The organism is Paenibacillus sp. FJAT-27812 (assembly GCF_001273905.1).
Taxonomy (GTDB): Bacteria; Bacillota; Bacilli; order Paenibacillales; family Paenibacillaceae; genus Pristimantibacillus.
This window is the reverse complement of record NZ_LIGH01000001.1, coordinates 1,467,104-1,524,774: the sequence shown is the minus strand read 5'-3', so window position 1 is coordinate 1,524,774 and position 57,671 is coordinate 1,467,104. Positions and strand designations below refer to the sequence as shown.

Annotated in this window: 54 protein-coding genes (2 of these 54 running past the window's edge); 29 read left to right on the top strand and 25 right to left on the bottom strand. The window is 50.3% G+C overall.

The features are described 5' to 3' along the window. Positions 1-1,031, top strand: the 3' portion of a protein-coding gene (locus ADU23_RS06455) for an acyltransferase family protein (protein WP_053372991.1). 157 nt of this gene lie to the left of the window's left edge; only the last 1,031 of its 1,188 coding nucleotides appear in the window; the start codon falls outside the window, past its left edge; it ends in the stop codon at positions 1,029-1,031. A 71-nt stretch (positions 1,032-1,102) separates the two neighbouring features. Here the strand turns inward: ADU23_RS06455 and ADU23_RS06450 are convergent, their stop codons facing one another. Continuing rightward, positions 1,103-1,987, bottom strand: a complete 885-nt coding sequence (locus ADU23_RS06450) for an AraC family transcriptional regulator (RefSeq protein WP_053372990.1) — start codon at positions 1,985-1,987, stop codon at positions 1,103-1,105. Positions 1,988-2,147: 160 nt separating this feature from the next. On the opposite strand from ADU23_RS06450, the gene ADU23_RS06445 reads away from it, so the two are divergent. From ADU23_RS06445 to ADU23_RS06425, 6 genes are all read left to right on the top strand, one after another. Beyond that, positions 2,148-3,557: an MATE family efflux transporter gene (locus ADU23_RS06445; protein ID WP_053372989.1), complete on the top strand. Its 1,410-nt coding sequence runs from the start codon at positions 2,148-2,150 to the stop codon at positions 3,555-3,557. Positions 3,558-3,658: 101 nt separating this feature from the next. Further along, positions 3,659-4,147 carry a translation initiation factor IF-3 gene (gene infC, locus ADU23_RS06440; protein ID WP_053377501.1) on the top strand — a complete coding sequence of 163 codons (489 nt, stop codon included), beginning with the start codon at positions 3,659-3,661 and terminating at the stop codon, positions 4,145-4,147. Between the two features lie 55 nt (positions 4,148-4,202). Further along, the gene (locus tag ADU23_RS32685; protein ID WP_157265654.1) at positions 4,203-4,349 is read left to right on the top strand and encodes a hypothetical protein; all 147 of its coding nucleotides are present in this window, start codon (positions 4,203-4,205) and stop codon (positions 4,347-4,349) included. 56 nt (positions 4,350-4,405) lie between these two features. Then, complete coding sequence (locus ADU23_RS06435; RefSeq protein WP_053372988.1) at positions 4,406-6,760, top strand: FdhF/YdeP family oxidoreductase; 2,355 nt, start codon at positions 4,406-4,408, stop codon at positions 6,758-6,760. 63 nt (positions 6,761-6,823) lie between these two features. After that, positions 6,824-7,618, top strand: a complete 795-nt coding sequence (fdhD, locus tag ADU23_RS06430; RefSeq protein ID WP_053372987.1) for a formate dehydrogenase accessory sulfurtransferase FdhD — start codon at positions 6,824-6,826, stop codon at positions 7,616-7,618. Positions 7,619-7,690: 72 nt separating this feature from the next. Next, positions 7,691-9,409 (top strand): ABC transporter ATP-binding protein, encoded by a 1,719-nt coding sequence (locus tag ADU23_RS06425; protein ID WP_053377500.1) that lies wholly within the window; start codon positions 7,691-7,693, stop codon positions 9,407-9,409. A 260-nt stretch (positions 9,410-9,669) separates the two neighbouring features. Here the strand turns inward: ADU23_RS06425 and ADU23_RS06420 are convergent, their stop codons facing one another. Then, positions 9,670-10,359 (bottom strand): hypothetical protein, encoded by a 690-nt coding sequence (locus tag ADU23_RS06420; protein WP_053372986.1) that lies wholly within the window; start codon positions 10,357-10,359, stop codon positions 9,670-9,672. Positions 10,360-10,482: 123 nt separating this feature from the next. Here ADU23_RS06420 and ADU23_RS06415 point away from each other — a divergent pair, with 123 nt between their 5' ends. Together ADU23_RS06415 and ADU23_RS06410 are read left to right on the top strand one after the other, a co-directional pair. Then, positions 10,483-11,262: a gluconate 2-dehydrogenase subunit 3 family protein gene (locus ADU23_RS06415; protein ID WP_053372985.1), complete on the top strand. Its 780-nt coding sequence runs from the start codon at positions 10,483-10,485 to the stop codon at positions 11,260-11,262. A gap of 17 nt (positions 11,263-11,279) precedes the next feature. Then, on the top strand, positions 11,280-12,995 hold the full coding sequence (locus ADU23_RS06410; RefSeq protein WP_053372984.1) for a GMC family oxidoreductase: 1,716 nt from the start codon (positions 11,280-11,282) through the stop codon (positions 12,993-12,995). Between the two features lie 76 nt (positions 12,996-13,071). On the opposite strand, the gene tatA is transcribed toward ADU23_RS06410, so the two are convergent. Both tatA and tatC read right to left on the bottom strand, forming a co-directional pair. Further along, on the bottom strand, positions 13,072-13,275 hold the full coding sequence (tatA, locus tag ADU23_RS06405; RefSeq protein ID WP_053372983.1) for a twin-arginine translocase TatA/TatE family subunit: 204 nt from the start codon (positions 13,273-13,275) through the stop codon (positions 13,072-13,074). A gap of 20 nt (positions 13,276-13,295) precedes the next feature. Continuing rightward, positions 13,296-14,051, bottom strand: coding sequence for a twin-arginine translocase subunit TatC (gene tatC / locus ADU23_RS06400; RefSeq protein ID WP_231637326.1), 756 nt, complete (start codon positions 14,049-14,051; stop codon positions 13,296-13,298). A 162-nt stretch (positions 14,052-14,213) separates the two neighbouring features. Between tatC and ADU23_RS06395 the strand changes: the two genes are divergently transcribed. Then, entirely contained in the window at positions 14,214-14,582 is a 369-nt protein-coding gene (locus ADU23_RS06395; protein WP_053372982.1) for a c-type cytochrome, read from the top strand. Positions 14,583-14,725: 143 nt separating this feature from the next. Then, positions 14,726-15,352 carry a hypothetical protein gene (locus ADU23_RS06390; RefSeq protein ID WP_053372981.1) on the top strand — a complete coding sequence of 209 codons (627 nt, stop codon included), beginning with the start codon at positions 14,726-14,728 and terminating at the stop codon, positions 15,350-15,352. A gap of 25 nt (positions 15,353-15,377) precedes the next feature. On the opposite strand, the gene ADU23_RS06385 is transcribed toward ADU23_RS06390, so the two are convergent. Continuing rightward, on the bottom strand, positions 15,378-15,674 hold the full coding sequence (locus ADU23_RS06385; protein WP_053372980.1) for a hypothetical protein: 297 nt from the start codon (positions 15,672-15,674) through the stop codon (positions 15,378-15,380). Between the two features lie 253 nt (positions 15,675-15,927). Between ADU23_RS06385 and ADU23_RS06380 the strand changes: the two genes are divergently transcribed. Together ADU23_RS06380 and ADU23_RS33480 are read left to right on the top strand one after the other, a co-directional pair. Next, a complete protein-coding gene (locus ADU23_RS06380; RefSeq protein ID WP_053372979.1) occupies positions 15,928-16,710 on the top strand; it encodes a hypothetical protein in 783 nt (260 codons plus the stop codon). 54 nt (positions 16,711-16,764) lie between these two features. Next, positions 16,765-17,667, top strand: coding sequence for a DUF4275 family protein (locus ADU23_RS33480; protein ID WP_053372978.1), 903 nt, complete (start codon positions 16,765-16,767; stop codon positions 17,665-17,667). Here ADU23_RS33480 and ADU23_RS06370 read toward each other — a convergent pair. After that, the gene (locus ADU23_RS06370) at positions 17,640-18,092 is read right to left on the bottom strand and encodes a hypothetical protein (RefSeq protein WP_053372977.1); all 453 of its coding nucleotides are present in this window, start codon (positions 18,090-18,092) and stop codon (positions 17,640-17,642) included. The genes ADU23_RS33480 and ADU23_RS06370 overlap by 28 nt on opposite strands. A gap of 189 nt (positions 18,093-18,281) precedes the next feature. Here ADU23_RS06370 and ADU23_RS06365 point away from each other — a divergent pair, with 189 nt between their 5' ends. After that, positions 18,282-18,713 carry an NUDIX hydrolase gene (locus ADU23_RS06365; protein ID WP_053372976.1) on the top strand — a complete coding sequence of 144 codons (432 nt, stop codon included), beginning with the start codon at positions 18,282-18,284 and terminating at the stop codon, positions 18,711-18,713. An 82-nt stretch (positions 18,714-18,795) separates the two neighbouring features. On the opposite strand, the gene ADU23_RS06360 is transcribed toward ADU23_RS06365, so the two are convergent. From ADU23_RS06360 to ADU23_RS06325, 8 genes are all read right to left on the bottom strand, one after another. Then, entirely contained in the window at positions 18,796-19,536 is a 741-nt protein-coding gene (locus ADU23_RS06360; protein ID WP_053372975.1) for an ABC transporter permease, read from the bottom strand. Position 19,537: 1 nt separating this feature from the next. Continuing rightward, complete coding sequence (locus tag ADU23_RS06355; RefSeq protein WP_053372974.1) at positions 19,538-20,254, bottom strand: ABC transporter permease; 717 nt, start codon at positions 20,252-20,254, stop codon at positions 19,538-19,540. Further along, complete coding sequence (locus tag ADU23_RS06350) at positions 20,251-21,165, bottom strand: ABC transporter ATP-binding protein (RefSeq protein WP_053372973.1); 915 nt, start codon at positions 21,163-21,165, stop codon at positions 20,251-20,253. Before ADU23_RS06350 ends, ADU23_RS06355 begins: the two co-directional genes overlap by 4 nt. 85 nt (positions 21,166-21,250) lie before the next feature. Further along, positions 21,251-22,609, bottom strand: a complete 1,359-nt coding sequence (locus ADU23_RS06345) for a HAMP domain-containing sensor histidine kinase (RefSeq protein ID WP_053377498.1) — start codon at positions 22,607-22,609, stop codon at positions 21,251-21,253. A 26-nt stretch (positions 22,610-22,635) separates the two neighbouring features. Further along, on the bottom strand, positions 22,636-23,310 hold the full coding sequence (locus ADU23_RS06340) for a response regulator transcription factor (protein ID WP_053372972.1): 675 nt from the start codon (positions 23,308-23,310) through the stop codon (positions 22,636-22,638). Positions 23,311-23,645: 335 nt separating this feature from the next. Next, the gene (locus ADU23_RS06335) at positions 23,646-24,887 is read right to left on the bottom strand and encodes a cation:proton antiporter (protein ID WP_053372971.1); all 1,242 of its coding nucleotides are present in this window, start codon (positions 24,885-24,887) and stop codon (positions 23,646-23,648) included. Between the two features lie 2 nt (positions 24,888-24,889). Continuing rightward, on the bottom strand, positions 24,890-25,381 hold the full coding sequence (locus tag ADU23_RS06330) for a cation:proton antiporter regulatory subunit (protein ID WP_053372970.1): 492 nt from the start codon (positions 25,379-25,381) through the stop codon (positions 24,890-24,892). Between the two features lie 48 nt (positions 25,382-25,429). Further along, positions 25,430-25,792, bottom strand: a complete 363-nt coding sequence (locus ADU23_RS06325) for a hypothetical protein (RefSeq protein ID WP_053372969.1) — start codon at positions 25,790-25,792, stop codon at positions 25,430-25,432. Between the two features lie 223 nt (positions 25,793-26,015). Here ADU23_RS06325 and ADU23_RS06320 point away from each other — a divergent pair, with 223 nt between their 5' ends. Next, complete coding sequence (locus tag ADU23_RS06320; protein ID WP_053372968.1) at positions 26,016-26,477, top strand: cupin domain-containing protein; 462 nt, start codon at positions 26,016-26,018, stop codon at positions 26,475-26,477. A 92-nt stretch (positions 26,478-26,569) separates the two neighbouring features. On the opposite strand, the gene ADU23_RS06315 is transcribed toward ADU23_RS06320, so the two are convergent. Then, positions 26,570-28,114: an HD-GYP domain-containing protein gene (locus ADU23_RS06315; protein WP_053372967.1), complete on the bottom strand. Its 1,545-nt coding sequence runs from the start codon at positions 28,112-28,114 to the stop codon at positions 26,570-26,572. Positions 28,115-28,254: 140 nt separating this feature from the next. Here ADU23_RS06315 and ADU23_RS06310 point away from each other — a divergent pair, with 140 nt between their 5' ends. Next, the gene (locus ADU23_RS06310; RefSeq protein WP_053372966.1) at positions 28,255-29,451 is read left to right on the top strand and encodes an MFS transporter; all 1,197 of its coding nucleotides are present in this window, start codon (positions 28,255-28,257) and stop codon (positions 29,449-29,451) included. A 31-nt stretch (positions 29,452-29,482) separates the two neighbouring features. Here ADU23_RS06310 and ADU23_RS06305 read toward each other — a convergent pair whose 3' ends face one another. Next, positions 29,483-31,144 (bottom strand): PAS domain S-box protein, encoded by a 1,662-nt coding sequence (locus tag ADU23_RS06305; RefSeq protein WP_053372965.1) that lies wholly within the window; start codon positions 31,142-31,144, stop codon positions 29,483-29,485. Positions 31,145-31,484: 340 nt separating this feature from the next. Between ADU23_RS06305 and deoC the strand changes: the two genes are divergently transcribed. Beyond that, entirely contained in the window at positions 31,485-32,174 is a 690-nt protein-coding gene (gene deoC / locus ADU23_RS06300; protein WP_053372964.1) for a deoxyribose-phosphate aldolase, read from the top strand. Between the two features lie 106 nt (positions 32,175-32,280). Here the strand turns inward: deoC and ADU23_RS06295 are convergent, their stop codons facing one another. Beyond that, the gene (locus ADU23_RS06295; RefSeq protein ID WP_157265651.1) at positions 32,281-33,153 is read right to left on the bottom strand and encodes an aldose epimerase family protein; all 873 of its coding nucleotides are present in this window, start codon (positions 33,151-33,153) and stop codon (positions 32,281-32,283) included. A 465-nt stretch (positions 33,154-33,618) separates the two neighbouring features. Then, positions 33,619-34,773, bottom strand: coding sequence for a peptidylprolyl isomerase (locus ADU23_RS06290; protein WP_053372963.1), 1,155 nt, complete (start codon positions 34,771-34,773; stop codon positions 33,619-33,621). A gap of 378 nt (positions 34,774-35,151) precedes the next feature. Between ADU23_RS06290 and ADU23_RS06285 the strand changes: the two genes are divergently transcribed. The 6 genes from ADU23_RS06285 to ADU23_RS06260 all read left to right on the top strand — a co-directional run bounded on the left by ADU23_RS06285 (position 35,152) and on the right by ADU23_RS06260 (position 45,901). Beyond that, a complete protein-coding gene (locus ADU23_RS06285; protein ID WP_141680390.1) occupies positions 35,152-36,597 on the top strand; it encodes an HD-GYP domain-containing protein in 1,446 nt (481 codons plus the stop codon). Positions 36,598-36,700: 103 nt separating this feature from the next. Continuing rightward, on the top strand, positions 36,701-37,696 hold the full coding sequence (mgrA, locus tag ADU23_RS06280; protein ID WP_053372962.1) for an L-glyceraldehyde 3-phosphate reductase: 996 nt from the start codon (positions 36,701-36,703) through the stop codon (positions 37,694-37,696). Positions 37,697-37,896: 200 nt separating this feature from the next. Continuing rightward, positions 37,897-41,757, top strand: a complete 3,861-nt coding sequence (locus ADU23_RS06275; RefSeq protein WP_231637580.1) for a response regulator — start codon at positions 37,897-37,899, stop codon at positions 41,755-41,757. Positions 41,758-41,859: 102 nt separating this feature from the next. Further along, positions 41,860-42,591 carry a response regulator transcription factor gene (locus tag ADU23_RS06270; RefSeq protein ID WP_053372960.1) on the top strand — a complete coding sequence of 244 codons (732 nt, stop codon included), beginning with the start codon at positions 41,860-41,862 and terminating at the stop codon, positions 42,589-42,591. 194 nt (positions 42,592-42,785) lie between these two features. Beyond that, on the top strand, positions 42,786-44,081 hold the full coding sequence (locus ADU23_RS06265; protein ID WP_053372959.1) for a putative bifunctional diguanylate cyclase/phosphodiesterase: 1,296 nt from the start codon (positions 42,786-42,788) through the stop codon (positions 44,079-44,081). A 20-nt stretch (positions 44,082-44,101) separates the two neighbouring features. Next, the gene (locus ADU23_RS06260; RefSeq protein WP_053372958.1) at positions 44,102-45,901 is read left to right on the top strand and encodes a methyl-accepting chemotaxis protein; all 1,800 of its coding nucleotides are present in this window, start codon (positions 44,102-44,104) and stop codon (positions 45,899-45,901) included. Positions 45,902-46,047: 146 nt separating this feature from the next. Here ADU23_RS06260 and ADU23_RS06255 read toward each other — a convergent pair whose 3' ends face one another. Together ADU23_RS06255 and ADU23_RS33130 are read right to left on the bottom strand one after the other, a co-directional pair. Further along, positions 46,048-46,266 carry a hypothetical protein gene (locus ADU23_RS06255; RefSeq protein ID WP_053372957.1) on the bottom strand — a complete coding sequence of 73 codons (219 nt, stop codon included), beginning with the start codon at positions 46,264-46,266 and terminating at the stop codon, positions 46,048-46,050. A 128-nt stretch (positions 46,267-46,394) separates the two neighbouring features. Further along, positions 46,395-46,556, bottom strand: coding sequence for a hypothetical protein (locus tag ADU23_RS33130; RefSeq protein ID WP_176707789.1), 162 nt, complete (start codon positions 46,554-46,556; stop codon positions 46,395-46,397). 179 nt (positions 46,557-46,735) lie between these two features. Here ADU23_RS33130 and ADU23_RS06250 point away from each other — a divergent pair, with 179 nt between their 5' ends. Beyond that, positions 46,736-47,611 carry a serine/threonine protein kinase gene (locus ADU23_RS06250; protein WP_053372956.1) on the top strand — a complete coding sequence of 292 codons (876 nt, stop codon included), beginning with the start codon at positions 46,736-46,738 and terminating at the stop codon, positions 47,609-47,611. Here the strand turns inward: ADU23_RS06250 and ADU23_RS06245 are convergent, their stop codons facing one another. The 3 genes from ADU23_RS06245 to ADU23_RS31760 all read right to left on the bottom strand — a co-directional run bounded on the left by ADU23_RS06245 (position 47,612) and on the right by ADU23_RS31760 (position 50,192). Beyond that, positions 47,612-48,298 (bottom strand): TraX family protein, encoded by a 687-nt coding sequence (locus ADU23_RS06245; RefSeq protein WP_157265648.1) that lies wholly within the window; start codon positions 48,296-48,298, stop codon positions 47,612-47,614. A gap of 113 nt (positions 48,299-48,411) precedes the next feature. Next, complete coding sequence (locus ADU23_RS06240; protein ID WP_053372954.1) at positions 48,412-49,308, bottom strand: manganese catalase family protein; 897 nt, start codon at positions 49,306-49,308, stop codon at positions 48,412-48,414. 134 nt (positions 49,309-49,442) lie between these two features. Then, positions 49,443-50,192 carry a hypothetical protein gene (locus ADU23_RS31760; protein WP_063845952.1) on the bottom strand — a complete coding sequence of 250 codons (750 nt, stop codon included), beginning with the start codon at positions 50,190-50,192 and terminating at the stop codon, positions 49,443-49,445. A gap of 169 nt (positions 50,193-50,361) precedes the next feature. Between ADU23_RS31760 and ADU23_RS06230 the strand changes: the two genes are divergently transcribed. After that, on the top strand, positions 50,362-50,775 hold the full coding sequence (locus tag ADU23_RS06230; RefSeq protein WP_053372953.1) for a hypothetical protein: 414 nt from the start codon (positions 50,362-50,364) through the stop codon (positions 50,773-50,775). A gap of 641 nt (positions 50,776-51,416) precedes the next feature. Here the strand turns inward: ADU23_RS06230 and ADU23_RS06225 are convergent. Both ADU23_RS06225 and mscL read right to left on the bottom strand, forming a co-directional pair. After that, a complete protein-coding gene (locus ADU23_RS06225) occupies positions 51,417-52,052 on the bottom strand; it encodes an NUDIX hydrolase (RefSeq protein ID WP_053372952.1) in 636 nt (211 codons plus the stop codon). After that, complete coding sequence (gene mscL, locus ADU23_RS06220; RefSeq protein ID WP_053372951.1) at positions 52,045-52,506, bottom strand: large-conductance mechanosensitive channel protein MscL; 462 nt, start codon at positions 52,504-52,506, stop codon at positions 52,045-52,047. Before mscL ends, ADU23_RS06225 begins: the two co-directional genes overlap by 8 nt. 248 nt (positions 52,507-52,754) lie before the next feature. Between mscL and ADU23_RS06215 the strand changes: the two genes are divergently transcribed. From ADU23_RS06215 to ADU23_RS06200, 4 genes are all read left to right on the top strand, one after another. Next, complete coding sequence (locus ADU23_RS06215; protein WP_053372950.1) at positions 52,755-54,512, top strand: ATP-binding protein; 1,758 nt, start codon at positions 52,755-52,757, stop codon at positions 54,510-54,512. A 66-nt stretch (positions 54,513-54,578) separates the two neighbouring features. Beyond that, complete coding sequence (locus tag ADU23_RS06210) at positions 54,579-55,346, top strand: sporulation protein (RefSeq protein WP_053372949.1); 768 nt, start codon at positions 54,579-54,581, stop codon at positions 55,344-55,346. A 141-nt stretch (positions 55,347-55,487) separates the two neighbouring features. Then, the gene (locus ADU23_RS06205) at positions 55,488-56,615 is read left to right on the top strand and encodes a DNA alkylation repair protein (protein WP_053372948.1); all 1,128 of its coding nucleotides are present in this window, start codon (positions 55,488-55,490) and stop codon (positions 56,613-56,615) included. Further along, a protein-coding gene (locus ADU23_RS06200) for an FUSC family protein (protein WP_053372947.1) crosses the window boundary here: on the top strand, positions 56,612-57,671 show its 5' portion. 8 nt of this gene lie beyond the right edge of the window; the window shows 1,060 of its 1,068 coding nt (coding positions 1-1,060); it begins with the start codon at positions 56,612-56,614; the stop codon falls past the right edge of the window. The genes ADU23_RS06205 and ADU23_RS06200 overlap by 4 nt, the downstream gene beginning before the upstream one ends.

Below are 57,671 nucleotides of genomic sequence, written 5' to 3'. Positions count from 1 at the left end.
ATGCGATTTGGGGCGGCCATGAAGCCGTCATTATGTTTTTTCTGCTTAGCGGGTTCGTGCTTTCCTTGCCGTTTTTCAACAACCGCCAGCAGAACTATACGAAATATGTAATCAAGCGTATATGCCGCATTTATATTCCTTTTCTAGTTGCTTTAATGATTGCCATTGTGATGAGGGAAGCCGTCTACGTATCGAAGCTGTCGGACTTTACGGCTTATTATAATAATCTGTGGGTCATTCCGCCGGATATAAGCTCGATTATGCATCACTTGCTGTTCATTGGAAATTACAATACGACGAGGTATGATCCGATTCTTTGGACGCTCGTTCATGAGATGCGCATCTCGTTATTATTTCCGTTTATTATGTTCATGATTGTAAAAGGCGGCTGGAAATTCGGACTTCCGCTTGCCATTGTCTTATCCTATGGGGCTGCCATTATGCTCGAAAATATAGAGACCCGCTTTATGACCAATTTTGTAGTATCGCTGCATTATGCCTCCTTCTTTATCGTAGGCGCGCTGCTTGCGAAGTATCAGAAGGAGCTGAGGGCGGCCTTCTCGAAGCTGAATGGCTGGTGGACAGCCTTGCTTCTTGTAGCGGCGTTATGCTTCTATTCGTTCAAATGGATCGGCTATGGCGAGGATTTCCATGACCGGTTCATGCCGCATGGCGGCGATTGGATGACCGCGGTCGGCGCTTCCATCTTTATTATAGCAGCGCTATCGTCCGTTCGATTGTCGCGGCAGCTGCAGCGGAAGCCGTTGCTATTTTTGGGCAAAATCTCATACAGCCTCTATCTCTATCATATGATCGTGTTGTTGTCGCTCATTCATCTGCTGAATGGAGAGCTGGATGCGCCGTTTATCGTCATGCTCGCCTTTGTTGCCTCGTTCGGAGCGGGAGCGCTAAGCTACTATTTCATAGAGCTGCCGTCCATTCGATTAGGCAGGTGGCTCACAAGCCGAGGCAAGAAGCCGATAGCGGCAGCTGTGGGCAGCGGAGAGAGCACAACTACGTCGGCAGGTTAATAGCGTGAAATAGAAGAAGGGAATGGCTCGCCTAGCGGGAGCCATTCCCTTCTTTGCATGCTGCGGCACGCTCACCCATGAGAGAATCGCTGGCGATACTTGCGCGGGGAGATGCTCTCGTATTTGGCGAAGCAGGAGGTGAAGTAGGCAGCGTGGTTGAAGCCGACCTCCTCGCCGATGCGGGCGATCGGGAGGTCCGTCTGGAGCAGCAGCAGCTTCGCCCGTTCGATGCGGAACCGCATTAAGTAATCGAATGGAGCGCAGCCAAATTCCTTCTGCATGCACCTGGCAATGTATACGGGATGAAAGTTGATGCTCTCGCCAAGCTCCTGCGCGGTTATATGGTCACGGTAATGCTCTCGCAAATACGAGGCGGCTTGCTCTGCGCATAGCGCTGATGGCGACGGGCCCTGCGCCTCCATAGAAGCGGACAGATGCTCGATGACCTCTTGAAAAGCGAGCTGCTGCTTCCATTTTACGCTTGGAATATGGTCATTCATATTTAGCTGTACGAGTTGGCGCAGCAGATTGTCCATCTTGGAGGGCTGGAGAAGCTTGGCGAATTGCGGCAGCTGCTTCTTGAAGGTTTGCGTAGTATAAATGTTCGACGTAAGCGCTCTCACTTTGCTGCTGTCCCCCGGCTCCTCCGTCACCGATTGATCCGACACGCTCCATGCGCCGGTCGTCTGAAAATGAATCCAGTAATAAGCGGTCTGCTCTTGGCAGGCCAGCGTGGCGTAATGATGGGCATCCGGCCTCAAAATAAGGGCATGGCCGGCTCTGATTTCATAGTGTTGCTCTTCTTCTCCCATATATAAGCACCCTCGCGTTACGACCAGAAGGTCGAACACGCCGATATTGCGCCGGCTCGGATGTTTACGGCCTGTAGGAGCCACGGTATACCCTCCGATTATATAGTGAGGGAGCGGCGGAATCGTCAAATGAATGATCGTCATAGCATGGAATGCTCCTTGTATATTCGAAGTTGGAATCGTTATAGTTTCGGTTGTAAAAGTGATACATCAAGCTCAGTATAGCATCTATAATTTGAAATGACGAACGATGAAAGAACAACGGATGAGGTCTAATGAGAGACCGATGCAGGGGGACACTAGAATGGCTTTATCAGACAAAAAATTTTCACTCTGGATACTGGCTTGGCCTATATTCATTGAGTTGTTTTTGCAATTTCTGCTCGGAGCGGCGGACACGCTGATGGTGAGCCGGATTTCGGATGATGCCGTAGCGGTAGTCGGCTTCTCCAATCAGCTGTTTCAGGCGCTTACGACTTTGTTTATAACGGTGGCGAGCGGGGCGGGCATTCTCATCGCGCAGAAGATCGGCTCGCGAAACGGCGAGGATGCGCGTACGATTGCGATTATGGCGGTTAACGTAAGTGCGGTGATCGGTCTTGTCCTTAGCGCTGTACTATTCCTGATGCCGGGACAAATCGCATCGGTGCTTCAGCTTCCGGAGCATTTGCTCCCGCTTGCCAAAACGTATATTTCGATAGTTGGCGGAGGCATGGTGCTTATTGCGCTCATGTCGGCACTCAGCACATCGATTCGTAACACGGGCAATACGAAGGGACCTATGTATACAGCGATAGGCATGAACGTCGTGCATGTCTTTTTCAATTATGCGTTTATATTTGGAGCGTTTGGTTTTCCAAAATGGGGCTTGATGGGCGTAGCGATTTCAACTGTGCTTTGCCGCATGCTGGCAACGATCGTGCTGTTTATTATGTTTCTCAGCTCTTTCGAGCGTACGATTAGCGTGCGTGACCTTAACGTATTTAACCGCAAGCTGTTCGGTGACATCATCCGCATCGGCTGGCCGCTTGGCGTAAATATGTCCTGCTGGGTGTTTACGCAGCTGCTTATATTCACCTTCCTGGCTATCCTCGGCTCGAATGAGCTGGCAGCGCGGACGTATATGAACACGCTGGAGTCGTTTTGTTTCATGCTGGGCTATTCCATTGCGCTGGCGGTGCAGATTCAAATTGCGCATTTGTTCGGCGCAGGGCGGGTGAAGGAAGCCTATGGCCTTGCCTTCAAGGCGATGTGGATTGGCCTCGGTGTAGTCACGGTCAATGCGTTCCTCATCTATCTGTTTGGCCGGCAGCTGCTTGGCTTGTTCACGGATAATACTGAAATCGTGGCGCTTGGCGTATCGCTGCTGGGGCTTAACCTGGTGCTGCAGCCAGGCAAAATGATCAATATGGCGCTTGGCAACGCGCTAAATGCAGTCGGAGATACTCGGTTTACGATGTGGACGTCGGTGTTCTCGATGTGGCTGATCGCGACAGGCCTGGCTTACTTTGTCGGGATCCATCTCGGCTGGGGCTTGGTCGGCATTTACTTATGTATGATTCTAGATGAGTACGTGCGCGGGGTGCTGTCGCTCATTCGCTGGCGAGGGAAGAAGTTTCTTCGAAGAGCGGAGCAGAATGAGGCGGAGGCTAGAGTAAGAGGGGTGGATACTGCTGGCGGCTCGCTTTCAAAACAAACCGCGCTAGACGTTTAATAAAAGCGTATAATAGGAGTAGGAAATGACAGCGGCTTTGCTAGTGAAGGCTGCTGTTTTCCTTATTCACGGCATAGGAGTGATAGATTGATATGGCATCCATGGTCATTATGAATGAAAAAATACGCGCCTCCGAGGTGCGGCTGACCGGCCTTCGGGGCGAGGATCTTGGCATTGTCTCGCGTGATGAAGCGCTGGCGAAGGCACGCGAGCTGAAGGTTGATCTTGTCTGCACCTCGCTGATGAGCAGTCCGCCGCCGTGCAAGCTTGTAGGCAAGGGCCAGGCGAAGCAGCAGGCGGATCAAGAGAAGCGCAGCTCCAAGGTGAAGGAACAGCCAAGCAAGGTAAAGGAGCTCCGCTTAACACCACATATTGAGGAGCATGATTATGATACGAAGCTGCGGCAGGCGGCGAAGCTTCTTGGCTCGGGAAACGGCGTGCAGCTCGTCGTTAAGATTCAAGGCAAGGAAGGTCCGAAAGCGAAGGAGCTTCTCGAGCGGATGCTGAAGGATCTGGCGGAGAGCGGGAAGAAGCAATCGGGCATTCAAGTGAGCGGGAAGCAAGCGGCGGTGCAAGTGCTGCCTTTGTGAGGAGGCAGCGATTGAGCGGAAGCTTTTGCAGGAAAAAATCTGAGCGGTGTCTTGAATGTGCACGGAAAGTATCGTTTTCGTTCTTGGGCTGCTCGGGGTTTTCCTGCATCTCCATCCGTCACGCTATGTATGCGCTTACTTAACGGGCAGCCAGCTGACGCAGCCAAACGTATTAGAGGCAGAAGAGTCTGAAGCAGCATGAACAGCTTAATGTGCTAAATGGTATTCATTCGATGCTATTAACGAGGTGAATCATTAATGAAGAAAACCGTTCATACAGGACCTATCATGCTGCCAAAGCGGCCGGACCCGAAGCTCTGGGTCAGCAAAGCGCCGTTTGGGCTGGGACGAATTAAGCCGCATCATATACGCGATACGCTCAAGGTGGCGTGGGATAACCGCGATAATCTGCCGTATGCTTACCGGATTTTGACGCAGGGGGTATGTGATGGCTGCGCTTTAGGCGTGTCTGGATTATATGACCAGACGCTGAGCGGCCCGCATATTTGCACGACGCGGCTGAACGTGCTTCGGCTTAATACGATGCCGGCCATTAAGGCAGCGACGCTTCACTCCGATATCGATGAGCTGCGCAAGCTGGACAGTACGCAGCTGCGCAAGCTGGGGCGCTTGCCGTATCCGCTTATAAGGGCGAAGGGGGAGCGCAGCTTCCGCAGGCTGTCATGGGATGATGCGCTGGATAGAATTGCGGCGAAAGCAAGGTCGATCGATCCGAAGCAGCTGGCCTTTTATTTAACGGCGCGCGGCATAACGAATGAATCTTATTATGTGGCGGCGAAAGCGGCGCGGCTTATCGGAACCAACAATATTGATAATGCGTCGCGTATTTGCCATTCTCCCTCGAAGACGGCGATGAAACGCTCGATTGGCGTAGGAGCCTCCACCTGCAACTATAAGGATTGGATCGGTACGGATGTGCTGGTGTTCTGGGGCAGCGTAGCTGCGAACAACCAGCCGGTCTCAACGAAGTATATGTATGCCGCTAAGCGGAAGGGAACCAAAATCATCGTCATCAACCCTTACCGCGAGCCGGCGATGGAGGGCTACTGGATTCCGTCCATCCCGGAATCGGCGCTGTTTGGCACGAAGCTGGCCGATGACTTCTATCAGGTGAATATCGGCGGCGACATTGCGTTCATGCATGGCGTGATGAAGTGCTGGTTCGAGATGGAGGAGGAGCGGCCGGGCTCGGCTGTTGATCATGCTTTTGTGCAGGAGCACGCGAATGGCTACGAGGAGCTGAGGGCTCATATATTGAAGCAGGACTGGGAGCTGCTGCAGAAATCCTCCGGTCTGACCAGAGAGCGGATGAGGGATTTCGCGGAGCTGCTGGCAGCAGCGAAGTCCGGCGTCTTCGTCTGGAGCATGGGGCTTACGCAGCACCGGTTCGGAACGGACAACATTTCGCAGGTGGCGAACCTTGCGCTGCTGCGCGGTTTTCTCGGCCGCGAGTTTTGCGGCTTGATGCCGATTCGCGGACACAGCGGCGTGCAGGGCTCTGGCGAGATGGGAGCCGATCCGTTCAGCCTGCCCGGCGGTGAATTTAAAGGCGCGGATATAAAGCGGGTGGAGCAACTGTGGGGCTTCAAGCTGCCGGATTGGCAAGGAGATATCGTTGGCGTATCGCTGGAGAACGCCTTGCTGCCAGAGCAGCACGAGCGCAGGCTGAAGCTGTTCTATACGTCAGGCGGCAATTTTATCGAGACGATGCCTGATCCTGATTTTGTGAAGCGATGCTTGGAAGCGGTTGATCTGAGGGTGCACCAGGATATTGTGCTGAACAGCTCTACGCTGCTTGACGCGCAGGAGGAGGTCATCGTGCTTCCAGCTATGACCCGTTATGAGCAGCCCGGCGGCGGCACGTCCACTTCGACAGAGCGGATGGTTTATTACTCGCCTACGATTGAAGGACCTCGTATGGAGGAGGCGCGTGCGGAATGGCAGATCTACGCGGAGCTGGCTGCGCGCATTCGTCCTGAGCAGGGAGAGTTGGTAACCTTCAAAGATGCCGATGCGGTCAGGCGGGAGATTGCCCTGGCAGCGCCCAATTACGATGGCATCCAGAAGCTGAGCAATCAGGGCGATGTGTTTCAGTGGGGCGGGGCATGGCTGTGCGAGGACGGCATTTGTCCTACGGCAGATGGCAAAGGCAATCTATTGCCGATTGAGCTGCCTGAGCTGCGCATTCCCGAAGGGCATTTCTATGCGACGACGCGGCGAGGCAAGCAGTTCAATTCCATGATTTACGGAGAGAAGGATGCCTTCAACGATGCCGGGCGCTACGATGTGCTGTTGAATGAAGCGGATTTGGCTGAGCTCGCAATCGTAGAAGGAGACGCGATTGTCGTCTACAACCGGAACGGCGCCTTCCATGGCAGGGCCAAAAGCGAGAATATCGCGCGCGGAAATATCGAGCTGTACTGGCCGGAGGGCAACAGCCTTTTTCCAAGAGGGGTCTATGAGCCGCTTGCGGGCATTCCCGAGTACAATACATCGGTAATTGTGGAGCGGGCGGACACGTATCATGCCTTTAAGGATACGAAATATATCGAGAAGCGGGTCGTGGAGCTTGAGACCGAGCCGCCGGCTTAGGCAGGTACGTTGAGGGAAACAAAGCACGCCCTAGCAGGGTGCGGATAGGGAAGGGGCACTCGGATGGATCTATCTAACACGACAAAATGGCGGATACTCAAATACGACGGTAAGGGGCATTGGGAGAAGGATGACGATATCGCCGCGGAATTTCCCCTTACCTTAAAGCTGGATGGCGAAGAGTTTGCCACTTTAGTATGCTCGCCGTCTGACCTTCAGGAGCTGGTCATTGGTTTCCTCGCTTCCGAAGGCGTTATACGCGCGGCCGGGCAGGTGAAGTCTATGACTATCCATGAGGATACGGGTTTTGCCTATGTCGAGCTTGAACATAAGCATACGGTGAGCCTTGACCATTACTCCAAACGTTTTATCGGCTCCTGCTGCGGTAAAGGGCGCCAGTTTTATTTGCACAATGACATGCTCACGGCAAAAACGATCATGACCCGCACAACCATATCGGCTGAGCAGTGCATTCGCTTTATGCGGGAGCTGCAGGACAGCTCGGCGGATTTCCGCAGCACAGGCGGCGTTCACAACGCCGCCATCGGAACGCCCGCGGAGCTGCTCGCCGTGCGAACGGACATTGGGCGCCACAATGCGCTCGATAAGCTCTTCGGGTATTGTCTGCTGCATCGCCTCCGCACCTCGGACAAAGTGATCGCATTCAGCGGGCGGCTGTCCTCCGAAGCGGTGCTGAAGGCGGCGAAGATCGGCTGCGGCATTTTGCTAAGCAAGTCAGCGCCTACCGATCTTGCCCTTCGGCTCGCGGACGATTTGGGCATCACCTGCGTCGGATTTATACGCGGCGGAGAGATGAACGTCTATACGCATCATGAACGGATAGATTTTGGCAATTGATTGACAGGTTGGTAGTGATTGTATATCATTTTAATGAAAATGATTATCACTACGAAAGTGAAGGAGTTTATGATGCTTTTACGATTTTTTGCCTACTATAAGCCTTACAAAAAGCTGTTCCTGCTCGATTTCTGCTGTGCGGTTCTGCTCTCGGTGCTGGAGCTATGCTTCCCTCTAGCGGTCAGCTATGTCATTGATACGCTGCTGCCGGACGAGAACTGGGGCCTGATTATTTCTGCCTGTGCCATTCTTCTTGTTGTTTATGTCATTAATACCATTTTGCAATATGTTGTTACCTATTGGGGCCATATGCTAGGCATTAACATTGAGACGGACATGCGGAAGAAGCTGTTTGATCACATTCAAAAGCTGTCTTTCCGATTTTTTGATAATACCAAAACCGGTCATCTTATCTCTCGTCTTACGAATGATTTGTTCGAGATCGGCGAGGTCGCCCATCATGGACCGGAGGATATGTTCATTGCCGGGATGACGCTGGTCGGAGCATTCGGGATCATGGCGTATATTAATTTGGAGCTGGCGATTCTAACGTTCGTTATCGTTCCTATCATTATATGGCTCGTCCTGCTGTTCAACGGTAAAATGACGAAGGCAGCGAATCGTTTGTTCTCGGATATGGCTGATTTTAACGCTCGCGTCGAGGATACGGTCGGCGGCATTCGTGTCGTTCAAGCATTCTCGAACGAGATGCATGAGAAGAAGCTGTTCAAGGTGAACAACCTGCGCTTCCGCGAAGCAAAGCTGATTTCTTACAAAATTATCGGCTTGAACTCGTCGATTACGTACATGCTGATGAGGCTCGTATCGGTATTTGTGCTCGTGGCGGGCACGTGGTTTGTCATTAAGGGAGACCTGAAATACGGCGAGTTTATTAGTTTTGTTTTGCTGACGAACATCTTCTTTAAACCGATTGAAAAGATTAACGCCGTTATCGAAAGCTATCCAAAGGGCATCGCAGGCTTTAAGCGCTACGTGCAATTGCTGGAGACAGCGCCAGACGTTGCGGATAAGCCGGATGCGGTAGAAGTAGATCGTTTAAGCGGAAATATTAATTATCGCAATGTGACGTTCGGCTATGAAGGCGAAGCGAAGGTGCTGCAAAATATCGACCTAAACATTCGTGCAGGCGAGACGATTGCGTTTGTCGGGCCTTCCGGTGCCGGTAAAACGACGCTTTGCAGCTTGCTGCCGCGTTTTTACGAGATCGATGGCGGCAGCATTTCGGTTGACGGCTACGATATACGTGATCTGAAGCTCGAATCGCTGCGCAAGCAGATCGGTATCGTACAGCAGGATGTGTTCTTGTTCGCGGGCACGATTCGTGAAAATATTGCTTACGGCAAGCTGGGCGCGTCCGACGAGGATATTTGGCAGGCCGCGCGCAGAGCGAAGCTGGAGGAATTCATCCATGCGCAGCCGCATGGCCTCGATACGGTTGTCGGCGAACGCGGCGTGAAGCTGTCCGGCGGGCAGAAGCAGCGCCTTGCGATTGCGCGGATGTTCCTCAAAAACCCGCCAATCCTTATTCTCGACGAAGCGACATCGGCGCTCGATACGGAAACGGAAGCGGCGATTCAGCAGTCGCTGGCAGAGCTTTCCGTTGGCCGGACGACGCTTGTTATCGCGCATCGGTTAGCGACGATCAAAAACGCGGACCGTATCGTTGTTGTAACGGAGGAAGGGATTAGCGAGCAAGGCCGTCATGAAGAGCTTGTGTCGGCGGGCGGTATTTACAGCCGCTTGCATCATGCGCAGTTCGGCGCCAAATAAGAGCGCTGCTCCTTGGCGGTTAATCAAGTAGAGTATCCATTTCAAATGATAGAGCGTTTCTAACGAAAAAACGCCGTCAACTCCACATCCATAGTGGTTTTGGCGGCGTTTTTCTTGTTTGCTGAGCGTGTGCTGCAACGCAGCTGGCGAATTGCCGCCTTAAGAAGAGCTTCTATTGCATAAAGTACAAATCAGCCTAATGATAATCTGAAAAGCGGCTGCCGGCCTATCAATTGCCGGCAGCCGTTTTTTATATAGGCTTAACGGCTTTGCTCCGCCTTCACCAGCCTCAGCAGCTCCCGAATGCCGTTTGCTACCTTGTCGGGAGAAATATTTTTAGCCATCGCGTCCGTACGAATCTGCTCGATCAATTTAACAGCCTTCGCGCCCGTAACGGTCAGCACCTTCACGTCCCCGCCCATTAACGTCTTAATTTGGCTTGCTGCCATCGCCAGATTATCATGGCTGCTTTTGTCTGTGCCGCTAATGCCGCCGAGACCATTTTCCGGCGAGTAGCCCTTGCCGGACAGTCCTTCGGTCTGATCGAGCAGCTTTCTTTGCACGCTGTCGTACTGCGAAGCAGACGCGGCATGCTTCTCCGCGGCGAGCACGACCGTATCGTCGAAGACGAATACGCGCACATCGGGAATGCCAATGCCGCTGAGCCGGGATTCAAGATGCGCGGAGAAGCCGTTCGCGTGCAGCCCGGAGCTGCCGATCATGCTGTAAACGGAAGTTCCCATGCCGTAAGTGGTTTTGCCATGCTCATTGGTCGTATGCAGCTTTGGCCCGCCTTCGCTTGGAATGATGTTGGGATCATGAAGCATATGAGCCTGCTGCTTCACCTCTGCTTTTGTTTGCGGTCTTGGCGCTGTCCCCGTGGCGCAGCCGGTTAAGGCCAAGGCCAAAGCGGCAGATGTCAGTACGAGCAGTTTGCGGGTGGTAGTCATTGACGAATCATCCTCCATAGGTTGCAATTTCTTTTTAGGATGACCCTTTCCATGAAATGAATATTCATGACTTCTTGGAAAATAATAAAGGGGAAAGAATGAAGTTTCCAGGAGGTGCAAGCATTGGATCGGATAGACAAACAGAAAGACCCAGGCAAACGAGCGGTAGACAGCAACTCCCGTCGTAAGTTTCTAGTCAATACCGGTTATGCGCTCGGCGGTATCGTTGTGGGCGGCGCGCTCGGTTCTCTGATCAAAAGAAAGCCCGCTGGGGAGACTGCGCCAGCGGCGCCGGGGAACGGGAATGCTGCTGAGGCAAAAAACTACAATCGCGCGCTCATGTTTTTTACACAGGAGCAGTTCCGGATCGCCGAGAGCGCGACTGAGCGTATTTTTCCCGAGGATGAGAATGGTCCTGGCGCGAAGTCACTGGGGGTAGCGTTCTTCATCGACCATCAGCTGGCAGGCGAATGGGGCTTTAATGGCCGGGATTATATGACGCCGCCTTTCTTCACAGGGGAGAAGGAGCAGGGCTATCAAGGGCGTTTGAAGCGAAGGGAAATATTCGAAATCGGGCTGCGCGAGATGGAAAACTACAGCAAGACGAAATACCAGAAGAGCTTTGTAGAATTGTCCGGCGAGGAACAAGATGAGGTGCTTAAGAGCTTCGAGTCTGACGCTGTGAAGCTGACGACGATCTCGGCAAGCAGCTTCTTCAAAATGCTGCGCAGCAACACGCTTGAAGGTGCGTACAGCGATCCGCTATATGGTGGCAATATGAACATGAACGGGTGGAAAATGCGCAGCTATCCGGGCAATCAGATGAGTTATACGAACATCATTGATAAGGAATTTACGAAAATCGAGCCGAGCAGCCTGCAAGATCATTTGGTTTCTCACTAGCGAATCGGGAGGATAACATGGCCAAAACATTACCGAAAACCGATGTCGTCATCGTAGGCGTCGGCTGGTCCGGCGGCATCATCGCAGCGGAGCTGACGAAAAAAGGGCTAAACGTCGTCGGACTAGAGCGAGGCAAGGAGCGCAAGACCGAGGATTATTTTATGGTGCACGACGAGCTGCGTTACGCGCTGCGGTACGAAATGATGCAGGATCTGTCCAAGGAGACGATTACGTTCCGCAGCAATGAGAAAATTCGCGCGCTGCCGATGCGGCAATATGGCTCTTTTCTAATCGGAGACGGTCTCGGCGGAGCCGGCGTTCACTGGAACGGCCAGACGTACCGGTTTTTGCCGTACGATTTTGAAATCCGCAGCAAGACGATTGAGAAATACGGAAAAAATAAAATTCCAGCCGATATGACGATTCAGGATTGGGGCATTACCTACGATGAACTTGAGCCGTACTACGATAAATTCGAGAGTATGGCCGGTATTTCTGGGGAGGAGAATCCGCTCGGCGGCAAACGAAGCAAGCCTTTTCCGACTCCGCCGATGAAAAAGACGCCGGCTATGCAGATGTTCGTGGAAGCCACCACCCGCATGAAGCTGAATCCGTATATGATGCCTTCGGCGAATTTATCGGAAAACTATACGAATCCCGACGGCATTGCCCGCGCGGCATGCCAGTACTGCGGATATTGCGAGCGCTTCGGCTGCGAATACGGGGCGAAAGCCGATCCTGTGGTGACCGTTATACCGGTTGCCAATAAGACGGGGAAGTTTGAAATCCGCACCCATTCAAACGTTCGCCGCATTTTACATAAGGGCGGCAAGGCGACTGGGGTCATGTACACGGATGTGACGACGGGAGAGGAAATCATTCAGCCTGCGGATATCGTCGTCGTGACGAGCTATGTGTTCAACAACGTGCGCCTGCTGCTGATGTCGGGGCTTGGGAAACCGTATGATCCGTCCACTGGCACGGGCGTTATCGGCAGGAACTACGCATACCAGGTTGCCAAAGGCAGCGCGATAGGCTTTTTCGAAAAGCAGCAGTTCAATAACTTCGCGGGCGCAGGCGCGCTGGGCGTCTCGATCGATGATTTCAATGGCGATAACTTTGACCACTCCGAGCTTAATTTTATCCATGGGGGCGTCATCGCGATTGGCCAATCCGGCTCCCGTCCGATACAGAACAATCCCATTCCGTCGGGTACGGCTTCTTGGGGCCATGAATTTAAGGAGAAGTCGGTCCATTATGCAAATCGTACGATTGGTGTAGGCGCGCAAGGGTCCTCGATGGCGTTCAAGCATCATTTTCTCGATCTGGATACGACGTATAAGGATGTGTATGGCGATCCGCTGCTTCGCATAACCTTCGATTTCGAGGAGCAGGACCGCGAGCTGGCGAAGTTTCTGTCCCAGCGCTGCTCGCAGATTGTGAAGGAGATGGGCGCGGATAAAGTGGATTATTTAAAGGATCTTGGTCCGTACGAAATTATGACCTACCAGTCGACGCATAATACGGGGGGCGTCATGATGGGAACGAAACCGGATACGTCAGCGGTTAATACGTACAGCCAAATGTGGGATGCGGACAACGTCTTTGTCGTTGGCGCGAGCTCATTCCCGCAGAACGCCGGCTATAACCCGACGAATACGGTTGGGGCGCTCGCTTACCGCGCGGCTGAAGGAATCTTGAAGTATAGGGAAAAGGGCGGCCTGCTGGTTTAAGGAATGAGGCGCCTGCAAAACGCACAAAAGGGCCGCTCCCGAAGCGATACGGGAGCGGCCCTTTTGTTGTTTCAGATTAAAGCAGCTTCTTAATGTCATCCTTGTTGTCCGTGGATGGATCGGCTTGTTCCTCGTCAACAATGCCGCGCGTTGAGCTGCGGAATTCGCGAAGCGTATCGCCGAATGCTCTGCCGAGCAGCGGAAGCTTGGCCGGCCCAAATACGATGAGCGCGATAAGCAAAATAATAACTAACCCTGATACGCCGATATTGTTAAACATGTGCAGATCTCCTTTATAGTTCAAGTAGGTGTAGGGACAGCGGCAAGCCGCTTGGCGTACCTCCGGGTAACGAGCACGCTGATCTCGAAGAGCAGAAGCAGCGGTACGGTTACGGAGAGATGCGAGACAAAGTCCGGCGGGGAAATGCAGGCCCCAACAACGGCTAGACTGACATAAGCGTATTTGCGCGAGCTGCTTAGCCGTTCAGGAGTCAGCAGCCCTAGCCTCGTTAGGAACAAGATGATGAGGGGCATCTCGAACGCGACGCCTAGCGGGAACACGACGCTGAACAGAAAGCTGAAATACCGATCGATGCCATACGTCTCAACGGCGCCTACGTTTTGGTTCATTTCCATCATGAAGCCGAGCATCATCGGAAATACGAGAAAGTAGCTAAAGGATACGCCTGTAAGAAACAACAGGAACGATACGGGCACATAGGCCAGCGTCCCCTTTGCTTCCGTTTCCGTCAGTCCAGGCTTCACGAATGCCCATGTCTGATAGAGCAGCACAGGCAGCGTGAACAAAATGGCGAACAGGAAGGCGCAGCGCAAATAGATGAACAGACCGTCCGTAAACGAGAAGACGTTCCACTCCACCGATTTGGCGGTTAGTCCTGACTTGATGTATCGCAAAATGGCCGGGGACACGTACAGCCCTCCGCTCATCGCCACGAAAAAACAGGTGATTACGATGATCAGCCTCTTTCGCAGCTCGGTCAGGTGGTTGACCAGATCCCCCTGAATATCCACATTATCACCCCGCATCACAAGCATTTTACTGTTAATCCCCCATGACATTTCCTTAGGATAACCAGTAACCCTACGGTTATGCGCTGCCTTTCCTATTTTGAAAATCTTTGGGAAGCTTTTGCATATGCGCCGCGTTTTTCGGGAAACGTAACAATTATTCTCCCTAATTTAGGAGGTAAAATGTTAATGAGAAAAAATAAATGGATTCTTTTGATTGCCGGCACAGCGCTGGTAATCGGGCTGTCCGCTTGCGGCGGCAATAAGACGAACAACAATGGCGGTGCAAATGAGAAGCCGCCAGCCGAGAACAATGGCGGAACAACCGTTAATAAGGAGGAAGCAGAGTCCTTGTACGGGAAAAACTGCGTAAGCTGCCATGCGGTTGACCTCTCCGGCGGCGTAGGTCCCAACCTGCAGAAGGTAGGCTCCAGAATGACCGTCGATCAGATTAGCGCGCAGATCAGCAATGGCGGCAACGGGATGCCTGCTTACAAAGGGCAGCTGAAGGATACGGAGATTGCCACGCTTGCAGCATGGCTGGCCGAGCACAAGTAGGGTTTGCAAAGGAATGGAATAAGGCTTGAAAAAGGGGCAGCCGCGGCTGCTCCTTTTTTTGCTGTAATTAGCTGGAATGAAGTGAATTAATGATAAAATAACTTTAAACCAATATCATTCATCAAAAAGAAGCGGGTGCCATCATGACAATAATAGAGACGCTGCCGGAACCGGAATTGCTAAGAAAGCAAATGATTATTCAGGCCGCATTAGATACGATTTTGTGCGAGGAAGATTATCTTCGTTACCATAGCTTTGATCCAAGCTGGGGCCCTAACGTCTCACTCGCGAAAATCGATAACGGAGCGGGAGATCATCTGTTTATTCTTTTTGCGCCGGAAGGCACATTGTTAAAAGGCTTTGACCACGAATCGGAGCTGAGTCCATATGCGAACGATGAAGAGGAAACAGATCCGGGAATTTATGAAAAGTTTCCTAGCACGCTCGTTCATTTGCTGGATGATGCTGCGCTTGAGCGGGAGGTCGTCACTTTTTGTATTTGGCGGGAAACGGGCGATACGTCGTGGGAAAAAGGAAATGCGGAAGTGTCCGAGGATGTCGACGGATCTAGTTTTTTGATTGGTACGATCTTTCAGACGGCTGAAGACTATGTGGACTTCGCTAAAGGCTACTATGAGCAACAATTTCCGCTTGCCATCATCTCGCAAATTTATCAAGGACTTCCGATCACGGCTGAAATGATCCAAACGCTAAATCCGGAGCGTGACGTGGAGGAAGCGCTGAAAGAGCTGGCGCTGCTTGGGCTATAAGGAGTTATGAAGGAAAGGAGCTGTCTCAAAAGAAGTGAATGTTTTCGGAAAGATTTTCAAATCTCAAGATTGAGCGGCTCCTCGCCCGCCCGCTTGTTTGGCGGAGGGACTGAGCAGAAATAAGGCTAATTTCTAGACCTATTTCTAGAATTTCAGCGAATATGAGTGGAATAGAGCTAGATTCTAGCCCTATTTTCATACGAATGCGCCTCAGCGGCTCATATGCGGGGGACTGAGCAGAAATAAGGCTAATTTCTAGACCTATTTCTAGAATTTCAGCTAGTGTGAGTGAAATAGAGCTAGTTTCTAGCTCTATTTTCATTTGGAAGCTCCCCAGCGGCTCATATGCGGGGGACTGAACAGAAATAAAGCTAGTTGCTACACTTATTTCTGGAATTTCAGTTTCAAGGAAAGGAGCTGTCTCAAAAGGTCAGAAAAGACCTTAGGGCAGCTCCTCCTTTTTTGATTTGGATGTACACGAGGAGGTTCTACAAAAGTTAGAACTGCCGGCAGCTCATGCGCTTCGTTATGATTGATAAATAACAGCGTAATAGCCGCAAAGGATGGGGATCGGCATGGTGGACCAATGGGTACATCTCTTGATACGAAAGTTTTTTACGACCTATATCGTAACCGTGTTAGCTTCTTTTCTGATGGCCTTTACAAGCGTCTTCGGGAAAGGCGAGTGGGAGCTTGCCCGCAATAGCGGGAATGAGCTGATCGGATGGATGTTTGTTTATATCATGTACATTGGAACGATTGTCCTTTTCTTCGGGAACGGAGTATCGCTGGTTTTAGAGTGGGTTCGGGTAAAAGGAATAATCCCACATTCATGGATTATCGTTGTTTTGCACGGCATTTTTGGAATGGCGCTTGGTCTTCTCTTTCCTTATTGGTTGTTGGTCTTGTACGGCATGGCGACTGCATTAGGGTATGGGATTATCGATTGGTGGCTCAGAGTAAGGCCTTTAGGGCCAAAGGGAATGATCATCGTTGCTCTTTCTCCCGTGATTCTGTATGGGGTGTCTTGGGGAACGCTACAGTTCCTTTCGCCGCCGATGCCGCCTTTTACAATAGAGGAAGCAGTAGCATTTGCTACTGCTGGGGGGGATGGAACTTCTATCGGTGTATTCCCTGATGAAATCGGGCGATGGCAAGGAACGGTTGACGGTTATCAGGTCGTTAGAGAAACAAGCGCGAGAGTGATCGCCAATAACGAATATATCGTTACCTTTAGCGAAAGCTGGACCAAAGATGCGGAAACGAACTCGCGGTACCTGTCTTATCGAGTAGAGCGCTCAGGCATGATCTTTTACAAAAGAGAAGGGGAAGACTCTCCATACCTAAAGCGGAAATAGATTTTTGAAGGAGAATGTGGAAGCTGCCTCTAATTATAGATGAGAGGTGATTTTATGTTTTCCAAAAAGAGGCATATCCGGATTGATGACGAGGAATGGGTGGAGGACGATGAGGAAGCTCAGGTTAGCGTAGTCGTCACTTTTCCTGATTCTTCGCAATGGCTTGCTAATGTTTATACTTTAAAGTGTATCCAGTCGATCCGAGAGGATGATTTGCGCAGAGGCAAGGGTGCATTTATGTGGTCAGCTCAGCCATTAATTATCGTAGATAAAATAAGCAGGCAGCATATCGAAGAAATGATTGATAAAAGCATCGCCGACAGCAGCTTCGAGTACTTTTTTGAATACTTTGGCGCGGTTGAGCCCAGGCGGATTAAACAGTTCCCGGAAGGTTTTTTTGAAAAGGATTCGACCATCGATGAAGAACTGATCATTCGTCAAGCGAGCACGCTGCTGCAGATGCTGGGTCACTCGAGCGATGAATTTAAGGAAAAGGTCAAAGAGTACTTATTTGGCGAGCGGGTAGAAGGGATCGGGCATCTGAAGCTGTTGCCGATTCTGGAAGCTAAAAATATAAGAGCGGAGAAAGCGGATTTTGACGGACAAGACATCAAACGAAGGTGGGAGCAAGCATTTGCCGAGGGAATAGACGCTGTTGAGAAAGAAACCATTTATATGGACCAGTTTTTATGGCATGTCTTCAGCTACAAGAGAAAGCCGTGCTTAAGCGGAGAGGCGGCTGCCGATGCCTTTCTTGCTGTGCAGAAGCAGGAGTGTTACGTCTTTTATCAGCATTATAACTTTGTCTTATATATTGAAAATGCAGCTGATTTGACCTCGGCAGATTTGGAAGGCGAGTCTGACATCTACATCGTGGATCAGTCGTTTACATGGACATACGTGCAGACGCATGAGTCGCAGTGCGGGCCTTATTTTAGAAGCATGGCGCCAATATAGATGATTAGGGATGCAAGCATAAACAGCTTGTGTCCTCGTTTTTTTAACGCAATGAAAGTGCCGATCGTAAATACAAGTGACGAGCTTGCAAAGAGCAGCATGAACAGCACCATTTCGGGAGAAAAGAGATCCTGCAGACGCCATAAGCCAAAGCCCGTCAGGAAGGGAACGGATGCCGCCGCGGCGATACTTAATCCGGTGAACAGCAATGTCCGCAGCCAGAGCGACGCGCGGCCCCAGCGGAACATGAGCGTATAGAACGGGAGAATGATGAGCAGGTATGGAGGGATGGTCCACCCAAGCAATTTACTCCACTCGCTGCCGATACCCTGATCATAGATCAACGACAAATAACCTAAATAAGCGAGAACGCCTGCAAAATAGCTAGTAACCGCCACCAGAATGTAAAACAGTATTTTTTTCATATGCCGCACACCTCTTCTTTCAATAAACCATCTTCGAATGCTTAAATCATATCGTATATAGGAAATAGCGCAGTAGTTCTATCTTTTGTAGTACCGACCGTATAATCCATTTGTAACCAAATCTGTATTTCTCCCGTCTGTGACTATGAAAAGATGAAATGCTACCAAATTGAGGTTAGGGGAGTTCAAATGTCCAATAAGTTAATGGGTGCGGCAGCGGTCATTTTGAATGGTGAAGGGCATATTTTATTGGTTAAGCACAGCTATGGGAAACTGAATTGGGAGCTGCCGGGTGGCTTGTCCGAGAAGAGCGAGTCAGCCGAGGAAACGGCGAAGAGGGAGGTTGTTGAAGAGACGGCTCTTGATGTGAGCGTAGGACGGTTAACGGGTATCTATTACGAGCCGCGCAATGATATGCATCATTTTGTTTTCCTTTGTCAGGTAACCGGCAATCCATCTCCGCAGCTATGCTCCCCGGAGATCCTTGAGTGTAAGTATTGGAGTATAGATGATTTGCCTAGACCGATTAGCGATTTCACTTTACAGCGCATACGGGAGGCTACGAATCCTGATCCCGACCGTTTATTCCATATAATCGGACCAAGGCAATGGCTGGAGTGAAGGGCGGTTTCATTTCTATAAAAAACGGCAGTCTAAAGCATGTTCTGCATGCTCTATACTGCCGTTTTTTTGTAAGAAAAGACTATACTTCCTTGCGCTTAAAATAGAGCAGGCCGGCCGCCAGAAATACAATAAAGCTGCCTGTAACGGTAACCAATATGTTTACCAGCGGCAGGCCGAAACCGCCAAACTCTTGGTCGCTAAAGCTCAGCATCGCCAGCATAGGCTGCGCCCAAGGATAAAACGGCGCGAATCTCTCAGAGTTGAGAATCAGCATATTAGGTATGGTCAGCATAACGTTTATGACAAGCGGAGCGGCGAAGCTGCTCCAGCCCACCGATACGAGCAGCTGCAGGGCCGCAAGCGGAAGGCAAGCGAGCCAGCCGCCTCCAATTCCCGCGAGCAGCATTCCCCATGGCAGACTGCCACCTATTCCTTGATAGGAAGCAGCAAGAAGAACAGCGCCAAGGAACAACAATTGCGTGAAGGCTAGCAAAAGAGCGACAACGGTAAACTTGGCGAAATATAGGCCTGTTCTGGAAATAGGAAGCGTGAGCAGCTGTTTCCAGCCTCCGCCCGCATGCTCGTATCTGCATACGAAGGCGGAGAGAATGCCCGTTAGGATTGGCAAAAACAGCATGGCATGGAACGCAGCCATTGCAGAGACGAGCATGGCGTATTTCTCCAGATCCAAAGTCGAATCGAGAGAAACAAATAAACCAATGGCGAGCGACAGGAGCGGGCTGGTCGGAAGGAGCAGCCAAATGAATGATTTGGACAGTTTAAGATGCTCCGAAGCCACTAATCGAAAAAAGGCGTTCATTTCAATCCACATCCTTTTTGTTGAAATGAATGTTGCCTATGCCCCATATGATCACGCCGGTTAACAGCCCAGCGCCGACGAAAAATTCCTGATGCGGTCCCAAATAACCATACATAGGCCAATTAATAGGAAACCATTCGGGCAGTTGGAAGGTGAAGACAGAGCTAACGGCAATCATGACGCCAAGCGTGATAGGGACGGCTTGGTTTTTGATCGTCATGCATAACCACAGGAACAGTGCTAGCGCAGGAATGGAGGCGAAGAATGGCAGGAAGCTAAGCCTTAAAATACCAAGCACCGGCATATCTCCAAGCTCAAACCGCAAGGTTAACCCAAGTACAGCGACTCCAACCGCAAGAATAACGCAGGATAACGTTAGCAGTATGATGCTCAGCGCAAACTTGGAGCAAAATACGGCGGTTCTGGAAACCGGCAGGGCAAGCAGATGCTTCCATGCATTCGTACTATGCTCGACATTGGCGAGCAGCGAAGTGACGAGGGTAACACCAAGAAACAGCGAGATGGGAACAAACATTAGAAAGTTTTCCAGCAGCATCTCCCAGAGCCTTCCTGCGTATTGCTGCGTCAAATAGTCATAACGGAGTCCGAAATTGAGCGCCTGCATGGCGATCAATCCGATTGGGCCAATAAAGATGAGAAGCCAAAGCCCCTTGCCGCGTATTTTCAAAAAATCGGACGAAAGCGCCTTGGCCATCATAGCGGCTTTCCCTCCCCGACAATTTGGAGAAAGAGGTCCTCAAGCGACTTTCTTTTTTCCTCAACCCGGTAAATATCATGATTCCGTTCAACGAGACTTTTTACAATGCGCGCAATGGCAGGGTTGCCCGTCTGCTCAAGCAGCAGCGCTGAACCGTTTTGCACCGCTGCCACTCCTTGCTGCCGCAATGCGCTCAGTGCCAGCTCAGGCTTGGAGACGACAAGCGAGATGCTGCCCTGCGCCTGCTGATGAAGATTTTCAATCGTATCCTGAAAAACAAGCTCGCCCTGACGAATGATGCCGACCGTTCCAGCCGTCAGTTCTACCTCGCTCAACAAGTGACTGGATATGAGGACGGTTATGCCATGCTGCTTGGGCATTTGCTTGATGAGCTCGCGTATTTCCAAGATGCCTGACGGATCCAGTCCATTTGTTGGCTCATCGAGCATAAGCATCTCGGGATTGCCAAGCAGCGCGCTAGCGATGCCTAATCGCTGCTTCATTCCGAGCGAATAACCCTTTACTGGCCGCCGCGCATCTTTGGCCAGCCCTACGATATCCAGCACCTCTGCGATTTTAGCGGCAGGGACCCCGATGATACGCCTGATCGCTTCGAGATTGTCGATGGCATTTAAGTGCCCGTAATAAGACGGATATTCAACAAGGGAGCCAATTCGCCGCAGGATCGACAGCCGTTCCTTGTTCAGGGACTTGCCAAAAATATGGACAGACCCGCCCGATGGCTTAATTAACCCAAGCAGCATGCGGATCGTCGTTGTTTTGCCGGCGCCGTTTGGTCCAAGAAAGCCGTAAATATCCCCTCTTGCAATTTTCAAATTCAGATTGGAAACCGCATAACGTCCTTTGTAACGCTTGCTGAGCCCTTTCGTTTCGATAACCCATTCATTCACGTTAATCACCTCAGTACTTACATTAACGGATGAAGGTTAAACCCAGCGTGCTCCAAGTTTAAATTTCGTTTAAAAAAAGGGCAGCTCACCTCGGATAGATGTAGACGCTTGTTCCAGCAGGAGAGCTTTCCATTTGCCACTCTAAATGCATCTCATGAAGGAGATAGTCGACAATAGCGAGTCCAATGCCTGCGCCTTTGCCGTCAGAAGCGGCTTCCATTCCATTTCCATGATCGCGTATGACCAGCGCAGTCCGCTCCTGATGCTGCTCTATCGTAATGCCTATATATTTGCCGCTAACCGCATGCCTGGTCACATTTTGAAACAAATTGTCCAGCACGCGGCGGAATCCGGCCTTATCCACATCCTGCAGCAGCTGTTCTTCGGGAAGCTCTACCTCCGCAGCGATCCCCTCCTGTTCCCATAACGGGAACCAGGATGCCGCGCTTTCCCTAACGATGCGCAGCAAATCCTGCCGCTCCAGTTGCAGAGGGTAACGGCCGCTGGTCATAAGCGTGTAAGAGAGCAGATTTTCGATGAGGCTGCTAATGCTGGCGATTTTTTGCTCCATTTGCTTGAGGGAGCTTTGTCCGTTCATGCTTAGCGATTCTTTCCGCAAGGAATAGAGATGGCTGCTCATGACCGTTAAAGGCGTCCGCAAATCATGGGACAGGCTGGCGATAAGACGTTTGCGAAGCTCCTCCTCCGCGCGCTCTCGTTCCGTGCTTTCGCGCAGCTGCTCGACCATTTGGTTAAAGGCAGCCTCGAGCTGTCCGATTTCATCAGGCTTGTTCAAGGCGATCGGCTGCGGAAGCCCGTTTTCGCCATGCAGCGTCATGGCTGCTTGCAGACCGAGCAGACGCTTGCGAATATGGCGGAAGAAGAGCAGAGAGACCAAGAAGAACAAAACGAGCATAATGAATAAAAACGCAATGTAAAAGGGCGTCCCCGTTCCGATTGGCCTCTCCAGCTTGATGATGCTGCGCGGCATCTGCATGACCATGAAGGAAGGCTCTTCATGTACTGCGCCGAGAAACGAGACGACGGTATAAGGGTCGCCGTCGATGCTTTTCTTCATGAATTGAACGGCGTCCGCCGGCATCCAGCGGCTTGGCAGCCCCTCTTGAACCGGCAGCTGAAGTCTGGTTAAGCCGGCGGAATCCACCCAGAAGAAGGAGGCTTCGGGGTATTTCTGCTTGAGCTCGCGCAGCTTGCCGTCGATATCGGCAGCATTGCTCTCACGCATCTGCGCCGCTTGGTTATGCCACATATCGGCTAGGTCATTGCCGCTTCCGTATTTTAAATAATTCGCGTCAGAGGTATGCGTATTCTCTTGAATAAGGAGATAGAGGACAGAGGCAAGCGGAAAAACGATTGGGATAAATAAAAACGCGAATAAGATGATAAGCAGATAACGGGACAATAGCGTCTTGCGAAATCTCATGCCGCTCGGGCGCTTCCGAGGTTTTTTCATGCGCGAACCCGGTAGCCGATGCCTCGCACCGTTTCGATGATTTCCGGGGCTGCCGGGTCCCGTTCGATTTTTTCTCTTAAGTACCGGATATGAACCATTAACGTTTTATCTCCCTCGATAAAAGCCTCTCCCCAGACGGACTCGTAAATTTGCTCCTTTGTCATAATTTGCCCCAAATGGCGCAGCAGGTAGCTGAAAATATGAAACTGCTTGCCCGTGAGCGTAATTTCATCCCCGGTATCGCGGTTTTCAACCCGATTCTGCTGCTCATGCACGAGCAGATGCTTAATAACGAGCGGCTCAGAGAGGCGCGCTCCCGAGCGGCGTAGCAGCACCTCGATTCGAGCCGTAAGCTCGTCGGGATGGAAGGGCTTGGTCAAATAGTCGTCCGCGAATTGCAGCCCTTGCAGCTTATCATCTATGGACGTTCGGGCCGACAGCATAAGGATGGGGATGTCTGGCGCGGCCTTTTTCAGCCTTTGCCCGATCGTAAACCCGTCGAGCCCCGGCAGCATGACGTCGAGGATGACAAGTCTGCAGCCCGCTGCGGCTTCAAGCGCTCCTTCGCCATTTTTCAGCCATTTGACTTCATACCCTTGCTCCTGTAGGTGTTGGTAAACGAAGCTTCCGATTTCGTGATCATCTTCAATGTATAGCAGCGAAGCAGTCATCTTTCGATTCAGTTCCTTTCACATTTCCAATTATTATCCTGTTGCTTGATGTTATGTCTAGATTATAAGGCAGAGCTTCGCGGATAGCTACGCCGGAGCAGCCAAGAAAGTAGGGGGACGCTGTAGAAAGCGCAACGAAAACCTGACATTGCATTCGATTTGAGGAGCAACGCTGCTGAATTGCAGCCCAGATGGCTTATAGATAGGGAAATGAGCTAGCAAGCGGCTATTCTGTTGTAGTAACTGCAATGTAGCGGGGGATGTGCCGCTCACCCCACTAGCTACTAGTCCGAACAATAAAAAGGAGCCTGGACTAAGCATCCAGGCCCTTCATATCAGCTCTTTCCTGCCGGTTCTTTCACCGGAGCAGGCTCTCGAGGTTTTTTCAGTTTTTCCCACCTAAAGATGGTGTTGAGTCCTTTGAACACCAGCTTCGATTCTTTGGTCAGAAGCGGCCCCAGTATCGCTAGGATGAGGACGTACAAGGCAGCGAACGGCTGCAGGAGCTCAAGCAAGCCGCCGGCCTTGCCTAGGTTCGCCATGATGATGGAGAACTCGCCGCGAGATACAATGGTCAGACCGATGTTCGCGGAAGCTTTTGGCGACAAGCCTGCGCTTTTTCCAGCCAGCATACCAGCGAGGAAATTGCCGAACAGCGTAACGGCAACGGCGCCAAGCGACAGCCATACCGCACCGCCAAGCGCGAACGGGTCAATCGTGAGACCGAAGCTGAAGAAGAATAATGCTCCGAAGAAATCGCGGAAGGGCAGGATGAGATGCTCGATCCGCTTCATATGGACCGTCTCAGCCAGCACGAGGCCAACGAGCAGCGCGCCGATTGCTTCTGCTACGTGGATCGTTTCGGAGAAACCTGCTACGAGGAACAGGAAGCCGAATACGAGCAGCAGGAACAGCTCATTCGAGCGAATATTGAAAATTTTGTTCAGGAGCGGAGCAGCCTTCCTGCCAATAATAAGGAAGAGCAGCATAAAGCCTAATGCGTAAGAAGCGGACAATAGCACGCCGCCTAAGGATGATGAGTCGCTGAGCACAAGTCCTGAGAGAACGGATATATATACGGCGAGGAATATATCCTCGAACATAATAATGCCAAGTATCATCTCGGTTTCCGGATTTGCCGTCCGTTTCAGATCGACGAGCACCTTCGCGACGATCGCGCTAGACGAAATGGTCGTAATGCCGGCAATGACCATCGTTTCCTCGATAGGGAAGTCGTTGATCCAGCCAAATAACAAGCCAAGTGAAAAGTTGATTAAAATATAGATGGTTCCGCCTATCGCAATAGAGCGACCCGATTTCATTAATCGACCCACAGAAAACTCCAGACCTAAATAGAATAGCAGGAACAGCACGCCGAGCCGTCCCATAAATTCGATTAGTTCTGCACTATGAATAAACCTAAAGTCCAATACGCCTACGTGAGGCGCATGTGGACCTACGGCCATGCCGATTAAAATATAAAACGGGATGACGGAAAACCGAATTTTTGCAGCTAACAGCCCGACTAAGGCGATGAGAATAACAGCAAGACCGATTTCCAGCACCATGTGATCCATAATTAACGGCTCCCGTTTTGCAGCATAAGCTTAAGAAGCTTCAAATGCTGGCGTTCACCTGCAACGATGAGGGTCGTATCTGCCTTGAAAATATAGTCGGGGCCGGGATTGATATGCTTTGCTTCTTTCTCGACAGCAGCGATGATCGTCGCTCCCGTCGTTTGGCGGATATCGGCTTGACCGATCGATCTGCCAATACATGCGGCGTTTGGTTCGATTTTGTACCATTCAATCGTCAGGTCATCAAGCGCCACCTCAATGGTCTCGAGCGCCTTCGGCTTATAGGTCATGCCGCCAACGATAGCAGCAACTTGCCTTGCTTCTTCATCGTCTAACGTAACCATGGAAATGCTATCGTCTGGATCCTCATATTCAAAATGGTACATCTCGCGGCGTCCGTCATCATGAATGATAATGACAAACTTGTCACCGCTTCTCGTCATAACTTGGTATTTGCGGCCAATACCGGGCAAATCGGATTCTCTAATATTCATTGTGTTTTCCTCCTCATTTGTGGTTAGTATGCGAACCAAATGAGAGGATTAACCAACGAAATGGGATGTGAATTTTATCGGAGTCATAAGCAAATCTCGCAATCGCTGCGGAACGGTCGTGCGGAGTGCGGCTAAGCTTGTGGATAGCCAGTGCATATGCAAAAAGGCATGCATATAGGCAGCCAGCAGTACGTTTTCGGGAAAAAAGACTTTCGTAGTGGTGTTCTGCTTGCCTACAATGGACGTAGAGTATTTCGCTGACGCGGTCATACGACTAGCGCCAGCAGTCAGCTCGAACGTATTGCCTGCTTGGTAGGCGAACAGCGCTGCTAGGAGCAGCGGAACAATAATGAGCAAATTCATCAAATGCTTGCGACTGATGTGACCAAAATCAAGTGCGCGATTGTTCATCTGTCCACCTCCAAAAAGTTAGTTAATATAAGTATAACTTATAAATCATAAATAACAAAGCCGTTTCCACATATTAGTTAGGCAAAAAAATGAACATTCGCCTTCTATCCCCACCTGTTTAATGAATTGACGATCGCAGAGGATGCGTTATAGAATGAGGAAACGCATTGATTAACGACAAGTAACGACAAGAACGCAAAAGAGAGAAAGAAGGTTGAAATGGATGGGAGTAACAGTGAAACAACTGTCGCCGCTCGTGCAGTCGCTTGGACTCAAGGAGCATGTTGAAGGCGGATGGTACAAGGAAATTTGGAAAGCCGGATTTGAAATACCGCAGGAGGTGCTTGGTGCTCCCTATTCAGGACCACGCTTTGCGGCTTCATCTATATACTTCCTGCTTCATCCCGATGAGTTTTCCGATTGGCACACCGTTTATTCGGACGAGCTATGGATGTGGCATGCAGGCAGCCCTTTGATGCTGACGCTCGGCGGAACCAAAGAAGCGCCGGAAACAAGAAAAGAAATCATTGTTGGACCAGACGTGCTGGCAGGGCATCAGCCGCAGGCGCTTGTACCGGCCAATGAATGGCAGATGTCGCGTCCGCTGGGCGACGAGCCGGTGCTCGTATCCTGCGTCGTAGCGCCAGGTTTCCACTATGATGATTTTAAACTCATAAAACGTTAATTTTCATTTATATTACCAGCACTTATATAATCAGAACTTAGAAAGAGCCATCCGAGAAGGAATATTACCTTGCCGGATGGCTCTTATATGTATTAGGAAGCTTCTTCGCCCTCGTTTGCCTTCTCACGCAGCGAGTCAATGAACAGCTGTGCGAGCTTAGGGTCCCATTGGGTGCCCTTGCCGTCCTCTATAATCGAGAGGGCGCGCTCATAGGTCATTCCCTTCCGGTATGGCCTGTCGGAGGTCATTGCATCGAAGGCATCCGCTATGGCGATTGCACGGCCAAACAGCGGGATGTCAGTCCCGGCGAGCCCATCGGGATAACCCTTGCCGTCATAGCGCTCATGATGCGAGCGCACGCCAGGCAGCAGATCAGCCATCGCGTCGGCAGGCTCGATTTGCTTCAAAATATTTTCGCCAAGCACAGGGTGAAGTTTGATCTGATCAAATTCCTCGTCGGTGAGCCGGCCTTCTTTAAGGAGGACGGCGTCACGTACGCCGATTTTGCCGATATCATGGAGCAGAGCCGTTTTGTGAAGAATATCGATGTCGCTCTCGGACCAGCCGTCCAGCCTGCCGATTTGTACGGAGAAGCGGGCTACCCTTGTGGAATGGCCTGCCGTATACGTATCGCGCGCGTCGAGTGCTGCCGCCAAAGTCATGAAATAGCTTTGCAGAAGCTGATTGTTGCGCTGCTCGCGCTCCTTCAGCCCATTCACCATATGGTTAAAGCCGGCAACAAGCTTGGAGAACTCATCGGAGTACACGTCTGCTGCGCTCGAGTTGAAATTGCCGGCTTGCACGCTGCTCATGCCATTTTGAATCGTATGTATGGGATCTTCAATGCTGCGGGACAGCAGCGATGCACCAAGAAGCGAGTAAATGACACCGATAATGAGAATGATGCCCGCCCACTGCCAGTAAGCCAAGGTGCCTTCACTTTGAAGATGGTCGAGCCTAATTTGCGAAGCCAGTCCAAACAGCAATAAAGGCAGCGTTCCGATCAAAAAGGCGCTAAGCCTAAACTTTGTGCGGATGGAAACGAGCACGCGGCCGCCAAGCGTAATATCCTGCATATATAATTGCTTATGCTGATCGCGGATAAAGGTAACGACAGGCCTGATCGCTTTGGACGATAAGAAAAACTCGATCATCGCATGCATGCTTGCAATCATTAAGGCGACCGCGGCTGCAATCCCGATGTACGAATAGGGCAGCTTTAGAAACCCTAGCTTTATGAACGCGAATGCCATGCTGACAGCAGGCAGCAGCAAACCGAGAAAATGCGGACCAAAGGTACGTTTAACCGCTAATGTAGGAAATTGATGCGTTTGGAGATAAGCCGTTTTGAGCTGCTCGGACGTCGGATGTGCATTTTTGAAAATAGCTTGAATAGGGCGAAGCTGCCGATAGAAGACAAAGAGCTCGCAAACGAACATAATGAGAAGCGAGCTAATCATGATGATGCCTAACAGAAAGCGTTCATTGGCCGGGATCGCAAGCGTGGAAAACACGACGATGCCGCCAACTCCGAGCACTGCGACCGTTGATCCGAAAATATAATTACGAAGGAGCTGGGTCAGGAAAGAGGCGAAAATGCGGCCGCCGGCTTGTTCGCGCTCGCTAAGTAAATGCATAAATGGTGACCTCTTTTCCCGAAATGTCTGTTAGACTAGTACACAGTACCTATAGTATAAATCGGCATTTTGAAATTGTATATTAGATATAATGAGTAAAAGCTGCACGCAAATACGGGCAATACGAGAGGAAAACAACAGTGAAGGAAACGCTTTGGACCAAACCATTTATTTTGTTGATTTTATCCAACCTGTTTTTATTTTTATCGCTCGAAATGCTGCTGCCGACGCTGCCGATGTTTGCGGCGAATAAAGGCGGCACGGATGCACAAATCGGACTTATCATCGGCTTATTTACGTTCTCAGCTGTATTGTTGCGGCCCTTTGTCGGCATGGCATCCGATAAATTCGGCAAAAAGCTGCTGCTGCTCGTCGGCGTAGCGATTTGCTTAATCGGAACGGCCAGCTACTATGCGGCGGTTACGATCACGATGATGCTCATGCTTCGAATCGTGCATGGCGTGGGCTTCGGTATTTCAACGACCTTGTACGGGACAGTCGCCTCCGATATTATTCCTGCCACGCGCAGAGGCGAGGGAATGGGCTTCTTCGGAACTGGCAACGCGGTAGCGATCTCGCTCGGGCCCTTTCTTGGCATTTGGTTAATGGAGGAGTTTGGCTTCTCCGTCTTGTTCATTGTCGGCGCTTGTATTCTGCTTATCGCCATCATCTGTACGGCCTTTGTACAGGGGGACTCACGCGAAGAGCGGGCAAAGGCACAGGTGGCATCAGCAGCAAACACATCACTGATGCTTAGGTTCGTGGAGCCGAGAGCCTTGATGCCATCCCTGCTCGGGACGTTAGTTGGCTTATCCCTTGGAGGAATTATCAGTTTTATTACTTTGTTCGGCAAAGAGACGGGCGTGGAAAACATCGGCTTCTTCTTCTTAGTGCTCGCTATAAGCGAATTTCTGATTCGATTTGTGAGCGGGCGGATTTTTGATACAAGAGGGCGGTTCTGGGTGCTGTTCCCGGCGGCTATTTTTTGCATAGTGGGCTGCGTGATTCTCTTTCTAACAAAATCTACGGGGATGCTGCTGCTTGCGGCGGTGTTTTACGGGTTCGGCTTTGGGGCGATTTTCCCCGGCTTGCAGGCTTGGGTGATCGACAGAGTAGAGCCGCAGCGCAGAGGCGTGGCGACAGCTACGTTCTATAATGCCTTTGATATTGGAATCGGCAGTGGTGCGATGCTGCTTGGGCTCGTTGCTACATGGTCGAACTATGCCACGATGTATTTGGTGTCGAGCGTGTTTTTCCTTATTTATTTGGTCGTGTACTTCTTGTATGAGAGGCGGCTGAAGCGGGAGAACCAAATAGCGGAAGGGGTGCGATCGTAGCTCTGCAAGGCAGCGCTACGATCGCGTAGATTTACTGGGAGACGTAGCGGTTTTTCCCTTCGCGCTTCGCTTGATAGAGCGCTTTGTCCGCTTGGGTGAACAGCTCGTCCTGCGTATAGGAGCAATCGGGCTTCCAAGTGGCAGAGCCGATGCTGATCGTGACAAAAGGATTGCTGGCTTCTTCGGCGTGGGGAATTTGCAGCTGCCTCACCGCTTCGAGCAGCCGGTGCGCGATTGTAGCGGCACGCTCCTTGCTCGTTTGCGGCAAAATAATGCCGAATTCCTCGCCTCCGTAACGGGCGACTATATCGAGCGGGCGCTTCAAGGCGCTGCGCATGGCGGCGGCGATCTGTCTGAGACATTCGTCGCCTTTTTGATGCCCAAACGTATCATTGTAGGCTTTGAAATTGTCGATATCGCCCAGCATCAGCGTGACTGGCATATGATGGCGCTGCGCATCCTCCCACTCGTTGTTCCATGATTCATCGAATGTTCGCCTGTTCGCGATGTTCGTCAGCTCGTCAATGTGAGAGAGAGCATGCAAAATTTGATATTGCTCCAGCATCTTCAGCTCAATTTCTTTGCGCGGGGTAATATCCCTGGATACCGAGACCAAGGTTTGCGTACGATCCCCGTCGTGGAAGACGACGCGAGACGTGGATTCGAACCAGCGATAGGTGCCATCCTTGCGCCTTATTCGGTAAGTGATGGCGCTAGCGTCAGCATTTTTGTATATCAGCTCTTGATTGTCGAGCATCCGCTGATGGTCATCGGGATGGTACAGCTGGAAGGGCGACAGCCCGATCAACTCATCGTCCCGATAGCCAAGCAGCGTATAACAAGCAGGGGAGACATAAGTAAATAAGCCATCCCGATTGTGCTTGGAAATCATATCGCTTGAGTTCTCGGCAAGCAGCCTGAAGCTTTTTTCGCTTTCCTGCAGCTGGTCGGCTGTCCGCTTGCGCTCCGTAATTTGGCGGAAGTGAACGGAGAGCCCGAACTCCGAAGGGTATACATTCGCTTCAAACCATTGGTTCAGCATCGGAACAAACTGCTCGTACAGCCGCTGCTGGTTGTGCTCCATCGCGATCTTATATTCCTTCTGGCTAACAGATCCGACTAACCAAGGGAACAGTTCCCAAATGTTGCGTCCGATCAGCTCTTTCCCGCTTTTTCTAAACAGCGTCTGCGCCGCTTCGTTCGTATAAATAAACCGGTACTGCTCATCGAGCGAGAAGAAGGCATCCAAGATACTCTCCAAAATGTTGGAAATTCGCAGTGTCAGCTGCTCTACTTCTGATATCGCTTTCTTTTCATCGGATATATCCATTATCTGAGATATAAAATGAAGCGGCTCTCCCTGCTGATCGTATACAAGCGATACGGAGAGCAGCACGGGCAACGTTTCGCCGGACTTTTTGAAATATCTCTTATGCATTTGATACGTATCTATTTCGCCATCCAAAAGCTGCTTCACATAGCGGTCATCCTGCTCTAGATCGTCTGGATGGGTAATCTGTGCATAGTTAAAGCTGCAAAGCTCATTCTCCTCGTAGCCCAGCATCGTTTGAGCGGAGGGATTAGCTACCATAATGCGGCCGTCTAAATCAACTAAAGCCATACCGATTGGGGCGTATTGGAATGCGCTGCGGAATAAATCGGCTTCGCGATTCGGTTTTGAAATCAGGGTCAAGCTGCGCACCTCTTCTGCTGTCCATACTGGATAAGAATGTTAGTATATAGTAAAGAATAGAACACAATAATTCGTTTGTCCACAGCACTTAAGCATTAATATTTATGCGGCATGGCAAAAAAAGAAGCCCATAAGTCTAAGGCTCCTTGAACTTGCAATCGAAAGTGAATGTATGGCATTTATGGCAGTAAATTATTGTTGTTTTTTTGAAAGCTACGTATAATAAAACGTAATATGCATATCTCTTTCTATGATTTGGATAGGATAAGCTAGTGATAATGCGCCTTGGCGGCGTTTTGCCAGCACTTAGAATAGTATGAGATGAATCGGAGGAACAATAATGGGCAATGTTACTAATTTCACGTCCGCTGAAATAGCGGCGATGATCGACCATACCATTTTAAAGGCGGACGCGACGCGGGAAGAAGTATTGCAAATATGCCGCGAGGCTAAGCAATATCAGTTTGCAACGGTGTGCGTGAATCCGGGCTGGGTATCGGCTGCTGCTGAAGAGCTGAAAGGGTCGGGAGTCGGAATTACAACGGTTGTTGGCTTTCCGCTTGGGGCAACCACAACGAGGTCCAAGGCTGCGGAAGCTAAGTTTGCCATTGAAGATGGAGCGACTGAGGTAGATATGGTTCTGAACATCGGGCTGCTGAAATCAGGCGATCTTGAAGGCGTGCTGCGCGACGTTGAAGGAGTAGTGGCTGCCGTTAAAGGACATGCCTTGCTTAAAGTTATTTTGGAGACCGGACTTCTGACAGACGAAGAGAAGGTTACGGCAAGTGCCATTTGCAAAAAAGCAGGGGCCGACTTCGTAAAAACGTCGACAGGCTTCGGCAAAGGCGGAGCTACGGCAGAGGATATCGCGCTTATGCGCAGTACCGTTGGCCCTGACCTTGGCGTGAAGGCTTCGGGCGGCGTACGCGACCGTGAAACGGCGCTGCAAATGTTCGCGGCCGGCGCAACGCGCATTGGGGCAAGCTCTGGCATCGCTATCGTTACAGGCGGCCAAGGCGAAGGGTATTAATATCTAGCAGCAAAATAGCTAAGAAATAAGGGAAGCCTTGCTTGCCCTGAGAATATTCTCAGAGCGAGCAAGGCTTCCCTATTTTTTTAAGGCAGGTAGAACGGGCTTAACGCTCGCAGCTAATCGTTAGGTTAGCATGCAGTACTCCGCCAGCTTCTAGCATAACGAGCTCCTCTTGGCGATTCAGCTCACCATTCTTAGCCATCCATGGCTCTACGCATACGAACGGACGATCGTTGACTGACCATAACACCATATATTTGAAAATGTCATCGTAAGTCAGTCGAACAAGGGCGCCTTGCAAGCCGCGGAAGGAAATTTCGCTTTTCTTAGGATCAAGCAAGGTAACGGACTCAACAAGTCCTTCCAAATCAATGACGCCATCAAACGGCTTCTCGATATTATCGTTGTAGTCGAGGTAGCGGGTAGCGTCGATATCGTAAGCAATCTTTTTGCCTGAATCTATCGCAAAGTAAGGGTGGAAGCCTGCATAGAAAGGCATAGCGGCTGCTTCGCTCAAATTGCGGTATTGCTGGCGTGTATGTAGTTCGCCGTCTTTGAGCACGTAAGTAAACAGCAGCTCGAAGTCAAAAGGGTAGGAGCGAAGCGTTTCTTCATTGCTTTGCAGGCGAATCGTAATGGAAGCTTCGTCCTCTGCTTTGGTGCCGACAACCTCCCATACAGCCGTGCGGGCTACCCCGTGGTTAGCCATTTTGTACGTTTGGCCGTTCCATTCATAAGCTTGTCCTTCAAGCTGGCCGCTGATCGGGAACAAGATCGGATTGCCGCCGCGAATGTTCGCGGTTGGATGCTCGAATGTCGACTTGTCCAGATAAAAGAGTTCCAAACCATGCAGCTGGCAGCCGATTGCGATACCGCCTCGCTCCGGACATACAAGCACGCGTGAGTCGGTGCTTTTCTCCGTTAATTCATATAGCGTAAACATATCCTTGTAGCTGCGTACCTCGTAGTTGCTCACTTTATTTCCCTCCAATTAATAGATGAATGACATATTGTTCCCATCATATCATATTCATTATGCACGATCTCGTACAATCTCGTTTGGCGTGCCCGTTCTGCTCATGCCTATGGCGTCATACCTCTATCCCCGCCATCCGTCGGCTCATCAAGCATAAAGAAGATGCAGGTTTAAAAATAGTCTAATCTAGTAAATCAAACATCTACTCCTATTTAAGAGATTCGCATAGAATAGATTAACTTCAGAAAGCAGCAGGTTATGACGATCCGCCAAAACATGCAGCCATGCGACGACAACTACCGACATCCTCTTGCATTTTCCGAAGCCAAAGCCATCCGGAGCTCCTCCCTCCGGGCAAAGGATGGCTTTATTTTTTTATTTCACACGTTCGAACCCCAAAAAAAAGGGGCAGCGTCCCGCAGGCCATTAAGCTCTGCGAGGCGCTGCCCCTTTGTTTAACTTCGATTATTCAGCTTTTGGAGCTTCAGTAGCCGCAGGGTCTGCAGATGCCGTCGGAGTCAATGAATTTGTGATTTTCGCTTTGGCGCGAATATCATTCATCCATGCTTCAGATAGCTCATTTGCTTCCGTAGCAACAAGCTGCTTCTTGATCTCTTCCTTCTTCTCTTCGAAGGTTGGAACGACAGCAGCTTTCTCAGCTGTTTTCTTAATAATGTGGAAACCGTGCTCGGATTGAACAACGCCGCTAATCTCATTAACTTTCAGTGCGAAAGCAGCTTCTTCGAACTCAGGAACCATTGCGCCTTTGCCGAAGAATCCAAGATCGCCGCCGTTATCCTTCGAGCCTGGGTCGATTGATTTCTCCTTCGCGATTGCTGCGAAATCTCCGCCTTGCTTAAGCTGAGCGAGAATGGCGTCAGCCTCTTCTTTGGTAGCTACCAAGATATGCGATGCTTGAATTTGCTCAGGCGTGCCGAGCTGATCCTTGTTCGCATCGTAGTATTGTTTAATCTCATCTTCCGTAACATCTGTTTTTGGCTCCAAAATTTTACGGATCGTCAGATTGATTTTTGTATCCTTCTTCAAGCTGTCAAGCGTCATGTTGTACTGAGCAAGCGTAGAATTGAACTGCTCGTCCGTTCCGAAGCTCTTCTTGATGAGCGCGATTTCGGAATCGACGTCAGCATCGGTAACCGTGATGCTAGCTGCTTTTGCTTCTTGCATAATAAGCTCTTGCGTAATGAGGTTCTCAAGCGTAGCCGGGCCGCCTGCTTTAAGCAATTCATCATACAGCCTGTCCTTGCCTATGTTGACACCGTTGACAGTTGCCACGGTTTCGTTGCTGGATCCAAATGGCGGCTTAATTAGCACGACGATGAGCAAAATCGCCAGAACGGCCGAGACGATCATCCATGCTTTTCCGCCTCCGCCTTTTGGCGCTTCATGAACGCTCTCTGCACCTGCCGCTGCTGTGCGAATATCGTCGTTTGATGCTTCTGGCAAATCTCCGTCGGAATCATTAAGAAGCTCCGCTTCGATAGCCGCATCTTCATTTGAAAGCTTGTCCTGCCGCTCTTCCTTGTCGAGCGTAAAACGTTCTTCTTTCGCGTCCAATTCTTTTTCTGGCTCTTTGTTGGACTGCGAGTCCTTGTTAGTCATTCCATAAACTCCCTTCGTTTTGCCTTTCTTTCATTACTATAACAAAACAAGCATGAAAAAACCTTAATCTAACATAAAAATATAACTTGCTGATTTTGTCGATCCGTATTAATGATATAAATAAAGAACATAACATGATGTGCTTGCAAATGATTTGCTGGAAATGGGCAACCTCATATTTCGACATAAATTTCGCTGTTTAAAGGAGGCTGGAGGGATGGTATTATAGTAATAGAATATATTCCAACATTATCCTACAAAATTCGAGCTTATTTTTAATACTGAATGAATAGTCTTTTTCCAAATAGAGAAGCCATCCAGAGCCTTTGTGGTTAGATAAACAAATATATGACTATGTAAGTTGTAGGAGGAATAAGCTTGCGCAAAAATGCGGGAGTATTCATACGCTTGTCACTATCGATGCTTATCCCTTTGACGGGCTATTACATATTGCGCGGCTCTGAGATGGATAAGAGCATCAATGCGCCGCAGGAGCATTTCTATATTGTCAGTCTCGTATCTGCTCTCTCGCTGGCTTTAGCGGTCGCGGTCGGATTTGTCGCTATACAGCTTCGCAATATTAAGATTAGTTTTTTATCGTTATCCTATGTGTCCCTAACGGCGATGTTTGTGCTGCATGGCTTATCTACGCCCGGGTTTCTGATGCATCATGCCAGCATTGCAAGCAATGCTGCCCAGCTTAGCGTAATGCTAGCGGTCGTCTGGCTATGGATGTCCTCGGTTTCCGTGGATCAGCCTCTCATTAAATGGTTTGCGCATTGGCAGCGGCTGCTGCTTCCGGTGTGGACATTTTTGCTGCTCATTTTTTGCGCGGTGCTTTGGTTTAATCCTGAAATCACCGGCACATTCCATCTGAAAGAGCTTTCGATGAAGTGGCTCATCAGTATTTTCGTTATTGGCCTGAACAGCTGGACGATATACCGCTATTTGAAAACTTACTTATCCTCCCGATTCCCTCTTCAAATGGCTATTGTATATAGCTCCGGCTGGATGATTATCGCTCAAATCATTATTGTAAGCGGCCATACTTGGGATATGAGCTGGTGGCTGTACCATTTCCTGCTGCTTGCCGCCGTTATCGTTATGGTCATAGGCATTGTCAATCAGTATGTCAGCTCCAAGTCGATTTCCGCTTCCGTTAAGCTAATGTTCCGGGCTAATCCGCGCGACTGGATCAACACCTACATGTCAACCAGCGTAAGGGAGCTGGTCATGACAACAGAGGCGAGAGATTCGTATACGGCAGGCCATAACTACCGGGTTGCTTTATATGCTCTGAAGCTAGGCGAGGAGCTTGAGCTTACTTCCGGCGATCTAAGAGCTATCGCGCAGGGCGGCCTTGTCCACGATGTTGGCAAGCTGCGCATTCCGGATACGATTTTGAACAAGCCCGGGAAGCTTACTCCCGAGGAGCGCTGCGTAATTGAGGAGCATCCCGTTTCGGGATACGATCTGTGCAAGAGATTAGGCTTTATGCCGGAAGAGCTTTCCGTTATACGCTCTCATCATGAGAAATGGGATGGCAGCGGCTACCCCGATCAACTGGCTGGAGAGCAGATTCCGCTGCTGGCAAGAGTAACCGCCGTGGCAGATGTTTATGATGCCTTAACCTCTTCGCGTTCTTATCGAAAAGCAATGTCGCATGAGGATGCCATGGAGATTATTGTGAAGGAGAGCGGGCGTCACTTTGATCCGCTATGCGTGAAGGCATGGGTGCGGCTCGTGAGCGAGCAGCCAGGCTTCTTCGAGGAAACGATTCGAAACAGTCCGCACCTTAAGCTGGACAAAAAACTTGCAAGATAAAGAGAGTTTCCTTTGTCCACTTACAGATGTACAATAGACGTAGCTTCATTTTTATTCCAAATGGGATGAGATTTACTAATAAATGGTTGAGGGGATATCGAACATGACTTATTTAGCGGCTAACAATCGGTATGAGGGCATGAAGTATAATCGCGTCGGACGCAGCGGCTTGAAGCTGCCAGCTATTTCCCTTGGGCTATGGCATAATTTCGGCGGGGTTGACCGTTTGGAGAACGGACGAGCTATGATTCACCGCGCATTCGACCTAGGCATCACCCATTTCGACCTTGCGAACAACTATGGACCGCCTCCGGGCTCAGCCGAAGAAACTTTCGGGCAAATTTTAAAGCAAGACCTTGCTGCCTATCGGGATGAGCTTATCATTTCGACAAAAGCAGGCTATCATATGTGGAACGGGCCTTATGGCGAGTGGGGCTCTCGGAAATCTTTGGTTTCAAGCCTGGATCAGAGCTTGAAGCGCATGAAGCTAGATTATGTCGATATTTTCTACCATCACCGTCCGGATCCGGACACGCCGCTTGAAGAGACCATGGGAGCGCTTGATCATATCGTTAGGCAAGGCAAAGCGCTGTATGTCGGCGTTTCTAACTATAACGCGGAGCAAACGGCTCGCGCGGCAGCTATTTTGAAAGATCTCGGCACGCCATTCCTTATTCATCAGCCATCGTATTCGATGTTTAATCGCTGGATCGAGGATGGACTGCAGGATGTGCTGGAGCAAGAAGGCATTGGCTCTATCGTGTTCTCGCCGCTTGCAGGAGGCTTGCTGACTAACCGTTATTTGAACGGGGTTCCTGCTGATTCACGCGCCGGAGGACCAAGCGTGTTCCTTAAGGCAGATCATATTACGGATAGCAAGCTGAATAAGGTCAAGCTGCTTAATGAGCTTGCCGAGGGGCGAGGTCAAACGCTTGCCCAAATGTCGCTTGCATGGGTACTTAGAGGCGGCAAGGTGACATCAGCCTTGATCGGCGCAAGCCGCGTTGAGCAAGTAGACGACAATGTTGCAGCCCTTAACCGCTTGGATTTCAGCGATGACGAGCTTAGCCGCATTGAATCGATTCTTGCCTCTGAGTAAGGATATAATTCTTGTTGCAGGCTATATGTTGCAGACTGAAACAAATGAAACGCTAGAGAAGCTGACCGCGCTAATGCGGCATGCTGGATCTAGCGTTTTTTTATTCTCCCGGTGCAAGTTAAAAGAGGTATAATAGTGTCAAAGTTCGACAATTTCGGTAAAGATAAGGCGGAGCGGGAGGAGAAAGCGGCTTGAAAAAAGTGTCGTTACGCACAAAAGGGTTGATATTGATTGTTCTCATTTCTTTTATCCCGCTTTTGATTGCCGGGGTGGGCAACTATTCCGCAGTGAAGGAAGCGATGCTTCAATCGGAAATCGAGAAGACAAGCAGCCGGCAAAGCAATCGCGCTAACATTTTGGCGTCATGGATGGCTATTCGCAAGGCGGAGGTTGTCGTCATGAGCCGCACGGAAGTGGTGCGATTCGGTACGGATGAGGAGCGGCTTAATTATTTTGGGCGTGAGCTTATCCGCGGCGGATTCATCTATCACGCGATTGGCTTCGTCGACGAGAATGGACTCGGCCTGCGTACCGATGGCAGAAGGGTGGATATGAGCGGCGAGTCATTCTTCCAAGAGGCTATCAAAGGGGAGGTAGTCATTACAGACCCTGTAACGCCAACGTTCTCGGATACGAGGCAATCGCTTATCGTTGTCCCTGTTTATGGCGCCAAGAATGAAATAAAAGGGGTCGTATATGCTTCTTTCGTATTTTCGACGCTGCAGCCATTTATTGAATTTGCAGAAGAGAACTCGATCATTCGTTTATTCAATGACCGGGGCGGCATCCTTTATCATTCGGATGCCGATACGCAGACGCTTGCGAGCCTGTTCGATAAGCAGTCCCCCTTGCACCCGATTGCTAACAAATTGTTGGACTCGCAAGAGGGTATGACGAGCTTAACGATAGAAGGCAAGGATTACGCGGTCTTCCACACGAAGGTGAATGATACGCCATGGCGTTTTGCGCTGCAGGAGCCGATGTCGAAGCTGCAAGAGAAGATGAAGCCGATCTTTTGGCGGATTTTTACGACCATCGCCGTCTCGGAGGTCATCATTGTTATCTTTTTCTTTCTTTATTTTGAACGTATTGTTAAGCGCTTGGAGCGAATTCTTGTTGTGACGGAGCATGCTGCGGCTGGGCGCTTCGAGGCTGAGCACCTGGAGGTTGAGCCGCATGATGAGCTCGGTCAGCTAGGCCATTCCGTCAACGGCATGATGGAGCATCTGCAGGAAATGTTCGACCGGCTTGAGGCAATTATTAACCAGAACCAGTATGCTTTCATCGTGCTTGACGATCAATATAAAATTAGCTATTTGAACCAAACGGCAGAAGAGATGCTGGGCTATAAAAGCGAGGAACTGGCCGGGATCGCAACGCCGCTATTGTTCATGGATTTGGATGAAATTCGCGTGGAAGCGGAGAAGCTGTCCATTGAGCTTGGCAGGGAAGTGCAGCCTGGCATTGATCTCTTTAAGGAGCTTCGCGGACAGTCCTTCTCCTATGAGCGAGAGTGGACCTTTATACATAAAGACGGCACGCGGATTCCGACGCTGCACAGCTCGAATGGCTTGCGTGACCGGAATGGCCGCTTCTCGGGTGTCGTAGGCATGGTTTTGGATATTTCAGATCGCAAGCACATGGAGAAAACGCGCAACCGCTTGCTCGACATTGTGGAATCGGCAAAGGACTTGATCGCTTCCGTCAACTCCGACGGCAAAGTCGTCTATATGAATCGCGCCGGCAGAGAGATGTTAGGCCTGCAAGACGAGAATGACGGCGAATATACCGTTAAGCAGCATTCCCAGTCGGAGATGTATTCCGAGCTTGTGAATGGCGCTATGCTGGCTAAAGAATATGGCTTCTGGGAGAGCGGTGCGCAGCTGCTAAAGAGCAATGGCGAGACGGTGCATGTGTCGATGGTCGTCGTTGCCCATTTGGATGAAGATACGGGAGAGCTGTTTTTTTCCTGCATCGCCCGTGATATTTCCGAGCAGAAAATCGTGCAAGAGGAGCTTGTGCGCGCCACGCTTGAAGCGGAGGAGGCGAATCAGGCGAAGAGCCGGTTCCTTGCGCTGATGAGCCATGAGATTCGAACCCCGCTGAACGGAATCATAGGTTTGACGCAGTTGATGCGCAAGACCGGGCTTTCTGCGTCACAGAAGGATTATATGGATAAGATGAATACATCCTCCGAGACGCTCCTGCGCATTATTAATGATATTTTGGATTTCTCCAAAATCGAGGCAGGCAAGGTGGATATTGAACGTTTGCCGTTCCAGCCGGATGAGCTCATGCACCGCATAACTGACCAATTAAGCGTCTTTATGGGAGGCAAGGAGCAGTTCGAATTTATTGTCGATATGCCCGAGCACATGCCTCAGACGATCATTGGAGATGCGCTGCGGCTTGAGCAGGTTCTTCTCAACCTGTGCATGAATGCCATTAAGTTTACGAACCGGGGACGCGTGAGGATGAAGGTAGAGCTTGCGGAGGAATCGGATAAGGGGGTAAGCCTGCGGTTCAGCATCTCAGATACAGGCATCGGCATGAGCGCAGAGCAGGTGGACAAGCTGTTCAAGCCCTTTACGCAGGCGGATGGGTCAACGACCCGGAAGTTTGGCGGAACCGGCCTTGGTCTGGTCATTTCCAAAACGTTGGTTGAGCTGATGGGCGGCAGGCTAGAGGTTTCTAGCGAAGCCTACGTGGGCAGCCAGTTCTGCTTCACGCTGCCGTTCACCGTCATTCACAAGTATACGGAGCAGCGAAGCCGAGTTCGGCCGGATTTGAAGGAGCAGCTGGTGTGGATCGTAGAGGACGACGACGAGATGAGAGGGCATTGGAGCGAAATTATCGAATCCTTCGGCTTAACCCCTATCGCGTTCCATTCTTGGAAAATGGCCCGTGACCGCCTTCGCCGCATTGGAGCTGGCGCATTGCCGAGGCTCATCGTGCTGGATATGGAAATGCCGGATATGTATGGCGCGGAAACCTGGCTTGAGTTCCACAGCGATGCGGAAGCGGCTGGCGTGAAGACGATTGCGATGACAACTTCCTATGGGCGCGATGAGATGATGCAGCTGCCTGCCGAGCAAAGGCCGGTCACGCTGCTTATCAAGCCGATCATGCGCAAAGGCATGCTGCGCGCGATCGAAAGTGTCCTTGAGCAGAAGGGGGCAGGCGTAAGCGAGCAGGAAAGAGTGCCTCAAATTGTAGAGAAGAGGAGAAACGGTTCGAATACGCGCATTCTGTTAGCCGAGGACAATAAGATCAATCAATTGGTAGCGATTGAAATTTTGAAGGAGCAGGGCTACGAGGTAGGCTTAGCAGAGAATGGCGAGGAAGTGCTTCACAAGCTTATGGAAGAACACTGGGATCTGGTATTGATGGATATTCATATGCCGGTCATGGATGGCTCGGAAGCGGTTCGCTTAATTCGGACCCAGCCGATATACGATGATCTTCCTATTATTGCAGTGACTGCCAACGTTCTTCGCAACGATCATGAGCGTTACTTGAAGCTTGGCATGAACGATGTAGTGACCAAGCCGATCTCCTCGGATCGGCTGCATACGGTCATTGCCTATTGGCTGAAGAAGGGCAAAGAGCCAGTCGAGAAGACGGAGACGATGCATGAGGGTCATGCCAAGTCCAAGCGTTCCAATCTATCGGAAGCAGCAGAAGGCAGCTCGTTGCCGGTCATTGCCGGAATGGACGTGGCTGGCGCTCTGGCAAGAGTTAACGGCAAGCTTCCGATCCTGCTTCATATGATGGAGCAGTTCATGCTAGATTATGACTCTTTTGCCGATAAGCTGCGTATCGCGCTCAAAGATTCAGAGATAACGATAGTCAAGCGCATGGCACATACTTTAAAGGGAGCAGCGGGTTATTTGTCTGCTTATGAGTTGTTAGAGGCGGTATGCGAGGTGGAACGTATCGTTAAGCAGCCGCAGCTTGAAATAGAGACGCTTCATACGGCGATTGACCAACTGGAGTTGAAGCTGAAGCAGCTGTTGGCGGAACTTCGTTATGCTAAAGAAGTATTCGACAATAAATCCTAACAAATTTCTAACAAGTTGTTGTTCCTTTAATTTCCGTATTGTATAGTAGAGATACGTTAAATATTCGACAGAAATCTTCAATCCTCAAAAAGGGTGACGACAATGTATAAAGTTTTAGTTATTGAAGATGACGTCATGATGAGTGATATGCTGTCTATGTATTTATCAGAAGAAGGCTATTCCGTCATGCAAGCCTACAGAGCGGACGAAGGGTTGAAGCTCACGTCAGAGTTTGTGCCTGATTTGGTGCTGCTTGATTTGATTTTGCCCGATTTGGACGGTATGGAGGTTTGTTCACTCATTAGAAAGCGCTCTAACGTACCCATTATGATTCTTTCTATGAAGAGTGAAGTGTCTGAGCGGGTCCAAGCCTTGAAGGCTGGGGCAGATGACTACATGTGCAAGCCATTTAGCATGCATGAAATGACAGCTCGGGTAGAAGCGTTAATTCGTCGTTCGAATACGATGCAGGCAGAAACGAAGCAGCAATCTGCAGCAGCGGTAGAAGTGCTTGACGATCGTGAGCCGATCCAGCTTGATTTTGAAAGGCGTCTATTGCTTGTTCGAGGCCAACTCGTTGAGACAACCTTCTCGGAGTACGAGCTGATGAAGCTATTTCTAGCTTACCCCGGCAAGGTGTTCAGCAGGGAAGAACTAATAAATACGATTCGCGGCTTTGACTCCTTCGTGACAGACCGTGCCATCGACGTGCATATCGTCAATCTTCGCAAGAAGATCGAACAGAACCCGAAGGAACCAAGGTTGATCCGTACGGTTTGGGGATTCGGTTACAAGTATATGGCTGAGCATACAAGCAGCATGAGCCAAAGCTAATTACGGTTAAATTGTTTTTTCTCTTGAGGAACCATTTCGCGTCAGCGGAATGGTTCTTTTTTTTGTTTATAAGCAAGGTTGTTAAGGCAGTTATTAAATTATCTAACACTCTCCTAAAGATATCCCCTAAATTTTTCTAATGAATGTATGACAGAATGATTGTAACTTTAGAACTAGGACGGTGGTTGGAGGAAATGGATGCGTTGACCGGTTTGCCTGGTCGCAACGAAGCTTTTGCACAGCTTGAAGTGGCCGTAAATGTCGTACGTGCGACAGGTAAGCGTATGGTGGTGGCATTGGTCGATTTGGATCGGTTTTATCGCGTGAACGAAACAAAGGGAACGGAATTTGGCAATGATGTGCTGATCATCATGGGGAAGCGACTGGCTGATGCAAGAGCGGTTTCAACAACGGTGAGCAGGGTCGGAGGAAACCGGTTCTTGGTTGCGATGCCGGTTGAGCATGATGAGCATCAGAGCTTGCAAGCGGTAGAAGAAATAAAAAATGCGATCGAGCGTCCAATTGATGTCGATGGAACGGAGCTATATTTGACTACCAGTATCGGAGCGACATTATTTCCACAGGATGGACGGACCAGCGAGCAGCTGATTTGCCGGGCGGAGTCGGCCTTATACCAATCCAAGGAACAAGGCGGCAACCGGGCGAGGTTTTATAATACGGAGGACACCATTCATCTTAACCGGCGCATCGATATCGAAGCGGCGCTTAGGCCGGCACTATATTTGCAGCAGTTCCACCTCAGCTATCAGCCGATCTATCGGATCAGCGATGGCAAGCTGAGAGGATTCGAAGCGCTGATTCGCTGGCATCACGAGGAGCTGGGCGAGATTACGCCTTCGGAATTTATCCCCATTGCCGAGCATAGCGGCCTGATCGTTCCTATCGGTGAATGGGTGCTGCGGGAATCATGCAGAATGCATGCAAATATGAGTGAATACAGCCTCAATAATTTGATAATGTCGATAAATGTATCGCCATTGCAGCTGCAGAATACAACTTTTTCCCAGATGATTCTAAACGCGCTAAAGGAGCATAAGCTGGACCCTTCCTGCTTTGAGCTCGAAATTACGGAAAATACGATGATGAACTCCTCGGATGTGGCCTTGTCCAATCTCAGCTGGCTGCGCGCGGCAGGCGTGCGCATCGTGCTTGATGATTTTGGCGCCGGCTACTCTTCTCTATCGAATTTAAAGCAACTTCCGGTTCAAGCCCTGAAGATCGATAAGTCATTCATCAAACAGATTGATCGGCATAGTGCGGAACGGGTTATCGTCGAAGGCATAATTAAGCTTGTTCATAAGCTGGGACTTGAGGTTATCGCCGAGGGTGTCGAATACAAGGAGCAATTTGAGCTGCTGAGCGAATGGGGCTGCAATTACGTGCAGGGATATCTGCTCGGCAAACCGCAGGAGCCTGATGTGCTTGACCTGTCTATGATTCGGCACTCGAGTGTTACAACAGAGAAATAGACCAAAAGGGGTATTGTCCAGTGAAACGATTCCGTATGCGAAACAATTTCCGATTCATGAAACCAAACATTCGTTTGCAGATCATGCTGCTATGTTTGTCGCTCTTGCTTATACCTAGCCTTTTAGTTAGCGCCCTCAGCTATGAATCCGCGGTGAAGGGGCTTGATAGCGGCGGTCAGAAACAGCTTAAAAACAGTGTGAAAAGCACGATTGGTTTAATCGCAATGCTGGATTCGCAGGTGAAATCGGGCGCGATTGATCGCGCAGCGGCAGAGGAATTCGTGAAGGTGTCGATGCTCGGTCCGAAGGATGCAGCAGGCAAGCGGCCTATCAACAAAAATATTGACCTTGGTAAAAATGGTTATCCTTTTGCTTTTGACACTGATTCCATCATGGTGGCTCATCCGAGTACGGAAGGCACTAGCCTTATTGGGCTGAAGAACAGTCATGGCGAGCTTGCAGTCGATTCGGAGCTGGGGCTTCCCATTACAGAATCTTTCCTCAAGAAAGCGGAATCCGGCGGCGGATTTGTTTATTATGATTGGACGCTTCCGGGTACGGAGGATGAAATGGCGTCTAAAGTTATTTATTTGGAGAAGGACCCGCACTGGGGCTGGATTGTGGCTTCAGGCACGTATATGATGGATTTTAATCAAAGCGCCAATCAAATCATTAAAGTGACAGTCGTTACGTTGTTGATCACGATTGTAGTCGGAATAGCAGCGGCAATGCTCTTTACCCGCCGTTTGACGAAGCCGATTAAGCAGGTTTCAAAGCTCGCAAATGAGGTAGCGCTGGGAAATCTGCAAATCGAGCCTATCGTATGCAAGCGCCAAGACGAGGTAGGCCTGCTTGCAAATAGCTTTAATGCTATGGTGGTCCAGTTGAAGACGCTCGTGGGCGAGGTTGGTCGGAGCGTCGATCAGGTAGCCTCATCCTCCGAGGAGCTGATGGCTAGCGGCGAGCAAACGAGTGAGGCAAGCGAGCATATTGCCTATACGATCCAGATGGTTGCTGACGGAGCGGAGAGGCAATCAGCTACCGCAGAGCAAAGCTATCAGGTTATTCATGGCATGTCTGCGAGCGTAAGGCAAATTGCGGACAGCACAGACCAAGTATCGCATTTGGCCAAGAAAACATCCGATAAAGCAATAGAAGGAAGCGAGGCGCTTTCGCTGGCTGTTTCTCAAATGGAAACGATAGAGCAATCCTTTAATAGTCTTGCTTCAGCGGTTCAAGGGCTGGGCACTCGCTCTAATGAAATTGTTAGAATGGTACAAGTCATATCCGACATCTCCGCGCAAACGAATCTGCTCGCGCTTAACGCTTCGATCGAAGCGGCAAGGGCAGGCGAGCATGGAAAAGGGTTTGCGGTTGTAGCAGGCGAGGTACGTAAGCTTGCGGAGCAAACGCGGGAGTCCAGCGAGCACATTGCTAAAGTCGTAATGGCAGTTGGCACGGAGACAGAGCGCGTCGTGCTTGCGATGAATGAAGCGGGCAACGTGGTGTCCGGCGGTATTGATGCCGTTGAGGGTGCAGGACGCATGTTCGGCTCGATACGGGATGAGGTTATGCAGGTTGCCCAGCAAATCGATGAGGTGTCAGAAGCGGCAACAGGCATTGCAGCAGGCACGGAGCAAGTCATGCAGTCTATAAAAGAGGTTGTCGATATAGCGGTGGAGGGTGCCTCAGGAACGCAGACGGTGGCTGCCGCCGCGCAGCAGCAGACTGCCTCTATGGAAGAAATAGCAGCGGCGTCTGCTATGCTTGCCAATATGGCGGAGCACCTGCAAAAGGAAATTTTGAGGTTCAAGGTATAGCTGATAATAGCGGCAAGAATGCCCCGGCAGCGATAGGAACTGGCTGCGGGGCATTCTTTTTTTTTACACGCCGGAAGGGGCAAAAGTATAAAAGACCTGACAAGGCACATGAAGCGTGCGCGATCAGGTCTTTTTTCTATCGTTATTCAGCATACTTCAAGATAAAGCTTCGTGCCGTCGTTATACTGGAAAATGGCTACATCACGTACCATTTCTACCGATTTAATTCTTCTCCACTTTTTGCGGAAATCAAAATCCAATTCCAATTCGTACAATTTATGATGAAGCAATTCTAAGGATGCGGATTGTTCGTTAGGATAATAAACAGGGACAGAGCGACTTTTGAAGGTAACGATTTTCATCATTTCCTATAACACCTCCGATCAATTTCCCCTATTCTAACGTAAACCTTTTAGCCTCTTATGAATCTCTCGTCAGGATTTTGTTTATTTTGCATACACTTTTCTAACATATTCGACTTTTTCTGCATGTGTTAGCTGGAATAGCTGCTGTACTTCTTCTTATAATAGCCATGTCCGCGATGCGGACGACGATATTGGCTATTCCGGTAATCGCTGCTGCTGTAACGGCGATGACGATGCTGCTTGCGTCCCATTAATGAATATAATAAACGTTTGAGAAGATGTTTTAACATATTTGCAGCCCCCTAAAGAGAGTTTTTGAAAAAAACGGAATGCAATGCCCATATTTGTTGAAACATTGCATGGATCGAAAGCGTACGCTCTCATATGGAAGTAGTACGAATTTTTATCGTCAAAGTTTCTGCAAGGCGGATAATCGACAACAGCAATAGCTTCTGGGGGTAAAATAAAGATGTGGACTTTAGTGGCGAGCAAATGTAAGGATATGATCAGCCATTGGCGGGATTATCCGCTTCCAAACGGAAAGCTTTGGTTGGGACGATACCGCATTGAACACTTTATCGGGAGGGGCAGCTATGGCCAAGCCTATGCATGCACCGATATGGTCACGGGTCATCAGGTTTTACTCAAACGCAGCATGCCCAGCAAGAAAGAAACCGGCAAATGGCTGCTGGAGCGGGAAAGCTTGATTTTGCAGCAATTAAAGCATCCCCAAATTCCAAAGTGGCTCCGTTATGTGAAGCAAGGCCGCCATGCAGCGCTTGTTATGGAGCTGGTAGCTGGCGATAATTTGGAGCATAAGCTGATGGAGCAGGGCGAAATATATTCGCTAAAACAATCGTTAACCGTCATTAAGGAGCTGTTGCAGCCGCTTGCTTATTTGCACCAAGCCGGATACGTGCACCGTGACGTACGTATTCCGAATGTGATGGACCAAGGCGGCCGTTTGTATTTAATCGACTATGGGCTCTCCTGCCGCATCGGGGAGCAGCTGCCAGCAGAGCTGCGCTCGGCGCTTAAGGAAATGGAGCCAATTGAAAACGATAACGGTCGGAGCAGCAGCTGGTCAGGCGCCAAGCGCCATATGAGGCGGCCTGAACCTGCTAGCGATTTGTTTGGACTCGGGCATTTGTTTCTATTCATGATGTATGCAGGCTACGAATACCGCGAAGGGCAACCGGAGCTTAGCTGGGAGGAGGAGCTGGAGCTTCCGCCGACCGTGAAGATGTTCGTGCGCAGACTGCTCCAGCAAAGCGAGCCGGGATGGCAATCCGCCGAGCATTGCAAGCAGGAGCTTGAGCGGCTTATTGCAGCTTTGCCGGATTAATTAGCTGAGCGATAGCGTACGTATCAGTTCTTTAAAGCTTTGGTTGCTTCCAACATAGTAGATGATTGCAATAAGGGTCAGATGAAGCGGGTAAAAGCTTCGCCACACCAAACGTGGTATTTTCACTTTGTCAGCGCTGCGCATGAAGTCGGGCAAAAATACGATCAGTACAGTGGCAAAGATGCTAAAAGCTTGAATGAACCAGCCCTTTATCAGAAAGCTTACCACGTTCAGCGAGAAGTGAAACAAAGCAAACCAGTGAACCTGAGCATAGCGATAGATGAGTACGAGCAGAAGGACGTAAGCACCGTAGCTAAACGGTAAAAATTCCAGCAATCCAGCGAAGACAGCAGCTAGAAGGCATTGAAGGGGGAGGCGTCCTCTCCATTTATCAAGAAGGTATAAAAGCAGCAGGCATACAAACAACGAGCCTACGGTATTGACTTCAAGCCGATGAAAGGCAAATTGATAGGGAAGCTGCGAGAGAAGCGCGATCCATGCGACTCTCTTCAAATAAAGCTGAACGTTTTTGGTTCGATAATAGCCAAGCACAATTGCGAATGCATAGAAGGGCAGCGCCAGCCGTCCAATGATTCGCCATGCCATATAATCAGGGAACCATACGAGCCCAATATGATCGATAAGCATCGTAAGCATCGCCAAAAATTGTATGGAAACCACCTTCATTCTCTCGTTTTGCACCCAGTATAGCACAAAGAATACGAGAGAATATGAACAAGGAAGACCTCCAAGCCGCTTTGCGCGAATAAGGAGGTCTTCGTTGGTTGATTTTGAGCCGGCTATAGGCCTGCGTTCTTTTGGAGCCGCCGTGCAATTTCAATAAAGTCCTCTTGAGAGATGCCCGGCGCGAACTCCTCCGGCACCTCGCTCAAATCAGGCATCGGCGCACCCTGCGGGGAGCCTTGAATGACCTCGAGCTGAGCGCCGGTAAGCGGATTTTGGCCGTTCCAAATGAGGACGATGTCCTTGTAGTCGTTCGGACTGAATGTATACAGCTTATTGCCGAGCCCCATAGCCTCATATTTTCGCGCCGTTTCAAAGCTATTATTGCTAAGATCCGGTATCGGAATGAGCCTCTTCACGTCAACGCCCGTTGCGATTTCCAGCGCTTTGGCGTAAGCCAGCACATGTACGCCGCCTCTAACAAGCAGGTATCCGATCATTGCGCGAGCTGTCGGATGGTCGGTCATCTCGTAGACGCGCATTTTATGCGTTCGCGCCCCGCACTCCAAGAAGAAATTATGGAGCAGGTCAAGCACGAGGTTCCCGCTGCTGAACACGTTATCACCCGTCCAAGCGCGGCCCATTGAATCGCCGGGCAAGGAGGTTTGAGCGGTCTGGATAAAAAAGTAGCTGTTTCGCTTATTGACTCCCTCCCTCAGCGGCGTTGAATTCGGGTCGCCCGTAGTCGTCGTCCCAGTAAGTACCATATTAATTGCTGTGGAAACAAGCTCCACATGGCCAAACTCCTCAGCCGTAATGCTGGATACAAGATCATAGAACGGCTTCAGCTTCTTTTTCTCGCGAAAATTAAAGGATTGGTACATGTAGTTGTTTAATGTCGACATCTCGCCAAACTTCCCGCCAAGCAGCTCCTGCACCGCTGCCGCAGCATTCGCATCCGCATAAGGGGAAGGCGGTAGCTCGATCTGAAGCCGGTTTATTCGTTCGATCATGAGCATGCTCACCTCTTTTCATCGACAATTCCATTTATTCATGTCTATGACAGCTTTCGCTACCGTAGACCGTCGGTGTCAAAAGGGACAGCCTATTGTCGAATGGACAGAGGTTCTAAAGGTACTTATTCAAGCTACAAAAGCGTAATGACTAGGAGCTCGTAGAGAACGAGCGGGAGTACGGCGCTGTAGGGATTCATAAAGGCGCGTGGATCACTCATCGTGCATTGCAAATACAAAATACAATTATCGATGTGCATAATCGTCCCCTCAAAGACATGGCCATCCACCGTTTGGACGCACACATATTTATGCATGTGACCGCCGCACTTGCCCATTACGCGATCGCGAATCTCCATAACCATAGCCGTATGCTTCGGCTCAGCTTCATAGAGTATCGGCGCGGTATTCTCCTTGCCCATTTGCCCCATAACCGGCTTTTTGCCCATATTGCCGGCACTTGGCATGCCGCCCATTTGCCCCATGTTGCCCATGTTGCCGGCGTTAGGCATGCCGCCCATTTGCCCCATGTTGCCCATGTTGCCGGCATTCGGCATACCGCCCATTTGCCCCATCTGGCCCATGTTGCCRGCGTTAGGCATGCCGCCCATTTGCCCCATGTTGCCCATATTGCCGGCGTTAGGCATGCCGCCCATTTGCCCCATCTGGCCCATGTTGCCGGCATTCGGCATGCCGCCCATTTGCCCCATGTTGCCCATATTGCCGGAGTTAGGCATGCCACTCATCTGCCCCATCTGGCCCATGTTGCCGGCATTCGGCATACCGCTCATCTGTCCCATACTGCCCATATTGCCCATATTGCCTAAGTTCGGCATATTTCCCATGTTGCCGATACTGCCCATGTTCGTCATATTTTCTGCCAAGCCAAAGACCTCCATTCGAATGGTATGACATATAGGTATGCAGGAGCGAGTCGTGTCATACAAAAAATGGGATAGTCAAATTCCAACGTTTGGCGGGTGCCACTCGTCCATACCACTCTCTCAACTTTGCATAGAATAGAGTAAGTTCGAGAGGGAGGGGGGGATAGAAATGTCCGCCAAATTGAAACTGAAGGTTCAAAGTGTTAAATCTGCACGCAAATCATCCAGCCGCGCACGCATCTCTTCTGACTGCAAATGCAAAGACGATCATAAAAGCTGTGGCCGCAGACAGGATCCAGCAGTCGAAGCTATGCAAGAAGCAGGAAAAGAGCTAAGCGATATTTTCAGGCAATTGAAAGACGAACGCACTGCGGAAATGCTTGTCAGAGCTATTCGCTGCCGTGATGCAAGAGCGATCCAGCACCTGCTTGACTGCCACTGCCGTGTCGTCCACTTCTTCTGTACGCGTGATAAAGATTGTGTAAGAATTTGCTGCTCATTCGGAAGAAATCATGATGTAACGGTTACGTTCGATATTTGCGTAAGAAGAGTATTCGATGAGCGCCGCCGTAATTTCTGGTAATTGTATTCCACAAGAAGAACTGTCCGGGCTAGTTGGGCGGTTCTTTTTTTGTTGATTGGCGTATATCACAGCGGCTGCGCAAGGCGCATACGTTATAGGAGTGAGAGCTTAAGAAGGAACAAGCAGGGAGGGGAATCGGATGCCGCGAATACCTAATTTTCCGCAAGCATTGCTCGAAGAACACAAAGTATGGCATCATGCGAACCATTTGGTTCCTGGGACAGTGCCGCCGCCGGGTTATGGAGATCGCTTTCTGCGCTTTCATCGGGACTTTATTAATCGGGTCTATAGCTGGTATGACTCTATGGGCTACGATCGAAGAATGGTTGCGGGATGGAATCAGGTTCCGGAAGGCATTCGCCGTTCCAGGTGTTTCGATGCGGGAGCGGAGCAGAGAGTGCAGTTCGATCCGCAATCGTTTACGTCTGTCGATCAGCTGGGCAGCTTTATTGAAAGTAATCTGCACGGGTGCTTTCATGAAATGGCGGCGCGGATCTACAACCAGCCTGAGCTGAATGACTTTGACCTGGCGCCGCGCAATACCGAGTTTTATAACATCCACGGACTAATTGATCAGTGGTACACCAATTGGGAGCGGACATGGGGAGTTCGCGGGCAAGAAGGCGAAAGCGCCGCACGGACTAAGTACAGCCATGCAGCGCCTGAAGCACGTTCGCATAAAAAGAATAATCGCGAGGCACGAATTGATTCGCTTGTACAAGGCGAGAAACGCGCGATAGCTGCCCGGACTGCGCGTCAAGCTCGACGCCAATCGCAGACACCTCGGATAATGAGCCTTCGAACATCGCAATCAGCTCATCCAAATCGGCCTCGTACACGCCGGCCACTTCTTCTGGCTGGAGCTTCAGTTCAGTCAAAGGCACTTCGCAAACGAGCGCAAAAACGTCGCTGACCTCACGGTCGATGAAGGGCTTGCCGTTTACTTCGCCATGGGCATCTTCTCGTATTTGCCCGAGCGGGATAAGCTGCTCGAATGAGGCGCTTACGCCGAGCTCTTCCTCCAGCTCGCGCATTGCTTCGCGAAGGGTCTCGCCTGCGGCAAAATGACCGGCAGCTGTAATATCGAAGCAGCCTGGATTCGTATCCTTGCTGGCCTGGCGCAGCTGGAACCGCACGAATCGGCGGTTCTCCTCGCGCCGAGTCAGCCAGCAATGGAAGGTCCGATGCCAATAGCCCTGCGCATGCGTCTCCGCGCGCGTCGCCGTGCCAAGCGGCCGAAGCTGCTCGTCATAGATGTCGAACAGCTCCTCAGCCATGTGCGGCAGCCTCAAGCTGGGACGTGCAGTGCTTGCAGCGCGTAGCTTTCACCGGCACCTTAGACAAGCAGTAAGGGCACTCTTTCTCCGTTACCTCTACGGGAGTTTCTTGTTTTTTCTCGCTGCGACGCAGAACATTGATGACTTTGACAAGCAGGAAGATACAGAAAGCGACGATCAAAAAGTCGAGCATGACGTTGATGAATTGACCGTAATTAATGTATGGTGCCGTGGTCGGGTCCTTTAGCGCATCTATTTCTGTTTTAGAATAAAGAGGTATCTTTAAATCCTTAAAATCAACCCCACCGAGTATCCTGCCGATAGGCGGCATAATAATGTCATTGACGAGCGAGGTGACGATTTTGCCGAACGCTCCTCCGATAATGACACCGACAGCTAGGTCGATGACATTGCCTTTCATCGCAAATTCTTTAAATTCCTTGATGATTTTCATTGCATTTCCTCCTAAAAATGTTGTGAAACAAAACGGGCTGCCTTACATAAGTCTATTATTATATCATCTAGTATTGCCCTTTTTGACTTCTGTCATCCTATCATAATAGCCGAAGACGAGACGAAGAGAAACAGCCTCTAGCATTATGACAGCATCATGCAAAAATTTGCACAAAAAAGAGAGGGTTTTATTGAAAATTGTCGAACTTTACTACTAGTAAGTAAATTTATGGATATTCAAGGAGTCTTATGACCCAATCTATTATTATTGGAAATCCTTACTATTTAGTGTTGTCTATTATTATCATGTGCTTTGCCGCTTATACGATGGTCAACATGATTGAGCAGCCGCAGCTGCGTGAACGGGTAACCGGATTTAACTGGCTGATTGGCGGGGCCTTCGTATTTGGACTCGGGCTATGGACGATGCATGTCGTATCTTTGCTTGCTTCCGATTATCGAATGCTTATGGATTGGAGCATGCTGCTTGTACTAATCGTGTGCGCGATTATCGTTTATTGTGCATTATCTGTATTAAGGAAACAGGAGCTTGTGCGAGGGCGCTATTTGTTTAGTGCTCTATTAATGGCGCTTGGAGCTACGACGCTGCAATATATGTCGATGCTGTCCGATTCCATTATTATTTTAAAAATGAATTGGCTGCTCTATTTGCTCTCTTACGCTGTTAGTTTCATCGGTGCTTATATTGCATTCCGAAGGCTTGAGACCAAGACGCGAATGTACAAGCTCAAGAGCTGCCTTTCGCTTGGCATCTCCAGCATGGTGATGCATCAGATTAGCCTGTACGCGCTAAAGGTCGATTACAACGACATTTTATCAACGGACTTATTAAACGAATATATGCGGATGCTTGCCTTCTTGCTCGGGCTGTCCACTTTAATCATTCTTAGCTTTAGTCTGACGACTTGGCTAAATGCGAGCAAATACAGCCAGATCGATGAGCGGTACAAGCTTCTTGTCGAGAACTCAATGGATACAATTGCCTTGATCAGCAACAGCAAATGGGAATTTATGAACAGTGCCGGCCTGCGTATGTTCGAGGTGCAGTCGGAGAATGAAATTATCGGAACAAGCATATTCGAACTCTTGGACGAGAAGCACCATCTTGAGATGGCGGAATGGATGGCTGCAGGACAAGCGGGTGAGGACGCGCCGAACAAGCCGATTGAGCTGCAATGGCTGTCGGTTCAAGGCAAGCTCCTCCATACGGAAATGGTCAGGGCTAGCTCCGCTTTTTCGGGAAAGCAGATTGTGCAGGTTATTATTCGGGACATCTCCGAACGGAAAAAGAACGAGGAGCTGCTGATTAACTCAGAGAAGCTCTACGTAGCAGGCCAGCTGGCTGCCGGCATCGCCCATGAGATTCGTAACCCGCTTACCTCGTTAAAAGGTTTTTTGCAGCTCCTTTCAACCGGCAGAGGCAACAGCAGCAACTTCTACGAGATTATGAAGTCCGAGCTTGTTCGGATTGAATCCATCGTCAGTGAATTGCTTATGCTCTCCAAGCCTCAAATTTATGAGTTTGTTTATAAGGATTCGCGCCAAATCATGTCGGAGACGGTAAACCTGCTGGATACGCAGGCCATCTTGCACAACGTCGTGATTGAGTTCCATGCCGATTATCGGCCACTATGGGTTTTTGGCGTGGAAAATCAATTGAAGCAAGTGTTTATTAACGTACTTAAAAATGCGATCGAAGCGATGCCTAGCGGAGGCGTGGTTACGATTAATATGTCGCTGGATGAAGCTCGCGGGGTATTGATACGAATCAAGGATGAAGGCTCGGGTATTCCGACGGAGCAGCTGTCCAAGATCGGGCAGCCATTTTATACGACAAAGGATAAAGGAACGGGATTAGGCTTAATGGTTACCTACAAAATTGTGGACAACCATCAGGGACATATCTCGGCGGAGACCCAGATGGGCGTAGGAACGACCTTTATTATTCAATTGCCCTACAAGGAACAGCCTGTGGTTGAAACCTAAATTTGAAGCTGCCGTAATATGCTTAAGCAGTGAGGATTTACGATATTTGGAGTGGGGGTTGATTGGATGTTTAATCGTTTTTTGGCGAGTATCGGTATTGGTTCCGCGAAGATCGATACGGTATTAGAGAAGGCTCGTTATGCACCCGGTGAAGAGGTTCGCGGTATTATAAAGATTCAAGGCGGCAGCGTGGAGCAGCGCATTGAGACGATACAGCTGTCAGTCATGACCGAATATATAAAAGAGAGCAACGATACAAAAATGACGCATCACGGCGAAATTGGACGCTATCATGTTAGCGCGCCTTTCACGCTGCAAGCAGGAGAGAGCCGCGAGGTTCCGTTCTCCTTCCAGCTTCCGCATCAAACTCCGCTTACGATTGGCCGGGCGCCGGTATGGGTGAAGACGGAGCTTGACGTTCGCGGCGGCGTTGATCCAGGCGATAATGACCGCATCGAAGTTGTTCCGACCGCTCCGATGAATACGGTGCTGGAGGCGCTGAATCTGCTGGGCTTCCGCTTGCGCAAGGCGGAGTGCGAGTATTCCTCCCGTCTTGGCGGCAAAATGCCGTTTATTCAAGAGCTGGAGTTCGTGCCGACTACGCAGTTCCGCGGGCAGCTCGATGAGCTTGAGGTTATGTTCTACCCGTCGGATCGCGAGCTGGAGCTGGTGCTGCAGATCGATCGCCGTGCGCGCGGCTTATCCAGTTTTTTTGCGGAGGCGATGGATATGGATGAGTCTTTCGTACGCGCTCGCTTCACGAATGAACAGCTGGCGGCCGGTTCAAATGCGATAGCCAATCAGCTTTCCGGCATCATTTCGCGTTATGCATAAGAAGGATAACGAATAGAAGACAGCTCGGGAGTGCTCCTGCGGGAGCGTTTCTGGGCTGTTTTTCATTATAGCTGCGTTTTATGAGGGCGATAGTGAAGAATTTGGTTTTTTCGGTATAATAGCTGGAGGAGGGGATTTACGTTGGCAGAACCACTTAAAGCAATATATGACGGGTTATTTTTAGAACGGTTCGCAAGCTTGGTGAAAACGGCATGGAGCCCGTTTGACGAGGCGCTCTTCATCGAGCGAGTGAGAGACGAGAGCTGGGAGCTGCTTGAGCTCAAGGCCCGTACACGGAAAATTACGGAAGCGCTTGGCGCCTCATTGCCGCAATCCTATGAAAAGGCGCTGGCTGTTTTATATCAAATAGATGAAAAATGCACGGGACTTCCCTATTTGTTCTTTCCGGATTTCGTTGAAGTATACGGCATGGAGCCGCAGCTTTGGGACCTGTCGCTCGCTGCGCTGAAACGCTTTACCGAGCGCTCTACCTCTGAATTCGCCATACGTGCGTTTATTCTCAGTGACCCGGAGCGTATCGCACAGCAAATGCTCGAATGGGCGGATCATCCGAATGAGCATGTGCGGCGGCTGGCGAGTGAAGGCATTAGGCCGCGCCTGCCATGGGCGCAGGCGCTGCCGCTCTTTAAGCGTGACCCATCGCCGATTGTGCCCATTTTGGACAAGCTAAAACAAGATCCTTCGCTCTATGTGCGCAAGAGCGTGGCGAACAATTTGAATGATATCGCCAAGGATCACCCGGACCTGGTTACCCAGCTTGCAGCGGCGTGGATCGGCAAGGATGCCAAGACCGATTGGATTATACGGCATGGCTGCCGCACGCTGATTAAGCAATCCAACCCGCAGATTATGGCTTTGTTCGGCTATGCTGAAAATGAAAGCACGGAGGAAGACGGATCTTCCCTTGTTGTTACCGCAGCTCTGGAGGTAGAGCCGAGTACGATTGTGATCGGGGACGAGGTTGCTTTACGCTATCGTTTACAAGTACGCGAGGGCGCGCCGGCGAAGCTTCGCATCGAATACGGCATTGCCTTCGTGAAATCGGGCGGCAAAACATCATTAAAGCGGTTTTTGCTATCCGATCGCGAATATGCAGGCGGAGCTTCCGCATCAGGTACAAGGGTACATCGCTTTGCCGATTTAACGACGCGCAAGCACTATAGCGGGCTTCATCGCATCACATTATGGGTAAATGGGAGAGAGGTGGCCGAATCCGAGCTGCTTGTGATGGAGGCTGAAGCAACATGACGATTGGCGCAAGGGTTTTAAAAACGGGGATGGCTGTCGCGTTAGCGATATACTTAAGCAGCTTGTTCGGCTTTGCGTCCCCGCTTATTGCTGCTGTTGCAGCTATTTTTACGATTCAGCCCTCGATTTACCGGTCATGGCAGCGTGTTGCGGACCAGGTGCAAACGAATCTGCTTGGCGCTTTTATAGCAATCATAGCCGTTCGGTTATTCGGTCATACGCCGATTGCGGCTGGACTTGTCTGTATTCTCGTTATTCTAATCAGCATCCGTCTCAAAATGGAAAGCACAATCAGCCTGACGCTTGTGACGGTCGTCGCGATCATGGAGGCGAATGGACAGGGCTGGGATGTGGCGGTTGGGCGGCTGCTGATGGTTCTTACCGGTATCGGCGCTTCATTCGCAGTCAACGTGCTGGTGTTCCCGCCGCGACCAAGGCGGCAGTTCACGGAGCAGGTGCATCAGGCCTACACCCAGCTTTCACTGCTGCTGCGCACGGCGATTTCCAACGAGATGAAGGAGCAGGTATTCCGCCAGGAAAAGGACAAGCTTCATATTACGCTGAGGAAGCTGGAGGAGCGCCATGCCGTATTCGAAGAGGAGCGCAAGGTGCTTGCACGGGCGAGGACAAGTCATGCCAGGCAGCTTCTCCTATCGAAGCAAATGATTAAGACGCTGCAAAAAGGAGCCGATCTTCTTGATGTGGTAGAGGAGCATTATTTTGCTTCGCCAAGCGCAGGCGAGTGGGCGCTGCGCTTCGATCGGCAAATTGAGGAGTTGTCCAAATATCACGAGCATATTTTGCTCAAAGCAGAGGATAAAATGAAGCCGCACGCGCTTATCGAGCCGGAGGAAGAGCGCGAGGCTCGGTTCGTAAAGGATTTAACGGCATACATCATGGAAGATCCGGATGAGCACAAGCGCCTTGTCTTTGTCGCTTCGGGACTGTTCGAATATGCGTATCATCTGCGTCGATTGGAGAAGCTGCTCGACCAAGTGCAGCAGCGCGAGGAGAACGCGAAGCGCGGCGCTGATGAATCGGGAGCTGCGGAGAAGC

Bases quoted from the DNA above. Each gene is read 5' to 3' on its own strand.
- ADU23_RS06450 (WP_053372990.1), bottom strand. From the start codon at position 1,987: ATGACGATCATTCATTTGACGATTCCGCCGCTCCCTCACTATATAATC.
- ADU23_RS06445 (WP_053372989.1), top strand. From the start codon at position 2,148: ATGGCTTTATCAGACAAAAAATTTTCACTCTGGATACTGGCTTGGCCT.
- infC (WP_053377501.1), top strand. From the start codon at position 3,659: ATGGTCATTATGAATGAAAAAATACGCGCCTCCGAGGTGCGGCTGACC.
- ADU23_RS32685 (WP_157265654.1), top strand. From the start codon at position 4,203: ATGTGCACGGAAAGTATCGTTTTCGTTCTTGGGCTGCTCGGGGTTTTC.
- ADU23_RS06435 (WP_053372988.1), top strand. From the start codon at position 4,406: ATGAAGAAAACCGTTCATACAGGACCTATCATGCTGCCAAAGCGGCCG.
- fdhD (WP_053372987.1), top strand. From the start codon at position 6,824: ATGGATCTATCTAACACGACAAAATGGCGGATACTCAAATACGACGGT.
- ADU23_RS06425 (WP_053377500.1), top strand. From the start codon at position 7,691: ATGCTTTTACGATTTTTTGCCTACTATAAGCCTTACAAAAAGCTGTTC.
- ADU23_RS06420 (WP_053372986.1), bottom strand. From the start codon at position 10,359: ATGACTACCACCCGCAAACTGCTCGTACTGACATCTGCCGCTTTGGCC.
- ADU23_RS06410 (WP_053372984.1), top strand. From the start codon at position 11,280: ATGGCCAAAACATTACCGAAAACCGATGTCGTCATCGTAGGCGTCGGC.
- tatA (WP_053372983.1), bottom strand. From the start codon at position 13,275: ATGTTTAACAATATCGGCGTATCAGGGTTAGTTATTATTTTGCTTATC.
- tatC (WP_231637326.1), bottom strand. From the start codon at position 14,051: ATGCTTGTGATGCGGGGTGATAATGTGGATATTCAGGGGGATCTGGTC.
- ADU23_RS06395 (WP_053372982.1), top strand. From the start codon at position 14,214: ATGAGAAAAAATAAATGGATTCTTTTGATTGCCGGCACAGCGCTGGTA.
- ADU23_RS06390 (WP_053372981.1), top strand. From the start codon at position 14,726: ATGACAATAATAGAGACGCTGCCGGAACCGGAATTGCTAAGAAAGCAA.
- ADU23_RS06385 (WP_053372980.1), bottom strand. From the start codon at position 15,674: ATGAAAATAGAGCTAGAAACTAGCTCTATTTCACTCACACTAGCTGAA.
- ADU23_RS06380 (WP_053372979.1), top strand. From the start codon at position 15,928: ATGGTGGACCAATGGGTACATCTCTTGATACGAAAGTTTTTTACGACC.
- ADU23_RS33480 (WP_053372978.1), top strand. From the start codon at position 16,765: ATGTTTTCCAAAAAGAGGCATATCCGGATTGATGACGAGGAATGGGTG.
- ADU23_RS06370 (WP_053372977.1), bottom strand. From the start codon at position 18,092: ATGAAAAAAATACTGTTTTACATTCTGGTGGCGGTTACTAGCTATTTT.
- ADU23_RS06365 (WP_053372976.1), top strand. From the start codon at position 18,282: ATGTCCAATAAGTTAATGGGTGCGGCAGCGGTCATTTTGAATGGTGAA.
- ADU23_RS06360 (WP_053372975.1), bottom strand. From the start codon at position 19,536: ATGAACGCCTTTTTTCGATTAGTGGCTTCGGAGCATCTTAAACTGTCC.
- ADU23_RS06355 (WP_053372974.1), bottom strand. From the start codon at position 20,254: ATGATGGCCAAGGCGCTTTCGTCCGATTTTTTGAAAATACGCGGCAAG.
- ADU23_RS06345 (WP_053377498.1), bottom strand. From the start codon at position 22,609: ATGAGATTTCGCAAGACGCTATTGTCCCGTTATCTGCTTATCATCTTA.
- ADU23_RS06340 (WP_053372972.1), bottom strand. From the start codon at position 23,310: ATGACTGCTTCGCTGCTATACATTGAAGATGATCACGAAATCGGAAGC.
- ADU23_RS06335 (WP_053372971.1), bottom strand. From the start codon at position 24,887: ATGGATCACATGGTGCTGGAAATCGGTCTTGCTGTTATTCTCATCGCC.
- ADU23_RS06330 (WP_053372970.1), bottom strand. From the start codon at position 25,381: ATGAATATTAGAGAATCCGATTTGCCCGGTATTGGCCGCAAATACCAA.
- ADU23_RS06325 (WP_053372969.1), bottom strand. From the start codon at position 25,792: ATGAACAATCGCGCACTTGATTTTGGTCACATCAGTCGCAAGCATTTG.
- ADU23_RS06320 (WP_053372968.1), top strand. From the start codon at position 26,016: ATGGGAGTAACAGTGAAACAACTGTCGCCGCTCGTGCAGTCGCTTGGA.
- ADU23_RS06315 (WP_053372967.1), bottom strand. From the start codon at position 28,114: ATGCATTTACTTAGCGAGCGCGAACAAGCCGGCGGCCGCATTTTCGCC.
- deoC (WP_053372964.1), top strand. From the start codon at position 31,485: ATGGGCAATGTTACTAATTTCACGTCCGCTGAAATAGCGGCGATGATC.
- ADU23_RS06290 (WP_053372963.1), bottom strand. From the start codon at position 34,773: ATGACTAACAAGGACTCGCAGTCCAACAAAGAGCCAGAAAAAGAATTG.
- mgrA (WP_053372962.1), top strand. From the start codon at position 36,701: ATGACTTATTTAGCGGCTAACAATCGGTATGAGGGCATGAAGTATAAT.
- ADU23_RS06270 (WP_053372960.1), top strand. From the start codon at position 41,860: ATGTATAAAGTTTTAGTTATTGAAGATGACGTCATGATGAGTGATATG.
- ADU23_RS06265 (WP_053372959.1), top strand. From the start codon at position 42,786: ATGGATGCGTTGACCGGTTTGCCTGGTCGCAACGAAGCTTTTGCACAG.
- ADU23_RS06255 (WP_053372957.1), bottom strand. From the start codon at position 46,266: ATGATGAAAATCGTTACCTTCAAAAGTCGCTCTGTCCCTGTTTATTAT.
- ADU23_RS33130 (WP_176707789.1), bottom strand. From the start codon at position 46,556: ATGTTAAAACATCTTCTCAAACGTTTATTATATTCATTAATGGGACGC.
- ADU23_RS06250 (WP_053372956.1), top strand. From the start codon at position 46,736: ATGTGGACTTTAGTGGCGAGCAAATGTAAGGATATGATCAGCCATTGG.
- ADU23_RS06245 (WP_157265648.1), bottom strand. From the start codon at position 48,298: ATGAAGGTGGTTTCCATACAATTTTTGGCGATGCTTACGATGCTTATC.
- ADU23_RS06240 (WP_053372954.1), bottom strand. From the start codon at position 49,308: ATGATCGAACGAATAAACCGGCTTCAGATCGAGCTACCGCCTTCCCCT.
- ADU23_RS06230 (WP_053372953.1), top strand. From the start codon at position 50,362: ATGTCCGCCAAATTGAAACTGAAGGTTCAAAGTGTTAAATCTGCACGC.
- ADU23_RS06225 (WP_053372952.1), bottom strand. From the start codon at position 52,052: ATGGCTGAGGAGCTGTTCGACATCTATGACGAGCAGCTTCGGCCGCTT.
- mscL (WP_053372951.1), bottom strand. From the start codon at position 52,506: ATGAAAATCATCAAGGAATTTAAAGAATTTGCGATGAAAGGCAATGTC.
- ADU23_RS06215 (WP_053372950.1), top strand. From the start codon at position 52,755: ATGACCCAATCTATTATTATTGGAAATCCTTACTATTTAGTGTTGTCT.
- ADU23_RS06210 (WP_053372949.1), top strand. From the start codon at position 54,579: ATGTTTAATCGTTTTTTGGCGAGTATCGGTATTGGTTCCGCGAAGATC.